Annotated in this window: 68 protein-coding genes and 1 pseudogene (1 of these 69 cut by a window edge); 29 read left to right on the top strand and 40 right to left on the bottom strand. The window is 45.5% G+C overall.

The genetic code is table 11. The annotated features are described in order from the left end of the window. Window positions 1–446, top strand: the 3' portion of a protein-coding gene (gene hpsJ-A / locus QUB30_RS07965) for an HpsJ-like protein, cyanoexosortase A-associated (protein ID WP_333331569.1). The gene continues 232 nt to the left of window position 1, outside the view; only the last 446 of its 678 coding nucleotides appear in the window; the start codon falls outside the window, past its left edge; its stop codon occupies window positions 444–446. A gap of 386 nt (window positions 447–832) precedes the next feature. Here the strand turns inward: hpsJ-A and QUB30_RS07960 are convergent, their stop codons facing one another. Continuing rightward, window positions 833–1,480 carry a cofactor assembly of complex C subunit B gene (locus QUB30_RS07960; RefSeq protein ID WP_333331566.1) on the bottom strand — a complete coding sequence of 216 codons (648 nt, stop codon included), beginning with the start codon at window positions 1,478–1,480 and terminating at the stop codon, window positions 833–835. 90 nt (window positions 1,481–1,570) lie between these two features. Continuing rightward, window positions 1,571–2,302 carry a response regulator transcription factor RpaB gene (gene rpaB / locus QUB30_RS07955; protein WP_071587789.1) on the bottom strand — a complete coding sequence of 244 codons (732 nt, stop codon included), beginning with the start codon at window positions 2,300–2,302 and terminating at the stop codon, window positions 1,571–1,573. 164 nt (window positions 2,303–2,466) lie between these two features. Between rpaB and radA the strand changes: the two genes are divergently transcribed. The 8 genes from radA to QUB30_RS07915 all read left to right on the top strand — a co-directional run bounded on the left by radA (window position 2,467) and on the right by QUB30_RS07915 (window position 7,222). Then, window positions 2,467–4,023 carry a DNA repair protein RadA gene (gene radA, locus QUB30_RS07950; RefSeq protein WP_333331563.1) on the top strand — a complete coding sequence of 519 codons (1,557 nt, stop codon included), beginning with the start codon at window positions 2,467–2,469 and terminating at the stop codon, window positions 4,021–4,023. A 45-nt stretch (window positions 4,024–4,068) separates the two neighbouring features. After that, a complete protein-coding gene (locus tag QUB30_RS07945) occupies window positions 4,069–4,305 on the top strand; it encodes a type II toxin-antitoxin system prevent-host-death family antitoxin (RefSeq protein ID WP_333331560.1) in 237 nt (78 codons plus the stop codon). A 109-nt stretch (window positions 4,306–4,414) separates the two neighbouring features. Then, complete coding sequence (locus QUB30_RS07940) at window positions 4,415–4,738, top strand: hypothetical protein (RefSeq protein WP_333331557.1); 324 nt, start codon at window positions 4,415–4,417, stop codon at window positions 4,736–4,738. Between the two features lie 148 nt (window positions 4,739–4,886). Then, entirely contained in the window at window positions 4,887–5,330 is a 444-nt protein-coding gene (locus QUB30_RS07935) for a hypothetical protein (protein WP_333331554.1), read from the top strand. Window positions 5,331–5,357: 27 nt separating this feature from the next. Continuing rightward, window positions 5,358–5,579: a hypothetical protein gene (locus tag QUB30_RS07930; protein WP_333331551.1), complete on the top strand. Its 222-nt coding sequence runs from the start codon at window positions 5,358–5,360 to the stop codon at window positions 5,577–5,579. Between the two features lie 3 nt (window positions 5,580–5,582). After that, window positions 5,583–5,759: a hypothetical protein gene (locus tag QUB30_RS07925; protein WP_333331549.1), complete on the top strand. Its 177-nt coding sequence runs from the start codon at window positions 5,583–5,585 to the stop codon at window positions 5,757–5,759. Between the two features lie 207 nt (window positions 5,760–5,966). Further along, window positions 5,967–6,821, top strand: a complete 855-nt coding sequence (locus QUB30_RS07920) for a TIGR02587 family membrane protein (protein WP_333331546.1) — start codon at window positions 5,967–5,969, stop codon at window positions 6,819–6,821. Continuing rightward, window positions 6,818–7,222 (top strand): TIGR02588 family protein, encoded by a 405-nt coding sequence (locus QUB30_RS07915; RefSeq protein ID WP_333331543.1) that lies wholly within the window; start codon window positions 6,818–6,820, stop codon window positions 7,220–7,222. Before QUB30_RS07920 ends, QUB30_RS07915 begins: the two co-directional genes overlap by 4 nt. A 222-nt stretch (window positions 7,223–7,444) precedes the next feature. Here QUB30_RS07915 and QUB30_RS07910 read toward each other — a convergent pair whose 3' ends face one another. From QUB30_RS07910 to QUB30_RS07875, 8 genes are all read right to left on the bottom strand, one after another. Further along, window positions 7,445–8,038, bottom strand: coding sequence for a CPBP family intramembrane glutamic endopeptidase (locus tag QUB30_RS07910; protein ID WP_333331540.1), 594 nt, complete (start codon window positions 8,036–8,038; stop codon window positions 7,445–7,447). A 46-nt stretch (window positions 8,039–8,084) separates the two neighbouring features. Then, window positions 8,085–9,290, bottom strand: a complete 1,206-nt coding sequence (locus tag QUB30_RS07905) for a DUF3326 domain-containing protein (RefSeq protein ID WP_333331536.1) — start codon at window positions 9,288–9,290, stop codon at window positions 8,085–8,087. Continuing rightward, window positions 9,287–9,478 (bottom strand): hypothetical protein, encoded by a 192-nt coding sequence (locus QUB30_RS07900; RefSeq protein WP_333331534.1) that lies wholly within the window; start codon window positions 9,476–9,478, stop codon window positions 9,287–9,289. The genes QUB30_RS07905 and QUB30_RS07900 overlap by 4 nt, the downstream gene beginning before the upstream one ends. Window positions 9,479–9,535: 57 nt before the next feature. Further along, window positions 9,536–9,853 carry a 2Fe-2S iron-sulfur cluster-binding protein gene (locus QUB30_RS07895; protein WP_333331531.1) on the bottom strand — a complete coding sequence of 106 codons (318 nt, stop codon included), beginning with the start codon at window positions 9,851–9,853 and terminating at the stop codon, window positions 9,536–9,538. A gap of 244 nt (window positions 9,854–10,097) precedes the next feature. Further along, on the bottom strand, window positions 10,098–10,643 hold the full coding sequence (locus QUB30_RS07890) for a Uma2 family endonuclease (protein WP_333331528.1): 546 nt from the start codon (window positions 10,641–10,643) through the stop codon (window positions 10,098–10,100). A gap of 113 nt (window positions 10,644–10,756) precedes the next feature. Then, complete coding sequence (locus tag QUB30_RS07885; RefSeq protein ID WP_333331525.1) at window positions 10,757–11,938, bottom strand: GTPase; 1,182 nt, start codon at window positions 11,936–11,938, stop codon at window positions 10,757–10,759. 196 nt (window positions 11,939–12,134) lie between these two features. Then, on the bottom strand, window positions 12,135–12,674 hold the full coding sequence (locus QUB30_RS07880; RefSeq protein WP_333331522.1) for a Uma2 family endonuclease: 540 nt from the start codon (window positions 12,672–12,674) through the stop codon (window positions 12,135–12,137). A gap of 194 nt (window positions 12,675–12,868) precedes the next feature. Beyond that, window positions 12,869–13,510 carry a PD-(D/E)XK nuclease family protein gene (locus QUB30_RS07875; protein WP_333331519.1) on the bottom strand — a complete coding sequence of 214 codons (642 nt, stop codon included), beginning with the start codon at window positions 13,508–13,510 and terminating at the stop codon, window positions 12,869–12,871. 235 nt (window positions 13,511–13,745) lie between these two features. Between QUB30_RS07875 and QUB30_RS07870 the strand changes: the two genes are divergently transcribed. The 3 genes from QUB30_RS07870 to QUB30_RS07860 are packed head-to-tail and all read left to right on the top strand — an operon-like array spanning window position 13,746 to window position 18,190. Further along, window positions 13,746–14,498 (top strand): hypothetical protein, encoded by a 753-nt coding sequence (locus QUB30_RS07870; protein ID WP_333331516.1) that lies wholly within the window; start codon window positions 13,746–13,748, stop codon window positions 14,496–14,498. Window positions 14,499–14,525: 27 nt separating this feature from the next. Further along, entirely contained in the window at window positions 14,526–14,672 is a 147-nt protein-coding gene (locus tag QUB30_RS07865) for a hypothetical protein (protein ID WP_333331513.1), read from the top strand. Window positions 14,673–14,722: 50 nt separating this feature from the next. Continuing rightward, window positions 14,723–18,190, top strand: a complete 3,468-nt coding sequence (locus QUB30_RS07860; protein WP_333331510.1) for a tetratricopeptide repeat protein — start codon at window positions 14,723–14,725, stop codon at window positions 18,188–18,190. 31 nt (window positions 18,191–18,221) lie between these two features. Here QUB30_RS07860 and QUB30_RS07855 read toward each other — a convergent pair whose 3' ends face one another. Further along, the gene (locus QUB30_RS07855) at window positions 18,222–18,515 is read right to left on the bottom strand and encodes a hypothetical protein (protein ID WP_333331507.1); all 294 of its coding nucleotides are present in this window, start codon (window positions 18,513–18,515) and stop codon (window positions 18,222–18,224) included. A 74-nt stretch (window positions 18,516–18,589) separates the two neighbouring features. Beyond that, window positions 18,590–19,033 carry a hypothetical protein gene (locus QUB30_RS07850; RefSeq protein WP_333331504.1) on the bottom strand — a complete coding sequence of 148 codons (444 nt, stop codon included), beginning with the start codon at window positions 19,031–19,033 and terminating at the stop codon, window positions 18,590–18,592. A 201-nt stretch (window positions 19,034–19,234) separates the two neighbouring features. Between QUB30_RS07850 and QUB30_RS07845 the strand changes: the two genes are divergently transcribed. The 3 genes from QUB30_RS07845 to QUB30_RS07835 are packed head-to-tail and all read left to right on the top strand — an operon-like array spanning window position 19,235 to window position 19,984. Continuing rightward, window positions 19,235–19,447 (top strand): helix-turn-helix domain-containing protein, encoded by a 213-nt coding sequence (locus tag QUB30_RS07845; protein ID WP_190735550.1) that lies wholly within the window; start codon window positions 19,235–19,237, stop codon window positions 19,445–19,447. A 54-nt stretch (window positions 19,448–19,501) separates the two neighbouring features. Then, window positions 19,502–19,714 (top strand): helix-turn-helix domain-containing protein, encoded by a 213-nt coding sequence (locus tag QUB30_RS07840; protein ID WP_332948907.1) that lies wholly within the window; start codon window positions 19,502–19,504, stop codon window positions 19,712–19,714. 57 nt (window positions 19,715–19,771) lie between these two features. Further along, window positions 19,772–19,984, top strand: a complete 213-nt coding sequence (locus QUB30_RS07835) for a helix-turn-helix transcriptional regulator (protein WP_333331501.1) — start codon at window positions 19,772–19,774, stop codon at window positions 19,982–19,984. A 29-nt stretch (window positions 19,985–20,013) separates the two neighbouring features. On the opposite strand, the gene QUB30_RS07830 is transcribed toward QUB30_RS07835, so the two are convergent. From QUB30_RS07830 to QUB30_RS07765, 14 genes are all read right to left on the bottom strand, one after another. Next, the gene (locus QUB30_RS07830) at window positions 20,014–20,388 is read right to left on the bottom strand and encodes a hypothetical protein (RefSeq protein ID WP_333331498.1); all 375 of its coding nucleotides are present in this window, start codon (window positions 20,386–20,388) and stop codon (window positions 20,014–20,016) included. Window positions 20,389–20,404: 16 nt separating this feature from the next. Beyond that, window positions 20,405–20,608, bottom strand: coding sequence for a hypothetical protein (locus QUB30_RS07825; RefSeq protein ID WP_333331495.1), 204 nt, complete (start codon window positions 20,606–20,608; stop codon window positions 20,405–20,407). Between the two features lie 74 nt (window positions 20,609–20,682). Next, complete coding sequence (locus QUB30_RS07820; protein ID WP_333037343.1) at window positions 20,683–20,868, bottom strand: hypothetical protein; 186 nt, start codon at window positions 20,866–20,868, stop codon at window positions 20,683–20,685. 334 nt (window positions 20,869–21,202) lie between these two features. Continuing rightward, window positions 21,203–22,156, bottom strand: coding sequence for a F0F1 ATP synthase subunit gamma (locus QUB30_RS07815; protein ID WP_333307384.1), 954 nt, complete (start codon window positions 22,154–22,156; stop codon window positions 21,203–21,205). Window positions 22,157–22,284: 128 nt separating this feature from the next. Further along, on the bottom strand, window positions 22,285–23,802 hold the full coding sequence (gene atpA / locus QUB30_RS07810) for a F0F1 ATP synthase subunit alpha (RefSeq protein WP_333331491.1): 1,518 nt from the start codon (window positions 23,800–23,802) through the stop codon (window positions 22,285–22,287). Between the two features lie 118 nt (window positions 23,803–23,920). Then, window positions 23,921–24,466, bottom strand: coding sequence for an ATP synthase F1 subunit delta (gene atpH, locus QUB30_RS07805; protein ID WP_172184541.1), 546 nt, complete (start codon window positions 24,464–24,466; stop codon window positions 23,921–23,923). Between the two features lie 3 nt (window positions 24,467–24,469). After that, entirely contained in the window at window positions 24,470–24,997 is a 528-nt protein-coding gene (locus QUB30_RS07800; protein WP_172184539.1) for a F0F1 ATP synthase subunit B, read from the bottom strand. Between the two features lie 87 nt (window positions 24,998–25,084). After that, entirely contained in the window at window positions 25,085–25,552 is a 468-nt protein-coding gene (locus QUB30_RS07795; protein WP_333198150.1) for a F0F1 ATP synthase subunit B', read from the bottom strand. A gap of 26 nt (window positions 25,553–25,578) precedes the next feature. Then, window positions 25,579–25,824 carry an ATP synthase F0 subunit C gene (gene atpE / locus QUB30_RS07790; protein WP_172184535.1) on the bottom strand — a complete coding sequence of 82 codons (246 nt, stop codon included), beginning with the start codon at window positions 25,822–25,824 and terminating at the stop codon, window positions 25,579–25,581. A gap of 146 nt (window positions 25,825–25,970) precedes the next feature. Beyond that, on the bottom strand, window positions 25,971–26,726 hold the full coding sequence (gene atpB / locus QUB30_RS07785) for a F0F1 ATP synthase subunit A (RefSeq protein ID WP_172184533.1): 756 nt from the start codon (window positions 26,724–26,726) through the stop codon (window positions 25,971–25,973). A 27-nt stretch (window positions 26,727–26,753) separates the two neighbouring features. Further along, window positions 26,754–27,209: an ATP synthase subunit I gene (locus QUB30_RS07780; RefSeq protein ID WP_333331486.1), complete on the bottom strand. Its 456-nt coding sequence runs from the start codon at window positions 27,207–27,209 to the stop codon at window positions 26,754–26,756. Between the two features lie 397 nt (window positions 27,210–27,606). After that, window positions 27,607–27,786 carry a hypothetical protein gene (locus tag QUB30_RS07775; RefSeq protein WP_333331483.1) on the bottom strand — a complete coding sequence of 60 codons (180 nt, stop codon included), beginning with the start codon at window positions 27,784–27,786 and terminating at the stop codon, window positions 27,607–27,609. A gap of 180 nt (window positions 27,787–27,966) precedes the next feature. After that, window positions 27,967–28,422, bottom strand: coding sequence for a nitrate reductase associated protein (locus tag QUB30_RS07770; protein WP_333331481.1), 456 nt, complete (start codon window positions 28,420–28,422; stop codon window positions 27,967–27,969). 95 nt (window positions 28,423–28,517) lie between these two features. Next, complete coding sequence (locus tag QUB30_RS07765) at window positions 28,518–29,714, bottom strand: transposase (protein ID WP_333331479.1); 1,197 nt, start codon at window positions 29,712–29,714, stop codon at window positions 28,518–28,520. 212 nt (window positions 29,715–29,926) lie between these two features. Between QUB30_RS07765 and moaA the strand changes: the two genes are divergently transcribed. The 4 genes and pseudogenes from moaA to QUB30_RS07745 form a co-directional block, all read left to right on the top strand. After that, complete coding sequence (gene moaA, locus QUB30_RS07760) at window positions 29,927–30,916, top strand: GTP 3',8-cyclase MoaA (RefSeq protein WP_333331476.1); 990 nt, start codon at window positions 29,927–29,929, stop codon at window positions 30,914–30,916. A gap of 94 nt (window positions 30,917–31,010) precedes the next feature. After that, window positions 31,011–31,490 (top strand): hypothetical protein, encoded by a 480-nt coding sequence (locus QUB30_RS07755; RefSeq protein WP_333331473.1) that lies wholly within the window; start codon window positions 31,011–31,013, stop codon window positions 31,488–31,490. Between the two features lies 1 nt (window position 31,491). Then, complete coding sequence (locus QUB30_RS07750; protein WP_333331470.1) at window positions 31,492–31,932, top strand: DUF7689 domain-containing protein; 441 nt, start codon at window positions 31,492–31,494, stop codon at window positions 31,930–31,932. Window positions 31,933–31,988: 56 nt separating this feature from the next. Further along, a pseudogene (locus tag QUB30_RS07745) lies at window positions 31,989–32,096 on the top strand (cyclic pyranopterin phosphate synthase MoaA); the annotation flags it as partial. Here QUB30_RS07745 and QUB30_RS07740 read toward each other — a convergent pair. Then, window positions 32,097–32,294 (bottom strand): DUF433 domain-containing protein, encoded by a 198-nt coding sequence (locus tag QUB30_RS07740; RefSeq protein ID WP_333331467.1) that lies wholly within the window; start codon window positions 32,292–32,294, stop codon window positions 32,097–32,099. A 184-nt stretch (window positions 32,295–32,478) separates the two neighbouring features. Next, a complete protein-coding gene (locus tag QUB30_RS07735; protein ID WP_333262001.1) occupies window positions 32,479–32,679 on the bottom strand; it encodes a hypothetical protein in 201 nt (66 codons plus the stop codon). Window positions 32,680–32,796: 117 nt separating this feature from the next. On the opposite strand from QUB30_RS07735, the gene QUB30_RS07730 reads away from it, so the two are divergent. Next, window positions 32,797–34,020 carry a PIN domain-containing protein gene (locus QUB30_RS07730; RefSeq protein WP_333331465.1) on the top strand — a complete coding sequence of 408 codons (1,224 nt, stop codon included), beginning with the start codon at window positions 32,797–32,799 and terminating at the stop codon, window positions 34,018–34,020. Window positions 34,021–34,364: 344 nt separating this feature from the next. On the opposite strand, the gene QUB30_RS07725 is transcribed toward QUB30_RS07730, so the two are convergent. From QUB30_RS07725 to QUB30_RS07705, 5 genes are all read right to left on the bottom strand, one after another. Then, complete coding sequence (locus QUB30_RS07725) at window positions 34,365–34,610, bottom strand: hypothetical protein (protein WP_333331462.1); 246 nt, start codon at window positions 34,608–34,610, stop codon at window positions 34,365–34,367. A 92-nt stretch (window positions 34,611–34,702) separates the two neighbouring features. Then, entirely contained in the window at window positions 34,703–34,879 is a 177-nt protein-coding gene (locus QUB30_RS07720; RefSeq protein ID WP_333331459.1) for a hypothetical protein, read from the bottom strand. A 47-nt stretch (window positions 34,880–34,926) separates the two neighbouring features. After that, entirely contained in the window at window positions 34,927–35,670 is a 744-nt protein-coding gene (locus QUB30_RS07715; protein WP_333331456.1) for a HepT-like ribonuclease domain-containing protein, read from the bottom strand. 157 nt (window positions 35,671–35,827) lie between these two features. Then, window positions 35,828–37,072, bottom strand: coding sequence for a class I SAM-dependent methyltransferase (locus tag QUB30_RS07710; protein WP_333331453.1), 1,245 nt, complete (start codon window positions 37,070–37,072; stop codon window positions 35,828–35,830). Between the two features lie 248 nt (window positions 37,073–37,320). Next, window positions 37,321–37,578 carry a hypothetical protein gene (locus QUB30_RS07705; protein ID WP_333331450.1) on the bottom strand — a complete coding sequence of 86 codons (258 nt, stop codon included), beginning with the start codon at window positions 37,576–37,578 and terminating at the stop codon, window positions 37,321–37,323. Window positions 37,579–37,728: 150 nt separating this feature from the next. On the opposite strand from QUB30_RS07705, the gene QUB30_RS07700 reads away from it, so the two are divergent. The 3 genes from QUB30_RS07700 (at window position 37,729) to arr (ending at window position 41,301) form a co-directional block, all read left to right on the top strand. After that, window positions 37,729–40,503: a phycobilisome rod-core linker polypeptide gene (locus QUB30_RS07700; protein WP_333331447.1), complete on the top strand. Its 2,775-nt coding sequence runs from the start codon at window positions 37,729–37,731 to the stop codon at window positions 40,501–40,503. A 204-nt stretch (window positions 40,504–40,707) separates the two neighbouring features. Further along, complete coding sequence (locus tag QUB30_RS07695; RefSeq protein ID WP_333331444.1) at window positions 40,708–40,839, top strand: hypothetical protein; 132 nt, start codon at window positions 40,708–40,710, stop codon at window positions 40,837–40,839. A 27-nt stretch (window positions 40,840–40,866) separates the two neighbouring features. Next, complete coding sequence (gene arr / locus QUB30_RS07690; protein WP_333331441.1) at window positions 40,867–41,301, top strand: NAD(+)--rifampin ADP-ribosyltransferase; 435 nt, start codon at window positions 40,867–40,869, stop codon at window positions 41,299–41,301. A gap of 908 nt (window positions 41,302–42,209) precedes the next feature. Here the strand turns inward: arr and QUB30_RS07685 are convergent. Further along, complete coding sequence (locus QUB30_RS07685; RefSeq protein ID WP_333331438.1) at window positions 42,210–42,413, bottom strand: hypothetical protein; 204 nt, start codon at window positions 42,411–42,413, stop codon at window positions 42,210–42,212. A gap of 457 nt (window positions 42,414–42,870) precedes the next feature. Beyond that, on the bottom strand, window positions 42,871–43,164 hold the full coding sequence (locus QUB30_RS07680; RefSeq protein WP_333331779.1) for a LysR family transcriptional regulator: 294 nt from the start codon (window positions 43,162–43,164) through the stop codon (window positions 42,871–42,873). A gap of 262 nt (window positions 43,165–43,426) precedes the next feature. Here QUB30_RS07680 and QUB30_RS07675 point away from each other — a divergent pair, with 262 nt between their 5' ends. The 4 genes from QUB30_RS07675 to QUB30_RS07660 all read left to right on the top strand — a co-directional run bounded on the left by QUB30_RS07675 (window position 43,427) and on the right by QUB30_RS07660 (window position 47,628). Then, window positions 43,427–44,107, top strand: a complete 681-nt coding sequence (locus tag QUB30_RS07675; protein ID WP_333331435.1) for a type 1 glutamine amidotransferase domain-containing protein — start codon at window positions 43,427–43,429, stop codon at window positions 44,105–44,107. A gap of 481 nt (window positions 44,108–44,588) precedes the next feature. After that, window positions 44,589–45,956, top strand: coding sequence for a P-loop NTPase fold protein (locus QUB30_RS07670; protein ID WP_333331432.1), 1,368 nt, complete (start codon window positions 44,589–44,591; stop codon window positions 45,954–45,956). 80 nt (window positions 45,957–46,036) lie between these two features. Next, entirely contained in the window at window positions 46,037–47,089 is a 1,053-nt protein-coding gene (locus tag QUB30_RS07665; protein WP_333331429.1) for a shikimate dehydrogenase, read from the top strand. 107 nt (window positions 47,090–47,196) lie between these two features. Beyond that, window positions 47,197–47,628: a hypothetical protein gene (locus QUB30_RS07660; protein WP_190657424.1), complete on the top strand. Its 432-nt coding sequence runs from the start codon at window positions 47,197–47,199 to the stop codon at window positions 47,626–47,628. 259 nt (window positions 47,629–47,887) lie between these two features. On the opposite strand, the gene QUB30_RS07655 is transcribed toward QUB30_RS07660, so the two are convergent. The 3 genes from QUB30_RS07655 to QUB30_RS07645 all read right to left on the bottom strand — a co-directional run bounded on the left by QUB30_RS07655 (window position 47,888) and on the right by QUB30_RS07645 (window position 49,271). Further along, window positions 47,888–48,175, bottom strand: coding sequence for a YggT family protein (locus tag QUB30_RS07655; RefSeq protein ID WP_333331426.1), 288 nt, complete (start codon window positions 48,173–48,175; stop codon window positions 47,888–47,890). A 231-nt stretch (window positions 48,176–48,406) separates the two neighbouring features. Further along, window positions 48,407–48,730 (bottom strand): hypothetical protein, encoded by a 324-nt coding sequence (locus tag QUB30_RS07650; protein ID WP_333331422.1) that lies wholly within the window; start codon window positions 48,728–48,730, stop codon window positions 48,407–48,409. Between the two features lie 172 nt (window positions 48,731–48,902). Continuing rightward, window positions 48,903–49,271 carry a YkgJ family cysteine cluster protein gene (locus tag QUB30_RS07645; RefSeq protein WP_333331419.1) on the bottom strand — a complete coding sequence of 123 codons (369 nt, stop codon included), beginning with the start codon at window positions 49,269–49,271 and terminating at the stop codon, window positions 48,903–48,905. Between the two features lie 344 nt (window positions 49,272–49,615). Between QUB30_RS07645 and psb30 the strand changes: the two genes are divergently transcribed. Continuing rightward, window positions 49,616–49,756: a photosystem II reaction center protein Ycf12/Psb30 gene (psb30, locus tag QUB30_RS07640; RefSeq protein WP_332961075.1), complete on the top strand. Its 141-nt coding sequence runs from the start codon at window positions 49,616–49,618 to the stop codon at window positions 49,754–49,756. A gap of 223 nt (window positions 49,757–49,979) precedes the next feature. Here the strand turns inward: psb30 and recJ are convergent, their stop codons facing one another. Next, window positions 49,980–52,079, bottom strand: coding sequence for a single-stranded-DNA-specific exonuclease RecJ (gene recJ / locus QUB30_RS07635; protein WP_333331416.1), 2,100 nt, complete (start codon window positions 52,077–52,079; stop codon window positions 49,980–49,982). A gap of 378 nt (window positions 52,080–52,457) precedes the next feature. Here recJ and QUB30_RS07630 point away from each other — a divergent pair, with 378 nt between their 5' ends. Beyond that, entirely contained in the window at window positions 52,458–53,363 is a 906-nt protein-coding gene (locus QUB30_RS07630) for a bestrophin family ion channel (RefSeq protein ID WP_333331413.1), read from the top strand. A gap of 175 nt (window positions 53,364–53,538) precedes the next feature. Here the strand turns inward: QUB30_RS07630 and lnt are convergent. Then, window positions 53,539–54,883, bottom strand: a 1,345-nt coding sequence (gene lnt / locus QUB30_RS07625; RefSeq protein WP_333331410.1) for an apolipoprotein N-acyltransferase, incomplete at its 5' end; no start/stop codon positions are given.

Genomic DNA, 54,883 nt, shown 5'->3' with positions numbered 1-54,883 from the left:
AAGACGTTTTTTTGAAGATTTTGTCTTGGGTGTGTCTGCTGCTGGCCCTGGTTTTTCTGTTGATGCTACCTTTGGGAATTTTTGGCGCTATCTACGTCAACAACCAAAACAACCAGCAAATTACTACTCAAGCAAACCAACAATTAGCTCAGTTGCAGCAGGTGGAAGAACGGCTGAATAAGGGTACTCCTGAAGATTTAAGGAATTTGGCGGGGGAACTTACCCGTTTGGGGGTACAAGCGGATACGCAAAACCCACAGCAATTGAAAGAGCAAATTCTTTCGAGAATTACTCCGGCTAAGGAACGGTTACAGACGCAAAGTGCTGCGGTTCAGCAAAGTCAGCGCGTGGGGTTATTTAAAAATGCTGTTAAGTGGCTACTGGGCGCGCTGATTTCTAGTGTTTTGTTTTTTACGCTGTGGCGCGGTACCGACTGGGCTCGGTAGTAGTTTTGAGTTTTGAGTTGCGATTTGTGAGCTAGTAAGGTGCGCCTAGCGCACCCGGATAGTCTTGTTGAGGATTAAGGTGCGCCCTGTACACGCAGCCCGCGTCTTGGTGGTCAAGAAGACCCTCAAACCCTAAAAATTTCCTTGGGGGGAGCGCTCGCTCTTCTTCTTTTCAAAAGATATCGGTAATAAATTTTGTTTATTGCCGATAGCCAACACCTAGAATAAGGCAAATCCGTCGTTAGCGCAGCCCTCGAAGACGATCGCACCTTGACAGGGCTGGCATTGTGCAATCCACAATCTCAAATCCAGAATCTCAAATCTCAAATCCACAATCCACAATCCACAATCTCAAATCCACAATCTCAAATCCACAATCTCAAATCTCAAATCTCAAATCGATTGATGGTATTTTCTAGTTTGTCGGCAATCCCTTCAACCCAGTTTTCATCTTGTTTTGTATAGCTGCGGGGCGCGTTAGCACCTAAGATTAAAACGCCTTGGCTGCCGATAGGCTGACAGATAACTCCTTGAGTATTTTCTGGCAAATAGTCAAATTCAATTCGACCGGGATAAATATTGAGATTTACTAAATAAACTGGTTTATTTTTGTCGAGCACTCGCTGCAATATCGGCCCTGGTTTGACTTCGGGATTGATGCCTAAAATACCGCGCCGCAATAGGACTTTTCCCTGATACACAATTACGATCGACCTTGTGGCGGTATTTGTCAACAGCAAACGCGACGCCCAAGCTAATTCTATTTTCACGGCCTCCGGCAAATCCGGCGCAAATTCAAAACCTTCTTCGCCGATAAGTTTTACCGAATCGGGCGATCGCGCTTGCACCTGCTGCCACAGCAAACCTGTTAAAATCAGCAAAGCGCTGATAATTACTCCCAAAGCGTCCGATCGAGCTTGAGAATCTGTGATTTGCTCTGTCAGCAAGCGGTTGACCATTAGCAGCGTACCTGCTAACCCTCCTGCAACTAAGGGCAATTGCCGCAAAACTTTATTAGGATCAGATTTAGTCATTAGTCATCAGTCATTAGTCATTAGTCATTGGTAATTGGTAGTTGGTAATTTAACTAATGCCAACTGCCAACTGCCAATTGCCAACTGACTTTATCCTACTTCTCCAATTTCGACAATTCGCTGGAAGAGATAGCCGGTGCCGCGGGCGGTGAGAATTAATTCGGGATTGCTGGGGTCGTCTTCCAACTTTGCCCTAAGCCGCGAGATGTGAACATCCACTACGCGGGTGTCTACGTGGCGTTCTGGCGTGTATCCCCAGACTTCCTGCAAAATTTCCGATCGCGAAAAAGGCTCTCCAGAACGGCTGACAAGCAGTTCTAACAAGCTAAATTCCATGCCCGTGAGCCGAATTCGTTCGTCGCCTTTGTAAACTTGGCGCTTGTTGGTGTCAATCCTAATATTGGTGACGTGGATGACTCCAGAGCTGGGAATTCCCGATGCTCCGTTTTTGTCCACCCTCCGCAGTACCGAACGGATGCGGGCTTCGAGTTCTTTGGGAGAGAAAGGTTTGACGACGTAATCGTCGGCGCCCAATTCTAAACCGGTGATGCGATCGGCTACGTCTCCCAAAGCGGTTAGCATGATGATGGGTACGTCTGACTCTTTACGCAACTCCTGACAGACGCCGTAACCGTCTAGCTTCGGCATCATCACGTCCAAAACCACTAAATCGGGTTCGGTGTTGCGAAATGTTTCGAGAGCTTCTTCGCCGTCAGCAGCGGTGACGACATCGTAGCCAATCATGGAAAGGCGAGTCTCCAGAATGCGGCGGATACTGGCTTCATCATCGACTACCAGAATTTTTTCTTTATGGTTTTCCAAGTTACCGAGCACTCCTTAAGTTACATTTCAGATAATGTTAATTTTTTGTACCCTATCATAGAAGACACGAATTGAATCATGTGTGGAGATCGGTCTGAAAGCTTGATAATTGCTTTAACTCAGACTTTTCTAAATGTTAGGGTGACTATTTATCATAGTAAACAATGCCTAAGCCTCGAATACAATATATTTGTCGGGAATGCGGGTATGATTCACCACAATATTTTGGCAGGTGTCCTAGCTGTCAGAAGTGGGATTCTTTTGACGAGCAGTTAGAACAACCTACTGCTGCTGTGTCGCGGGCGGGTTTAACAGGGGTGACAACTAAGACAGTGGGCGGTTCGCCCCCTGATAAGTCGAAGGGTCAACCAAGGGTATCTTTCAGATTATCGCAGATTTCCGACCAAACTCAGTCTCGCTGGCCTTCTGGTTACGGGGAGCTCGATCGAGTTTTGGGAGGCGGGATTGTTCCCGGATCGCTAGTTTTGATTGGCGGGGAACCGGGAATCGGGAAATCGACGCTGCTGTTGCAGGTGGCAAATATGTTGTCCCGCAAGGATCGGATACTGTATGTCAGTGCGGAGGAGTCCGGCCAGCAGGTGAAGTTGCGATCGCAGCGTTTGGGCGTGGCTAATCCGGTTGAATTGTCAAGCAACGGCGGGCATAAATCTGGCAGTAACGGGGAAGCTAAAAAGGATTCGGAGGACAATTCAGCGGAGAATTTCTATTTGCTTCCAGAGACAGATTTAGAAGTTGTTTTGCGGGAGTTGGAAGCGCTGAAACCGAATGTAGCGGTGATTGACAGCATCCAAACTATTTATTTTGCTAGTTTAACATCGGCTCCGGGTTCGGTGGCTCAGGTGCGGGAATGTACGTCTGCTTTGATGCAGGTGGCGAAAAGGGAAAATATTACTTTATTTATTGTCGGTCACGTTACGAAAGATGGAGCTTTGGCCGGGCCGAGGGTTTTGGAACATTTGGTAGATACTGTACTGTATTTTGAGGGCGATCGCTTTGCTTCTCATCGACTTTTGCGATCGATGAAAAACCGTTTCGGCGCTACTCACGAAATCGGTGTTTTTGAAATGGTAGCCAACGGTTTGCGAGAAGTAGATAATCCGTCGGAGTTGTTTTTAGGGAATAGAGATGAATTTTCTCCCGGTACTTCGACGACGGTTACTTGCGAAGGAACTCGACCGATTTTAGTGGAAATTCAGGCGTTAGTCAGCCCTGCAAGTTTCGGTTCGCCGCGCCGTACTACTACTGGTGTGGACAATGCTAGATTGCAGCAAATTTTAGCTGTTTTGGAGAAAAGGGTGGGGATTCCTTTATCTAAATTAGATGTGATTTTAGCGACGGTGGGCGGGTTGAAGGTGGATGAACCGGCGGCCGATTTGGCAGTTGCGATCGCCGTTGTGGCCAGTTTTCGCGATCGGGTGGTTGATGCACGCACAGTTTTGCTGGGAGAAGTGGGTTTGGGGGGACAGGTGCGGCCGGTTTCGCAATTAGAGTTGCGGCTGAGGGAGGCGGCGAAATTGGGTTTCAAAAGGGCGATTATTCCTAAGAATCAACCGGTGCCCGAGTTAGGAATGGACATTATTCCGGTGGCGAAGGTAATTGATGCAATTATTGCAGCGATTCCTGCTACACCGGCTCAGTTGCAGTCGGTTGATATGGAGTTGCAGTCAGTTGATTTGGACGAAGATGATTTGTTGAATTGAGTTAGAATAGTGATGTTGTAAATTGATAGTAAGGAGGCACGAATTATGTATCAACTAGACATTATTGAGGCAAAAGAAAAGCTTCTGGAATTGATCGAAGCGGCGATGAGAGGCGAAGAAGTGGCGATTACTCAAGATAACCAGCCTGTTGTAAAATTGGTAGGAATACCGCCAGCTAATAAGAAGCGCTGGCCATCCAAAGCTGGGGGTGCTAAAGGAATGGTTTGGATGTCCGATGATTTTGACGAACCGCTAGAAGAGTTTAAGGAGTACATGGAATGAGGTTGTTGGACACTCAGCCCTAACCACGATAGAACGAAAAAAATATCGTTGTTTAGTAGCAAATACTATGAGACGATTGCAAATAACCACACTTATTCAAGGGATAGTTATGGCAATCGTAACACTCTATCACGGTACAGATATTGAGAGTGCATTGGATATTCTTAATAACGGGTTAAACGGATCTCGCTTGCTAGCTTTGCAAACTCAGCCAATACAATTAGGGATCGGTTGGTACGCTGCATTCGATCCAGAAGTTGCCTGGTTCTTTGCTACCCTAGCACCCGGTTTAGAGGCTTTAGGCTGCACAGTTATTGAAATGTTTTTGCCTGTGGTAGAATTAAACTATCTGTTAGATAAAGGAGAAGCTAAAATTGAGCCAATTGCCAATGTAATGTTTGCCGCACAGCAAATATGGTTTTCAATTAATTAATGCCTTTGACTTTTTAAATAAAAAAGCTGACTTTCAACCTTACCAGGAAGCTAGATAAATGAAAAAAACTTACAATTTGAACGATTTAACAATTCGTTATACAAATCGTTAAAATACAGAGAATGGCATTATTTCACATACTCATACTGTGTTGTTCGCTCGTCCGCTTACAGTTGAAGAACAGCAAGAATTTACACAAATAATAAAAATTTTTTGCAAAACCTTTGATTCATCACAAAGTTTAGATAATAACTTTTTAGCTAAGCCTAATGTGACATTTATTACTCCTAACCAGGCACATTACACAGTGAATCAGCGCATTTTGGCAGTTTCGCAGAAGGATGAGCTCTTTGCTAGGTTAGCTGCATTCAGTCAAGAGGTTGTTGGCATTGCTGAACATGATGGCAATCCTGTCTTTAGCAAACTAGGAAAGTTAAAGCAACTGCAAGAGTGGGCGCAGTCACAGATTGACAATACTGTCCAACCAGAAGTTAGACCAGATATTGCAATTACAGTGTTGCAGTTAATTGATGAAGTTGCAAGGTTGCAAAACAAAATCAAGGAATTAGAAAATAAATCAAAAACTGCGTAATGTTGTAAAAAACTAGATATAAGAATTATGAAAGCTTACGAGTTTCCCGCAAAACTCACAGATCAAGGGAAAATAGAATTTCCCGATCGCCTCTTAAAATACTTAGCAGCTAACCAAGAAGTCAGAGTTATTGTTCTGGTGCAAGAACCAACTGACACAGAAGAGGAAAATGCTGCTTGGCAGCTCCTTGCTACTGAGCAATTATTGACTGGCTACAGCGAGGAAGATGCTATCTACGACAATATTTGAAATATGCCAAATTATCAATCAGGAGAAGTTCTCTTACTGGCACTACCTTTTGCCGGTGTAACAACATCAAAACTCCGTCCTGTGCTGGTACTTTTGGATGCAGGAGATGAAGATATTGTTGTTGCACGAGTGACAAGTCAAACAACTAGGACTGTTTTTGATGTTGAGATTGTACAATGAGAGCAGGCAGGTTTGTTGCGTTCGTCAGTGGTTCGGCTGCATAAGGCGAACACAATAGAAAAGCGTTTAGTCAATCGTCGATTGGAATTTTAACCGCTAGCGACTGGACGCAAGTTAGAGAAAGAATACAACAAATATGGTATTCTATTTGAGCTGGTTTTAAAAAATATTTACTTGCCAAATTTTTGAGGTGCGTTTTCAGGAAACATGAACAAATCAAAAAGACGCAAAAATCAGTGGTCAAATGAACTCAACGACATCATTCGAGGCGCATCGGGCGGATTTTTATTCGGCATTCCGCTGCTTTATACGATGGAGGTTTGGTGGATCGGTTCGCATACTAAACCAGCGGAAATGTCGATCGCGATCGCAACTACTTTTATCGTGGTTTTCTTGCTGACTCGCACTGAAGGTTTTCGCAAAACTAAGGACATCCGCTGGCTAGATGCTGCAATTGATACCGTAGAAGCGATCGCGATCGGCATTGTCTGCGCGGCTTTGATCCTGTTTTTGCTCCGGGAAATTACGCCGGAGACTCCACTGCAAGAAACTCTGGGGAAAATCATCTTTGAAGGCCTGCCGTTTGCGTTGGGAGTGGCCTTAGCAAGCGGTTTCTTGAGCGGCGATCGCTATCAAAGTTCAGACAGCGACAGCGAACCTAATATTAACCCAACTTTAGCAGATATTGGCGCTACTTTAATTGGCGCGATGATCATTGCTTTCAACATTGCCCCAACAGACGAAATTCCCATGCTAGCAGCAGGTATTTCGCCACCTTGGCAATTAGCAATTATCGCCGCCTCGCTGCTCATTTCCTACGGTATTGTCTTTGTAGCAGGCTTTACTTATCAAGCTAAACGGCAGCAACAGCAAGGGATTTTTCAGCGTCCCCTCAGCGAAACTGTCATGGCGTATTTAGTGTCGCTGGCGGCTTCTGCATTTATGATGTTTTTCTTCCAAAAACTGAGTTTTGACGACCCGTGGTCGATTTGGTTGAGCTATACGTTAGTATTAGGATTGCCGGCGACTATTGGCGGCGCGGCGGGGAGGCTGGCGGTATGAGTGAAAGTAATAACGAACAGCAACCAAAAAGAACTTTTGCTGAATGGGCGACATTTGCGATCGCCTGCTCGATCCTTTTTACCCTCACCGGGCTGGTACTCTACAACTGGGTGACTAAAAAAGAGGAACCTCCGATTATTTCTGTCACTCGCAACACGCCTATTCGTGAAACTCAAGGGCAATTTTACGTACCGTTTACAGTGACAAATACGGGTGGCGAAACGGCAGAGTCCGTGCAAATTATTGCCGAATTGCGCGTCAACGGCGAAGTCTTGGAATCCGGCGATCAACAAATTGATTTTTTGTCAAGCGGCGAAACTGAAGAAGGAGCTTTTATCTTCAGCCGAGATCCGCGTCAAGGTGAGTTGATTGTGCGATCGAGCAGCTACAAACTGCCTTAACACAGATAAAACTCGGCGGTTAAAACCTTTTCACCTCTGTGAACTCTTTCTCTTCCTACCCTACCCTTCGGGAACCCCTGCGGGGAACGGGAACGGCTTCGCCGAACGCGCCCTTAGCGTCTTCGCGGTTCGTTAAATCTAAAAACCCCCTTGCGCGTTTTCGGCATTTATTGCTATATTCCGCGCAGGCGCGATTTCAATCGCTTTGGAATTGCGATCGAGCTACCGCTTCACCGCATTGTGTTCCCACTTCCAAACACAGCTAGAAATCAAATTTGTACAAATATGAGCCGTAATTGGCACTAACAAATTCCCAGTAGCTAAAACGCTGTAACCCAACAGCAATCCGACAGCAGTTGCCCAAACAGCATAAGGCCACTGATCCATGCCTCCCAAGTGCAGAATACCGAAACAAAAACTCGATAAAACTAAACCGGTAACATTCAATCCTAAAGCAGACAGCATCACGCCTCGAAATAGCAATTCTTCGCTAAGTCCGGGCAGCAGTCCCAGCCAAATCAAATCCGGCCAAAACAAAGGTTTGAGCACTACTTCCAAGTAAACGTCTGCACTCCGGCGATAACCCGGCCAGAGGTGATAAACGATCGCACTGCCACCTGTAATTGCTAGTCCGATCGCAAATCCTTTGAGCAAGTCCATTCCTATCAATTTGACTGGCAAAAGCGATACCGATCCAAATAGCAACCACAATTTAGCTACCGCCAGCAACATAATTGCTGTCACGCCCATTGCTACTAAAACTTGGGTGCGCGTCAAGGGTTCAATTTCAGGATTTTCGGGAATTTTTTCTGCCACTTAATCACTTTTAGATTTGAGGTTTGAGATTTTAGAATTGTTTAGTTTAGTCAGACAAACAACGCAGGGAGGAGATGTCTGCACCCAAGGAAGCTGGACTGATGCCGGCCCGCAAAGCGACCAAAACTCCGATCGCCTCTAAATATGAGTTTACCTGCAAAGCTTTGATTCCGAGTTTTTCTGGAGTTGTCTGCATCTGGGTTTTGTTGTCCCCCACAGCGATGATTTGTACGGACGATCGCCCGCTCAAACTCAGAATAGCACTGCCGCCGCAGGCTGTGGCGGGTATTACCACCGCATCGACTCGATCGGCCCACAAATCCTGGGACTCGAAATCTCGCCTGTTTGCATAGAATTTCTCTCTTGTGGGGTGGGCATCTTGCCCGCCCAATACCTGCGTGCGGGCATCTTGCCCGCCCAATACCTGCGTGCGGGCATCTTGCCCGCCCAATACCTGCGACAGGCAAGATGCCTGTCCCACAGTAGGAGTGACAAATTGCGGAGCTTTGCTGAGGCCGGCAAGGACGCAAGGTAGGAAAGTATAGCCGATTTCCTCAGCAGCCGATCGCGGAGACAGGTGCGGATCGAGGGGAAGTGGCGAAAGCGCGGGGGCGTGGGCGCAGGGGATTTTAAACGTCCTGACGATGAGGTGGCTGATCACAGCTTCCGCGCCGGCGAGGGGGTCAACTCCTTTGCCGCGGCGGTAGTTTTCGAGGGCGAGGCTGCCTTCATCGTCGGGAAATCTGGCGACAACTGCGATCGCCTCTACTCTTGCTTGTTGGATTAATTTTTCCGCAGCGCGCAATAAACTGTCGGGATTGCCGATCGTCCCCCAGGATGCCCCTGATTCAGAAATACGCAATTCTACTTGCAGAGGGCGATCGGTTAAAACACAATCCGTTATATTCAAGCCCAATGTAGCTCTCGCTGCATCAGCCGCTTGCAAGTGCCGCAACTGCAAGTCTGGTTCGATCGCAGAATCGAGGATTAAGCCGATGCGATTTTGATGTACCGGTTGCAGTCCCCAGCATCCGGCAGCAAATTTGTCAAGGGCGTAACCTTCAACGTAGAGAGCGTTAGGTATCGGCCAATAAAGTTGAGCGCCGTTGAGGACGTTGGGGTGAGTGATCAGGGTGTCTGAAATTTGGGCGATCGCCCTAGCCACGGGCAGCGCATCTCCTGCAAAGCCCCCGATCGAGGCTCCAACGCCTGTGGGGACTATCAAAACCACTGTCAAAGGGCGGGGGTTCACGGTGTTGCGGAGGATGCTTCCACGAGCACGTAGCCTTCTACCACAGCCTTTTGCCGATCGACATCCACATCTGTGACGGCCCACCGCAGGGGTTCGCCGTGCTTTTGCAGTTCAATTTCAATAGCCGAGTGCAGTTGCTCGGCGGTATCGTGGAGGTCAACTTCTGCGGAAATGAAATGGGTGGTCATAGGGCGATCCATAGTGGTTTTACCGCTAACGGTACTTAGGTCAATTTTAGCTTAGTCCTAGGATTTACCGAATTGGCGATCGTACACAATGTCTTCTTTTTCTGTTTCTATCTTCAAGTTCGATCGGGGATAAGCAACGCACAGCAACACATAACCTTCTGCCTGAAGATCCGGACTAACGCCCATACCATCAGCTTGATCGACCTCCCCTTCAATAATTTTACCAGCACAGGTAGTACAAACCCCCGCATTGCAAGAACTCGGCAACTCAATGCCGGCGTCGTTAGCGACGCGGAGAATTTGTTTATCTTCGGGTACTTCTACGGTATAGGTAGATCCTTGGTGGATCAATTCAACAGTGTAAGTCTTAGACATATTTCAATTATTGGTTTTAATTCCCCAATTGGAATTTACGCTAGATTTGGAAACAAAGCAATCAGTATTTTACCGCTGTTTGTGCTTTTGTGCAATTTTACAACTACATTTTTTATTGATAATTTTTTTTATTAATTGGCTGGGCGAGCGATCGGCATTTTGTCAATGACTTTTTCACAAATTATTACAAGCCTCACGGCGGAACTGTGCCACAAAGCACTTATACCTAATTAATTTTTTGCCTTCAAGCCAACAACTCATCAACCGCAACACTAAAACCCGGCAGCACTAGCTTAGTGCTGACTGTAGAACCCAGGTTAAAAGTTAACTTTTGAGTTTGAGTCATTATCAATATCCAGCGACTTTCTGGAAAAACAATCCAAGCTTCCAGACAACCCGAATCTAAATATTCTTGTGCTTTCAGAAATATTTCTTCCGCAATATCAGTAGGAGAAACTATTTCAGCAATTAACGGCGGAGTTTGAGGCCAAGTAGGAACATCACCATATTGTGAGACTAATTCAGGAGTCAAATAAGCTACATCAGCACGGCGCACTCGCCTGTCAGTACGACAAGGAACTTCGACATAAACTTCGCCGCCTTGTCCGCTAGATATCTTATAACTTCTCCAACAATAATCTAGTCGAGATTGGATTCGACTGTGTTTTACTGTCATGCCATTTTTCTCCGCGATTTGCCCGTCCACCCATTCCATGCACTCGGGGGGATTAGCCATAAAGTCTTCTAGAGAAACATTTTCTGATAAAACGGCTGCCATTACCATAGCCATTTACTTCCTTTTGCAGCATTCACTGATATTGTAGTGCTTTTTGCGATATCTTCACTGACGGGAATTGCGGAAAGAGTCTATATCCTACCAATTCCCCATTACCAATTCCCCATCTAATCAATATTAATTTGATTGGGAGGTTTAGGTTGATTCTCTTGCTCATCCTTCAAAGTTTTACGCCCAGAACTAGCATAGTCCTTGTACATTTCCACAAACATCTTGGTTAACTGTTGCAAAGAAAGTTGTTCCCCATTAACTTGAGCTTTCATATAAGCTTTAAGCACTTCAATGTAAGCCAAACCGAGGGCAAGCGTGAGAGCTGCTGCCGTTGCACCGGAGATAGCACCGCCGACAACAGTACCCGCACCAGGAATCATTTTAATCAAATTAGTAACAATACTTCTGCCAACAGCAGTAACTCCGCCTGTGCCGCTAATAGCAGACAGCATCGCCGAAATAAAGCCCTTATCAAAGGGCATTCCAAAAATCACAGTAATATTAGCAATCATTGCCGTTTGCATCGCCATCAAAATCGGCGCATCAGCAAACGGTACAGGAGTGGCACCGACAATTGCAGAACCTGCAACATAAGCACTTAGATACTTAAATGCCATATCGGATTTGAGCGCAATATTAGCAATTTGTTCTTTAACAAAAGCTTTTTTAGCTACTTCCGGCAGCAGTTGAAAAGTTGCATCTACCAACTTATCTAAACCGTGAGATTTTACTGTATAATCCTCATCAATTTCTTCCGGCTCAGCCATAACGGGGATGATTTGACTGACGGGCAAATTCATGTGTTCCAGTTGCTTGAAAAACTCGCCCGGCTTTTTAGATGTCGTCTGAGTCAGCACTAAAACAACTGGTACGTCTTTGACTTCCATTTCTTTTAGCCAGTTTTCCTCGACAGATTCTATTCTATTGGCGCTGTGATTGATGCAGTACCAGATGACGTGAATGTGTTCTTTGGGGTGCAGGAGTCTTTGGTCTTCAATCAGTTTAGCAACGTTTAATTGAATAACTTTAATTTGTTCGGCGTTGAGTTCGAGTCCGGGAGTATCGTAGACTGTAATTGGGCAATTCGGTTTGGTATATTGGCGAATGCCTTGAGTGATGGGGCGGCCGACTCCGGTTTCTGCTAAGCGTTTGCGAAAAACTGAATTTATCAGGGTACTTTTGCCGACGCCGGTTTTGCCGATGACTAAAACATTGCACTGTCCCACTTGGTTTTCTGCGTCTTTGAAGGCGTAGTAACTTCTATTTAAAAGCTCGTCTAAGGAAAAGTCGTCTGACATGGCGGTTTGCTCCGATAAGGGCGGGATATTAATTAAATACCACCGAATATAATTCCGATGCTCTACAAACGAAGTCCGCGAAGGCGGACTGGGGGAGTCTTAAGAATATTGTAGCAATTTGATTTAAGAACTGGTGCAAGGGGTAGAGGATAGTTTTGTGTCGCGTGCTGCTAAATGAAAGGTTGTAGAATTGAGTTTAAGCTAGCAATCGATCGACATCAATGCTAAAACCGCTGAGGATTTGTTGGGTGGTGGCGGTATCGCCGGATCTAAATGTCAATATTTGATTTTGATTTATCACGAATATTAAACGACTTTCGGGAAAAACTAACCAGACTTCCTGACAGCTAGATTCTAAATATTCCTGTGCTTTGAGAAAGACATCTTCAGCGATATCGGTGGGTGAAACTATTTCGGCAACTAAAGGGAAACTTTGGGGTAAAGTGGCAAGATTGCCAAATTGTGCAACTAATTCTGGTGTGAGATAAGCGACATCGGGGCGACGAATTTGTTGGTTAGTGCGGGAAGGTGGTGAAATATAAACTTCTCCTCCTTGTTTGCTGGAAATCATGTAATTTGCCCAACCACAACCCAGGCTTGATTGAATTTTACCATGCTTGAGCGTGGCTCCATTTTTCTCCACGAGTTGTCCGTCCACCCATTCCATGTTGTCGGGGGGATTAGCCATGAAGTCTTCTAAAGTAAAATTCTTCTGTGCAGCAGTAGCAGTGACCATAGTTATTTATTCGCTTTTAGTAAACTTACTTGTTACTATTATGACCGATCGCCCTTGCCGATCGCACTTTGACCCACACTGCTGAAATTATACTGTAATGCCGTCAGGCCGAGCAACGTAGGCGGACTTGCTTCTAATAGCGACAGCTTTTAACCTATCGGTTCTCGGCATTACGGGTATTTCCGGCGATCGACTTATGCAAATAAATCAGTTCCTCGGCTCATTTTTACAGAACAGCAGGCAGAGGGAACCTTACAATAGCGACATTCCCAATCGCTAGGTTTTGGCTTGGGAGGTTGAGAATTACAAAGCATGGCAATTAACTGCTGCAAACGCTGTCTAAATTGCTCATTAACATACCACTTGGGAAGATCTAAAATCCCATCTCCATAAACTAAACGCCCGTGCGGAATGTGACCTTTAAACAGATTTTTGGTTTCCGCGGCAAAGGGCAACATTGACATATAGAGGAGCACTTGCATTTTATGTGAATCTTTGCGCTTGCCGGTTTTGATATCTTCGACAACTGCCCAATCATCTTTTATAGCAATGATATCAGGTCTCCCGGCAACGCAGATATCAAAGGTTTGACCTTTATATTTGAATGAATTTTGATTTTCAACATAGACGGTGAAACCTTCATTTTGCAGTTGTACTGCTCGTTGAATCAGCTTTTCTTCATGTTCTGAAGGGTCATAGGTACTCGGTTGTTTTTCAAATTGATAGTGAGTCCGTTGCCATAATGCGTGTTGGCAATCTTTTTCGTTGGCTAAAGGTTCGGAAAGCCCAGTTACAGTGGTGTAGAGATGGAATCTTTTTTGCGCTTGTGTTGGCATATTTTTTAGAAGTGTGTTTGGGATGTCTTTACGATGACACCCACTTCCAAATGATGTCTAGTTAATTTCCGATAATTCTTGGTGATAATAAATGATGATTTTGAGGAATCAAATAATTGCAAATAATGTCAAATTATGGCAAATTATTTTAAATAATGACTTGCGCTAAGGAGTTGCCAGCTAGAGACAAGCTTGCTAAGATAAGCTGATAAGGCTGAGTTAGGGCAGTGGATGTATGAATCTTAAGCAAAATTTTCAGAACCAAATCGCTGAATCGCTATTTCCTGGAAACCTGAGTGAGGAGAAGGCTTGTTTTCTTCGGCGATTCGCCCCCGAGAATCACCCGGACAACAGAGTAAGCACTAATAAAGAAATTGCTAAACTAATGAAAAACGATTTAGCAGTTTATTGTGAAGAAAAAATAAATCAAACCCTTCGGAAAGTGATTGAGGTAGTTCATAAAGCCTACGAAGAAGAGATGAAAGTGGATGGCGTGAATACTGAGGCGTTGTTAAATCTTAAAGCAGGGGGAACACTTAAAGGAAAAGAGGATGAAGAGACTCACAAAAAATTTAGTCCTTGGAAAGAGGTTTATAAGTGGCTGTGGAATCATAAATACCTGCGGTGGGTTGATATTAATGGTTGGGAGATTTTAAAGAAACAAGCTAAAACTGCTCCCGATTGGATACAGTTTTCAACTGAGCAGGAAACTGCATCAGTGGGAGTTGGTACTAGAGGACTTAAGCCGCTATCGCCTCGATCTTCTGCACCAAAAAATGACCCCACAATTCCAATTAATCAGCCGTTGTCGATGATTGTAAATTTGGCATATCCTAACTATCAAATGCTTTTGTTGTATCGCAGTGCTGAGATGAAATATATACTCTGTCCATCTTTGGGATATGCACCTAATGGTGTGAATCAACCACCGATGAGGCTACCTCAAAATAAGGAAATATTTACTTTTGAGGAACTAGGAAAGGAATAATTTGTAGCAATTGCAGTGGAAAACCCTGTGAGTTTACCTTGGTTGATTCCCCGTGAAGAGGAACCTTTACCGGAATGGAATGCTGAACGGCTTAAAGAGTTATTTGAACAATTGGACAAACAAGATAATTGGCAAGTGTTTTATCAAAGCTTTGAGGTGGTGGAAACTGCCTAATTGGAGTTGGAAACCCTAAAAAAAATCACAGAGAAGAGAGGAAAACAACAATGTACGAAAATCGCAGCGCCGCCTATTGGCAACTCATCCAAAAACTGCTCAAATCTTCTAAAGGGGAAGAATCGCAAATCTTAAACGCACACTCCGACTTACTCGACCCCGGACTTTTGAAAACGATTATTGCAGTTGCTAAACAATTTGATGATAATGGCAAACAAAAGGTGGCTAACTCTTTAACTAACCTTGCCTTGCAACTGGGGAAAATTATCGGTAGCGAACAGCAGCCAAGAGTAATTAGAAAACCGACAGCGGATATTTTATTTGATTGGGGACTTGAGCAATATAACATTCCTCGGTTTATAGTTACTACTCAGTGTTTGGAACAGTCCCTGCTCATTTATAAAGCTATTCAAGAGCGCCAAGGAGAAGCAAATTCTCTGGGAAATTTAGGCAATGTTTACCAATGTCTGGGAGAATATGAACGAACCATAGCTTTATACGAAAACTCTTTAATTATTAGCCAGGAAATCAAAGACCGCCAAGGAGAAGCAAATTCTCTGGGAAACTTAGGCAATGCTTACCAACGTCTTGGACGATATGAAAAAGCAATTGATTTCCACAAACAGTCTTTAGCCATTAGTCAGGAAATCGAAGACCCCTTTGGAGAAGCTACTGTACTAGGAAATTTAGGTAATGATTACTATTTTCTAGCAAAATATGAACGAGCCATCGCTTTCCACGAACAGCATTTAGCTATTAGTCGGGAAATCAAACACCGCCTTGGGCAAGCAAATGCTCTAGGAAATTTAGGCACTGTTTACCAATGCCTGGGAGAATATGAACGAGTGATCGCTTTCTGCGAAAAGTCTTTAGCCATTCATCGGGAAATCAAACACCGCCTTGGAGAAGCAACTGTACTGGGAAGTTTAGGCAATGCTTACCAATCCCTGGGAGAATACGAACGAGCGATCAATTTCCACGAACAGCATTTAGCTATTAGTCGGGAAATCAAAGACCGCGAAGGAGAAGCAAATGCTTTGGGAAGTTTAGGCAATGCTTACCAATGTCTGGGAGAATATGAACGAGCGATCGATTTCCAGCAAAAGTCTTTAGCCATTCATCGGGAAATCAAACACCGCCTTGGCCAAGCAAATGCACTGGGAAATTTAGCCAATACTTACTGCTTTCTGGGACAATATGAACAAGCTATTACTTTCCACGAACAGTCTTTAACCATTAGTCGGGAAATCAAAGACCGCGAAGGAGAAGCAAATTCTCTGGGAAGTTTAGGCAATGCTTACTACTCTCTGGGAGAATATGAACGAGCGATCACTTTCAACGAACAGCATTTAGCCATTAGTCAGGAAATCAAAGACCGCCTTGGGGAAGCTGCTTCACTAGGAAATTTAGGCAACGCTTACGACTCTTTGGGAGAATATGAACAAGCGTTCGTTTTCTACGAAAAGTCTTTAGCTATTAGTCGGGAAATCAAAAACCGCCTTGGAGAAGCAAATAATCTGGAAAATTTAGGTATTGCTTACCGCTCTCTCGGAGAATATGAACGAGCGATCCCTTTTCACGAAAAGTCTTTAGCCATTAGTCGGGAAATCAAAGACTGCCTTGGAGAAGCAAGTGCTTTGAACAATATTGGTATTGCTTACCGACAATTACAACAAACAGAGAAAGCCATAGAGAACTATCGAGACTGCCTCAAAATTGCAACTCCCAAAACCATGCCAGCCGAATGCTTAAAAGCAGGTCGTAACCTTGGCAACATCGGCTTTACCCAAGGCGACTGGCAACTCGCCTTAAAAGGATACGAACCCGCCTTGCAAGCAGTCGAACTACTCCGCAAAGGCTCAACCACTGACAAACGCCGCCAAGAAATCATTAAAGAAGCCATCTCCGTTTACGCCAACGCCGTCCAATGCTACATCAACCTCAAACAATACGATAAAGCCGTCGAAACCGCCGATCGTTCCCGATCACGCCACCTCGCCGACTTATTCGCCAGCAAAGACCTCTACCCCCAAGGCGAAATTCCCCCCGAAGTCGAAGCATACTATCGCCTGCAACAACAAAGCGATCATTTGCGTATTTCTGAAAATGACGGTACAAAAGCGATCGCCGCCACTCGCCAACCAATCCCCAACGGCGACGCTATCATCGAAAAGATTCAAGAGTTAGAAGATGAAAAAAAGAAAGCTTGGCTGAAAATTCGCAGCAAAGACCAAGTTTTGGCGGCTCAATTGCAACCAGCCCCCCTCAGTTTCGACCAGATGCAAGCCTTAATTCCCGATGCCGAAACCGCCATCCTTAATTTTTACACCACTGATGAGCATACCCACATTTTCATCTTGCGTCAAAATCAACCAACCCAACTCCACACCTGCGAAGGTCAAGGAATGGAAACCTTCCAAAATTGGCTATTCAACAACTGGTTAAAGCCTTATAAAGAAAACCAAACCGCATGGCAAAATCAAATGGGTGAATTTCTCCCCGAACTCGCTAAGCGCCTGCAAATTAATCAACTAATTTCCCAACATCTCAACGGCATTCAAGAACTGATTATCATCCCTCACCTGTACCTGCATCAAATCCCCTTTGCTGCCTTACCTTTAAACGAGATTCCCATTCCCCACAGCAATACAGCCTCCGACAGAACACGCGGCTTAAAACCTCTCAGCAAACCCACCCTCACCCCTGCCCAAACCTCGCCCCAAAAACAACCAGAATACCTCAGCGATAAATTCCGCCTCCGCATCGTTCCCAGTTGCCAAATTCTCAACTTTTGCCACCAGCGAGGCAACCTCAAACCTTCCACAATGGGAATCGTCGAAAATGCCACAGGCGACCTCGTTTTCACTGGCTACGAGTGCGAAACCCTGGCAACCATGCACCAAATTGATAAAAATTCCCGCCTCGAATATGAGCAAGCGACGATCGGCAACTATCACAACTTACTCAACCAAGTGCAAGTCCTTCATTCCAGCCATCACGCCAGTGCCGATCTGAATAATTCTCTAGAATCAAAACTGCATTTATTTGATGGCGATATCAACCTCGGTCGTGTTTTTACATGGAGATTTACCGACTTAGCCGAAGTGTTCCTCTCCTGCTGCGAAACTAATTTAACCTTTACCCACATTACCGACGATCCGCTCTCGATAGCTAGCGGTTTCCTCTGTGCGGGTGCGCGAAATGTGGTCAGTACCTTGTGGGCTGTGGATGATTTAGCAACCGCTTTATTTTGCATTTTATATTATCAGGAAAAGCAGGATAATAGCCGATCGCAAGCGCTGCAAAAAGCACAATTTAAGCTACGCAACTTGACAGGTGATGAGTTATCTCGTAAATATAAACCCCTGTTAGAGGATTATTTTGAGCAACAAAAAGGAGAAAAACAAGCAGAAATTGTCAAAAATGTGCGATTGCGTTTAGACTGGCTTTGTCGGCAAGAATTGCCGTTTGTCAGTCCCTATAATTGGGCGGGGTTTGTTTCGCAGGGTTTGGCGTAGGAGAAACAGTAGCATTTTGAACAGAGCTAATCTATCCTTGATTCTCTCCCAGTTTTCTGATTAAAAATCTGACTTCTTCGAGCAGGGTATTAAATCGCTGGTCATTTTCTATTTTGTACTGTTGAAAATCCCGATCCCGCCGCCGCATTTCTTCATCCCGCTGGGAATCTCTTTCTAAAATAGAATTGACAGCACCTACAAGCATATCGACATTGCGGTTAGTTTGTTCGATATTCCGAGTCGTTTGCTCTACAGTGGAAGCCAAGTCATCCACAGTGGAAGCTAAATCATCCACCATTTCATCTGTCCAGCGTTCGGTTGTCATTGTTCTTATTCCTTTACCTTTTTTCAATCAATATTTTACGACTGTTTACTTCTATTTTTAGTCGATCGCTCTTCTTAGAAATGTTCTAGCAGAGATTTCTCTTGTGCATAAACCTTTCGCAGCGACTCCACGGCTATTGATCGCAACATAAACTTAATCACCCCCACCATTTCCCCCCACTCCAACAATTCAGAAACACAAACAGCTTTCTGAAATCTCGCCGCATAAAAATCCACCCAAAAATCCGGCGCGTGTCTCTCTTTCTGACTCGCTATCCGGCGCTTCCAATAACCAAAATCTAAACCAGAGGGCGATTCCACTCCCAAAACTGGCGGAAAGTCGGCATAACTCACAAACCGACTCATGCCTTTGGCGTGCACGTACAGGATATGCGCCCAGCACTCGAAGCGATATATTTGTTCTACCTTGATTTTCAGCAGCCGCGCGATCGCCTCTTTCGTGACAAACCGGCTCAATCTGTGTCTGGGGGTTGATTTTGGTCGAAAGCTTGCTAACATAGTTGATAAGTTTCCTGATTTGAATAGATCGATTCCTGATTTGGATAGATAGATTCCTGATTTGGGAATTTGATAGATAGAGCAGTCCCTTATATGGGATTTGAACTTTGATAGGCGATCGTCCTTGAGTTTTCCAGACGTTGGGGCGATCGCTTTTTACGATAAAACCATCCTATGATGGTGTACCATCATTTGTCAAGTATGGGTTTAGTCAGGTTAAAAGTCAGAGAACTAGCTAGCGAGAAAGGCTGGACGCTGAAAGAAGTTTCAGAACGATCGGGAGTAATTTACAGCACCGTCAGACACTACGCCCGCTGTCCGGGAGTGTCAACCATTGACTTTATTTCTATACACAAGTTGGCTCGCACCTTTGATGTAATGATTGAAGACTTGGTGGAAATTGTGCAGGAGTGAGCGATCGCTTTTTACGATAAAATTTTATCCCAGAGTAAATCTAGTTTTTTGTCAATGGGTTTAATTAGATTGCGGGTTAAAGAATTTGCTGCTGAGAAAGGCCCGACGATCAAAGAGGTTTCTGAGCGATCGGGAGTCATTTACAGCACACTCACCACCTATTCACGTTCTCCGGGAATGGCAATGGTTGATTTTACTTGTCTGCTGAAGTTGGCACGTACTTTTGACGTGATGGTGGAAGATTTGGTTGAGGTCGTCAAAGAGTAGTCGATCGCTTTTTACAGTACAATCGGATGACTTATCTCAATCACATCTCAAGAGCTTATGGGCTTAATTAAGTTGCGGGTTCGAGAATTTGCTGCCGAGAAGGGCTGGACGCTGAAAGAAGTTTCAGAGCGATCGGGCGTAGTCTACAGTACCCTCAGAACCTATGCCCGATCGCCCGGATTAGCAACTGTTGACGTGACAGGCTTGCACAAGTTGGCGAGGACTTTTGATTTGTCGATCGAAGATTTGTATGAAATTGTGCAGGAATAGTCGATCGCTTTTACGAACTAATTATCCACTCAATATTGCTCGACACTTGCTAGCATCTGATTGACAGACTCACCCCGTTGTAGCGCTTCCCAATCAGATGTAACAGGTTGGTAAGAACAGTAACACACCACAATTCGCTCCTCAGTATCGGAAGCAGAAAACTGCTGAACGCGAGTAACTACCCAATCTCCATCTTTCCCGTGGGTGACTCCATTACCGGGGTCAGATAGATTTTCATAATCGCGGGTTTTGTCCCCTACTTGGGGAATTTCTGGGTTTTCTTCCCAAGTCCAATTTTCCCAAAGTATATTAGTTAGACCGCCCCTCGGCATAAGCTGACGTTTTTCCCAGCCGGGAGCACTCATGCTTTCGGTTTTGTAGACAATCCAGATTTTTTTTGCCATTTTTCCTCCCTTTCCTTTAATCTTGGTAATCTTGCCACATATCCTGAAACGAGGTTTGTTCCCCGTCAAACACGCAAGCCACATCAGGGGGGGTGTTACGAGTCACTCGGATTTCTTTTAACCGCCAGTTGTATTTTTCGCCCATCTTTTCACAGAGTTCGGGATCTGTAACATGGTGTACGTTTTCTGGCTTTGGATTCGGTACGCGATCGCTCCTCACTTCAGACTTCCCTTACAGTTTAAAAACTAAATGTCTTGCCCTGTATGCGATCGCTCCACCACTGCACACAGCAGCTATGTGTTGTTTTGGTTTTGACTTGCTTCTATTTTTGGTTGCTCAGCCTTGATGACATATTGCTCCATAAATTCCAGCAAAACATCCCTCATATTTTTACCGTCCCTAGCAACAGCCGACTTAAATCGGTTCCGCAATTCCGGCGGCATTTCTACTCTAATAGCCACAGTCTTGTTTTCATCCATACAGGCTCAAGGCTTTACAACATATACATTGTGACATTTTTATGTAGTTTGCCTAAAAACCAGCTTTTTGCATACAGGTGCATTATTTTCACTATATGCGTTAGTGCATACTTATGCAAGAGTGCAATAAATGCCGTTTTCCGCGAAAAACGCTACAGAGCGTTAATTTAAGTCATTTAGGTATGATTTACGCTCATAAACCCGGTTTCTGCAAAAAATCTTGAGTTTGGCTTTGTTAGTACATTGTGGTCAATTGTAACAACTTTATAAATAAAAAAAGCGCCTGAGTTCCCTCAGACGCTTACCATAAAATCAACAAATTGTCAACCCTAACCTAACCGTTCAAAGCCTCAGCACCGCCGCAAACTTCCAGGATTTCCTGAGTAATTGCTGCTTGCCGCGCCTTGTTATAAGTCAGCGTCAAACTACCGATCAAATCGCTAGCATTCTCACTAGCATTGTTCATCGCCGTCATCCGCGCCGCCAACTCGCTAGCAGCAGACTCTTGCAAAGCCCGCAGCAATTGGTTGTTCAAATACAAGGGCAAAAGAGCATCCAGAATTTGCGCCGGATCTTGCTCAAAAATCATGTCGCGGGGCAAACTTTTCATAGTAGGTGCAGAAACCTTTTCGCGCGATACTTGAAACTCTCCGCCTTTCGTAGTCAAGCGGAAGATTTCATCGTCTTGCACTTCAAAACCTTGGGGGTCGAGGGGCAGTAAAGTTTGAATTACCGGACGCGAACTAATTAGGGACACAAACTTGGTGTAAATTAGCTCAACTCTGTCCACAGTTCCCGACAAAAACAAGGAAAGCAATTCGTCAGCAATTTGTGCCGCTTCCGGTGCTGTGGGAATTTGTTCCAAGTTAGCGTAAGTAGCATCGATCGGCTGTTCGCGGCGCTGGAAATACTGAGTAGCTTTGCGTCCTACCAACACGTATTTGTAATCTAAGCCTTCAGCTTTGATTTCCTTAGCGCGATTTTCGGCGTATCTGATGATGTTGCTGTTGTAGCCGCCGCACAAACCCCGATCGCCCGAAACTACCAACAGTCCCACACATCGCACTTCGCGTTTTTTCAGCAGCGGCGAATCCAGGTTTTCAAACTGCAAGCGTTCCGCCAAACCGTACAATACCTCTGCCAGTCGATCGGCAAAAGGCCGAGTTGCAGTCACCTGTTCTTGAGCGCGGCGCACCTTAGCAGCGGCCACCAAGCGCATTGCTTCTGTAATCTTTTTAGTGTTCTTGACCGACTTAATGCGATCGCGAATAGTTTTCAGATTTGCCATAACTTTCTCCTTACATCCTTGCCCGCATCTTCTTAATTAAAACCGCAGATTAACGCAGAGTAACGCAGATCAACTTCAGATTATCTGCGTTAATCCGCGTTCATCTGCGGTTCAAAATTTCTACTTTTCTACGCAGAAACTAGAAAACTTTGCTTGTATTCAGTGATGCCTTCTTTCAGCAGCTTCTCAGCTTCATCAGTCAATGCCTTTCCGCCTTGAACAATTTCACCGTATTTCGGCTTGCTAGTCCGCAAATAGTCGCGCAAACCAACAGTAAACTTGCTGACTTTTTCCACCGGAATGTCATCCATATAGCCGTTAATACCGGCATAGATTACAGCCACTTGTTCGTTCATCGGCAGAGGCGAACTTTGGGGCTGTTTCAACAGTTCCCGCAAGCGCTGACCGCGCGACAATTGATTCTGGGTAGCTTTATCCAAGTCAGAAGCAAACTGAGAAAATGCTGCCAGTTCTTCAAACTGCGCCAATTCCAGTTTCACCTTACCGGCTACTTTTTTCATCGCCTTAGTTTGAGCCGCCGAACCTACCCGCGATACCGAAATACCGGGGTTTACTGCGGGACGCAAACCAGCGTTAAACAAGTCAGAAGAAAGGAAGATTTGACCGTCGGTAATCGAAATTACGTTCGTCGGAATGTAAGCAGAAACGTCACCAGCTTGGGTTTCGATAATCGGCAAAGCAGTCATGCTGCCTTCGCCCAAATCGTCGCTCAATTTAGCAGCGCGTTCTAGCAAGCGAGAGTGCAGGTAAAACACGTCTCCGGGGTAAGCTTCGCGACCGGGAGGACGGCGCAGCAACAGAGACATTTGGCGGTAAGCTTGTGCTTGTTTGGAAAGGTCATCGTAAATGACCAAAGTGTGCTTGCCTTTGTACATGAAATACTCGGCTAAGCTAGCACCTGTGTAGGGAGCCAAATATTGCAGGGTTGCGGGGTCGCTAGCGTTGGCTGCTACGACAATTGTGTAGTCCATCGCGCCCTTTTCTTGCAGGACGTTGACGATGTTAGCTACTGTAGAAGCTTTTTGACCGATCGCCACGTAAACGCAGACAACATTTTCCGATTTTTGGTTAATAATCGTGTCGATCGCGATCGCAGTTTTACCAGTTTGTCTGTCACCGATAATCAGTTCCCGCTGTCCTCTTCCCACCGGAATCATCGCATCAATAGCGGTAATTCCTGTTTGCATCGGTTCGTAAACAGAACGGCGAGAAACAATCCCCGGTGCCGGAGATTCAATCAAGCGAGATTCAGTAGTTTTAATGTCCCCTTTGCCGTCAATCGGACGGGCCAAAGCATCAACTACCCGTCCCAACATTGCTTCACCCACGGGGACTTCAGCAATTCTGCCAGTAGCTGTTACCACCGAACCTTCTTCGATGCCGAGTCCTTGTCCCATCAGCACAGCGCCGACGTTATCTTCTTCCAAGTTCAGTGCAATACCAACAGTGCCGTCGGCAAATTCTAGCAATTCCCCGGACATAGCTTTATCTAAGCCATAAATCCGGGCAATACCGTCGCCTACTTGCAGAACCGTACCGACGTTAGAAACTTTAACATCTTGGTCGTACTGCTCAATTTGCTGGCGAATAATGCTGCTAATTTCGTCTGGTCTGATTGCTGCCATGTCAGTTGTCAGTTATTATTTGTCAGTTGTCCGTTGTCAGTTGTCAATTGTCAGTTGTTCAAAACTACTAACAGTTAACCGCTAACTAAATTAGCTAATAGTTATCAGCTATTAACTATTAAGAATTCAAGCGAAATCCCAAGCGGCGCAATTGTCCTCGCAGGCTGGCATCAATCACTTGAGAGCCTACTTTAATCACGACTCCGCCGATTAAATCTGCGTCTATTTTGGTTTCAATTTCTACTTGCCTTGCGCTTGTCATCGCCTGCACTTTCTCGCGAACAGTTTGCTGCTGAGCGTCTGAAAGCGGGACAGCCGAGGTAACTTCCGCCAAAACAGTTTGGTTGAGTTCTCGGAGCTCGGTCAAGTATTTTTTGCCAATTCCTTCTAAAAAAAGAATCCGTCCTTTGTCTACTAACAGCCGCAAAAAGTTCCGCATCAACGGGTTCATTTCTGATCCCGCTATTCGATCGATTACGGCTTTTTTATCCTGCGGTTTCACCAGTGGACTGCCTAGAAACAGGCGCAGTTCCTCGGAATTTTCTAGCAGGTTCAGCAAGGAGCGGATATCTTCGCCGAACTGCTCTGAGAGGTTGTTAGACTTAGCCAGTGACATCAAAGCGGATGCGTAAGGCTGTAAGACTTCGGTGCTGACTTTACTCACTTTCTAGCCTCCCAGTAACGCAATGCTGCGATCGATTAATTGGTGTTGAGCGTTTTCGTTCAAGCTAGTTTTTAGCTGGCCTTCCACCCTTTCTAATGCCATAGATACAACTGCCGATCTGAGTTGGGCGATCGCTCTTTCTCGATCTGCTTCCAACTCTTGACCCGCTGTTGCTTTCATGCGTTCAACTTCCTGCGCTGCCTGAGCTAGAATTGCTTCTTTGGCTTTCTTCGCATTTTCTTCAGCAGCGGAGCGAATCCGTTCCGCTTCTGCTTGCGCTTGAGTCAATTTTTGCTGTTGCTCTGCTAGAGCTGCTGCTGCATCTTTTTGGCGAGTTTCTGCTTCTTTAATTGCCTCTTCGATGCCGGAGCGTCTTTCGCTGAGGATGTTCCCTAAAAAGCCGCGCCCGAAGTAAAACAGCAATCCAATAACAATGATCAGGTTAATCAGGTTGGTTTCTAAAATATCGAAATTTAAACCGAAACCACCTTCCCCGCTAGCTTCTGTGGCTAGCAATAAAACAGTCCCCATGATACTCTTCCATAATTGCGCGTGCAGGTTTGGTGAACCGATTTTAGATTTGAGGATTTACCCAAAATCTCAAACTGTTCGATCGAGCTATTTGACCAGTGCAGTGCCTAATAGCTTTTCAAGAATTTGTCGGCTCAGGACATCTACTTCTTGCTCCAGCGAGCGCATTGCCTCTTGTTTTTGTTGCTCAATCTCTTGTCCTGCCTTTTCTCGCGCCACTTGAGCTTCTTTTTGAGCCTCAGCTACTTTTGCCGACGCGGTTTTTTGGGCATCTGCTTGAGCCGCAGCAATTACTGCTTGAGACTGTTTGCGAGTTTCTCCCAGTTTTTGTTCGTATTCCTGCGCTAATTTCTGAGCTTTCGCCAAGCGTTCCCCAGCAGACACTTGAGTGGTGCGGATGTATTCATCCCGCTCGTCGAGCATCTTTGTCAGGGGCTTATAGAAAACAGCGTTCAGGACTACCATCAAAACTAGGAACTGCAACGCCATAAAAGGCAAAGTTGCATCAAAATCAAACACTTTTAGTTCCTCCTTTGTTTTGGGGCGGAAAGACATCCGCCCCTTTTTGCAGTCCTTCAGTATTAAGCGAAGGGATTAGCAAACAGCAGCACCAATGCAATAACCAGACCGTAGATGGTCAGGGATTCCATGAATGCTAAGCTCAGCAGGAGAGTCCCGCGAATTTTGCCTTCTGCTTCCGGCTGGCGGGCAATACCTTCTACTGCTTGACCCGAGGCATTACCTTGACCGATGCCAGGTCCGATCGCGCCCAAACCAATAGCTAAACCTGCGGCGATAACTGAAGCAGCAGCAACTGTCGGATTCATGATAAATTTCCTTAACTTTGTGTACAGATTGAAAAACAGATAGTGCGTAATTGGTAATTGGTAATTGGTAATTAGTCATCAGTCATTAGTCATTGGACTGCTGATTTCTGACATATCGCTATTAGCCATTAACCAATTCCAGAGTGTTAATCGTGGTGTTCGTCGCCGTGTCCTTCCAATGCTTCGTGAATGTAAGCTCCTGCCAAGGTGGCAAATACCAAAGCTTGAATCGCACTGGTAAACAGACCCAACATCATTACGGGCAGAGGTACAAACAGGGGAACTAACAGCACCAGCACCGCTACCACTAATTCATCCGCTAAAATGTTACCAAATAAACGGAAACTTAGGGAAAGAGGCTTGGTGAAATCTTCCAAGATGGCGATCGGCAACAAAATTGGGGTTGGTTCGATGTACTTACTAAAGTAACCCAAACCCCGCCTGCTGAAACCCGCATAAAAATATGCCAGAGAAGTCAGCAAAGCAAGTGCTACCGTCGTGTTGATGTCGTTGGTCGGAGCAGCTAGTTCGCCTTCTGGCAACCTAATTAGTTTCCAAGGAACTAAGGCCCCCGACCAATTCGATACAAAAATAAACAGGAACAAAGTGCCAATGAATGGCAACCAGGGACGGTACTCTTTCTCGCCGAGTTGATTTCTAGCCAAGTCTCGAATGAATTCTAAGGCGTACTCCATGAAATTTTGCATTCCGCGCGGAATTCTCTGCATATTGCGAGTTGCCGCCAGGGAAGCTATCAGGAGGAGAGCAATCACAATCCAGGAGGTGATGAATACCTGCCCGTGAACTTTGAGATTGCCTATGTGCCAGTAGAAATGCTTGCCAACTTCCAACACAGCGAAGGGAAGAGCATTAAAGGCATTTAAGACATTTAGCATTTCCATTCACAAGAAGTTCACACAGTGGAGGGTTCACCGACTGCCTGACCCATTGACGGGATCGGGAATGAACAGGCTTTGCAGCATATAAAAGACGAGCGCGCCCTTATATGTCAGAAATCCCAAAAATACCGGCAAAATGTGTAGCTGATTCCACTGAGTTGCTACTACAATCAACCCAATAAATACAGCCAACCGATTTTTACTCAGACTCCTCTTTTGCGGGCCGAGGCGCTCAACGTCTTTGGCCAACATTCTCAAGTAAACCACACCTACGATCGCCCCAATCAAGTAATTTAGGGCAATGTTGAGTGAATAAACAATCCACACAGAGATAAAAATTATTCCCGTGAAAGCGAGTGTGACTACAAACAACTGTTGCTGAAGTTTGTAGAAATCTTGCATAGCATCAGTGGACTCCGGTTCGGACGAACCTGTCTGAGAGATGTCCTGCGTTTGGGCGGTGGATGCGCGAGATTGATCTGACAAGGTTACTTGACTTTCAAAGCAGTCGGTGTTAGTTGACTCCCACTACAATTAATTCGGTTGAAACCGTCTTGTAGCGACAAGTGTGACAAACGTTACAGCTCGTACACTTCACATCGAATAATACCACGTGCAGGTAACATAACTTAAAAAAAATGAATTTTTTGATGGGTTTCTCAGAACGGTCTGCCTGAACCACTTGACCTGGTTCGGCAAGCGTGCCGAACCGTTCCCAAGCCTGAAGCTAGAAGGCTTTGATGCAGACAGCCGCAGATTTTATAAATATTTATAATGTTGTCGCGATCGCCCGCAAAGAAGACTCAACTTTAGCACTTTTGGGGCGACAGCGCTCAACGGTGAGGCTCTAACAAGTAACCAGCGTCAATCACTGCGGTCGAAACTACTCCCAGTTGGTGAGGGCAGCGGGGTACGGGAGCGTTCTCCAGCCAGATGGGGGTACCATCATCGGTTCGCAGCAAGCAACAGTATCAAAGGTTCCAGGCTGTGCTTTGAACTCAACTTGTTGTCCGGGCCGATACCCGAATGCTTCGTCCCAGTCTACACCTGCATAGAATTCCACGATCGGCTTTCTGTAATTAGTAGTCTTTGATACTGATTTTAGAGGCGATATCTGAAACTAGCCAGCATTTAGTAGTTTTAAATACAAAAAATAACTTGACAGGAGTGTATGCACAGGCGGTTCGTGCATTCTTGTGCGGGACTGTTAGCCAGACTACAAACTAGAGGCAGGGCAAGTGACCTATGATTCAACGAGGTGAAACTCTTTAACAGCCGGGAGAAAGTTTCTATTTTCGTGGCTCGATCGACTAAGCTTAATCAAAGCAAATCGCTGTAGAGGCTGCAAATTCGCCCACTGGGCCAAAGAAATTGTCACGCCGAGCTCTTGCGCTTTTGCAGAAACCGACTCCGGTACAGTTGCAGCATCCATCCACGGGGGATTTTCATCAACAGCCAAATCAGTTCCCGGTTTGCCTGTCTGTTGAATTAATATTTGATTTAGCTTTTCTCGGTAATCAATAATTTCTGCTTCTGTCAAGCAAGGTAACTCTACAAGACTTTGCCGTTCGGCTTGGTTGAAATGATTCCAATCCTGCAACTTTAATTTAATGCCGCAAGTATCTAACTTGAGACGTACTTGCATGGGGATGCAGCGCAAAGCTTCGACAAAATCAGCTTCAAATTCAAAGAATGTCATAGATGTATAGACTTGCAAACTAGATTTTTTTTATTAACCGCAGAGGACGCAGAGAGCACAGATTGACACTCTCCGCCCTATAAGGGCGAAGATTCTTAACTCGTAGGGAGTCCAACGACCTTGCCCTCATTAAGCATCTTGACGGTATGCCCTACCGCTGCAAGTCCTCGTCGTAGAACTACTTGGGCGGAGGCAACATCTCTATCAGTTGTATACCCGCAGCTATTACATTTGTGGATACGTTCTGACAAATCTTTTTTACCTGTCTCAACTCCACAGTTAGGGCAAATTTGACTTGTTTTTCTAGAGTCAACTTCCATGAAAAAGACTCCACGCTTAAAACAACACTGTTTCAGGATGTTGAAGAATTGTCCCCAAGCCGCATCTAGGCAGTGCTTGGCTAACATTCCCGCAGCTAGAGCTTTGCAATTTAAGTCTTCAACAAATATCATTCCTGCCTGATTGCAAAGCAAGTGAGCAGTACGCCAATGAAAGTTCTTGCGGGTGTTGCTTATATGTTCATGGAGTTTTGCCACTTTCGTTTGAGCTTTACGCCAATTATTTGACCCAAGTTTCTTTCTGTTGACTCTTTGTTGCAGCAATTTAAGCTGGCGTTGAAGGTCTACAAAAAACCTCGGTCTTGGTAGTGTTAGCCCAGATGATGTAGCGATAAAACTGATTAATCCTACGTCGATTCCTACTGCTTCTCCTGATGGTGTTGGTTGAGGTACAGATACACCCCATTGCAAACTAAGCATCACGTACCAACCGCTAGCTCGTTTAACAATTCGAGCTTGTTTCACCAAGGCATCACCAGGTATCTCCCTTGATTGTCGGAACTTAACCCAACCTATTTTAGGTAGGTTAATTATTCCGTTTTTCAAAGGCGATTTCCCAAGTTGTGGAAAAACAAAAGATTTACAGCGACCAGGCTTCTTGTACCGAGGAAAGCCAAAGTTTCTCTCCCACATTGAAACAAAAGCTTGTTCTAACCGTTTAAGTGTTTGTTGTAGAACTTGCGATTGAACTACCCTCAAAGCGGGGATTTTTTCTTTGGCGGATGTTAAACTTTTGCACTGAGAAGCATAAGTAGGACGCTTAGCATCAGCAGGAATAATGTACTCGGAATGTAGGGAACAAGCATTAACCTGGCAACTACGAGACTTATACCAAGCCTTCCGTTCAGCAAGTGCGTAGTTATACACGCGCCGACACTGTTCTAGCCAGTCTTCAAACAGCGAAACTTGGCTGACGGTAGGTTTGAGCTTAAACTCGTAGGTTAGAGAAAACACTTGTAGTACCTCCTTGTCTCAGTATTGTACCATACGGTTACAAAGGGACAACACGATTTCTAAGAAAAAAGCCGCCCTAGAAGGGCAGGGCTTTAAACCCAATTTTTCGGTAAGAGAAGAGAGAGAAATCGATGCAGGTTTTTTGCTTTCTATCAATAATTGCAGAAAATGCGATCGCCATTTATAATTAAATAATATTACAAACTATTGACATGGATACCGTAGACTACCTTCGGATTAGCTTGATAGACCGCTGCAACTTCCGCTGTCTCTACTGTATGCCGGAAGGTAGCGAGTTGGACTATGTATTGCAGCAGCAGTTGTTAACTCACTCGGAATTGCTAACTCTGCTGCGGGAAGTTTTTATACCCGTGGGATTTACTAAGTTTCGGTTGACTGGTGGGGAACCGCTGCTGCGGCCTGGGGTGGTGGAATTGGTGAGGTCGATCGCATCTTTGCCGGAAACGCGAGATTTATCCATGACAACCAACGGCTTTTTGCTGGCGGGAATGGCGGAAAATCTCTACAATGCTGGTTTGCGCCGCATTAATATTAGTTTGGATTCCTTGGAACCGGAGACTTTCGACAAGATAATTGGCAGTCGGGGACGATCGCGGTGGACGCAGGTTTGGGAGGGAATTCAAGCGGCTTATCAAGCTGGATTCGACCCGCTGAAACTGAATGTTGTGGTAATTCCCGGTGTCAATGACAGCGAAATATTGGATTTAGCGGCGTTAACAATTAACCGGAATTGGCACGTTCGTTTTATTGAGTTTATGCCGATCGGCAATGGGGATTTATTTGGCGATAAGGGTTGGGTAGCATCGGCAGAATTGCGGCAACAAATTAGCGACAAATACGGGTTAGCGGAGTCGGGAGTGCGCGGAAATGGGCCGGCGGATGTGTTTCAAATTCCGGGGGCGAAGGGCACTTTAGGATTTATCAGCCAAATGTCCGAGTGTTTTTGCGATCGCTGCAACCGGATGCGTTTGTCTGCTGACGGGTGGCTGCGGCCTTGTCTGCTGAACGAAACTGGTCAAATTGACTTAAAAACTGCTTTACGGAATGGGGTGTCTACAGGCGAATTGCGCGATCGAGTGCGGCACATATTAGAGATTAAACCAGAGATTAATTTCAAGCAACGGGATTCTGGAACTACTCAGGGAAATTACAGCCGCACCATGTCTCAAATCGGCGGGTGATATCAATTCCGATTTTAGTATTCCCTCGATATTCTCTCCCCCTCTCTGTAATCTCTGCGTTCTCTGTGGTTAATTATAAATCAGGTATTTAACGATGAACACCATCTCGATCGCCATTTCAGACCGGCTGATGCTGAAGCTACAAAAAGTTGCTGCTGAGATGAATGTATCCATCGAAGAATTAGTCTTGATGAACATTGAAAGCTCGATCGCGCAACGAGAAAATCCCGCAGCAAATACCGATCGAGATATTTGCAATCAAAATGCTGAAATTGCGATCGAGGTAATTGACAAATTTTATACTCTTGCTACGGAATGGCAAAGTGAAGTTGGGGGAATGTCTTCGACAGCTCAAATGTCTCAGCATCCTGCATATCAGGAAATTATTAATATGGGTTCTCAAGTCGTACCGCTGTTGCTATCGGAACTGAAAAAAAATCCCCTTTACTGGCTAGCTGCATTGAATGCCATTACTGGTGAAAATCCCATTAAACCGGAACAAAGGGGAAGGGTAAAACAGATGGCATCAGCTTGGATAGAGTGGGGTAAAGATCGAGGCTACGCGATTGAATAGAATGTATAGAAGACCAGAACTTGAAATTAAATGGCCTAATTTGTCTCGGACTGATTATCGAGTTACCAGCCAAAAGTCACAGGAATATAACTGTTTTGCGTGGGCTGCTGGTGAAGAAGATCGCTGGTGGCAACCGATACCAGGAGAGCAATTCTATTGGTCAGAAGGCGTGCCGCAAGAGGAGACTTTAGACGCATATATTCAGGTTTATCAAACACTGGGATATGAACTTTGTAATGGTGATATATTAGAAGCTGGATATCAAAAAATAGCAATATATGTTGACTCTAGCGGTATCCCAACTCATGCAGCCAGACAGTTGCCTAATGGTAAGTGGACAAGTAAACTTGGATGGTTGGAAGATGTTGAACACGAATTGGATGGATTGACAGGCGACAGGTATGGAGTTGTCGGTCAAATTCTTAAATGTGCGATAAATTAGGGAAAGGCGATCGCTTTAGCTCAACCCAATTTACAAATAATTATATTAAATGTGATCGAGTGCGGCACATATTAGAGATTAAACCTGAGATTAATTTCAAGCAGCGGGATTCGGGAACTACTCAAGGAAATTACAGCCGCACAGTGTCTCAAATTGGCGGGTAATTATCTATCTGCAGCAAAAGCAAGGCAGGCTTTGATGTCTGCCGAAGTTAATTCTGAAAAATCTTCCAGAATTTCTGCTTCCGTCATGCCACCGACGAGATATTCTAAGATGTCGTAGACGGTGATTCGCATTCCCCGAATACATGGTTTGCCACTGCGTTTTCCCGGTTCAATTGTGATGATGTCGTGGTAGTCCATAAAGCAATATTTTGTACTAATAAGCGTAATTATAACTGCAAATAATCCTGGTTTGTTTAGGTCAGGATTTCAGGTTTGAGCAAGTAGTGAGAAAAAAATAACCCTGACGTTGAAAGTAGCCAAGGCGGATCAGTTTTCTCATGGTCTGCGGCCAAAGCAAGACAGGCTTTGATGTCTGCCGAATTTAGTAGGGTTTTCCACCAATAAGACTCCAAAATTGGCGGCAGTCCGATCGACACGGGGCGATCGGCTCCACATCTCCGACGGCTGGCACGGCTGGCACGGCTTCAAAATGGAACCATTTAGCGCGGTCTAGGGGATTTTGGGGTGATTCACGTCTGCCACGGTAACGCTCGCACAATCGCACCCTAACCGTGTCTGGCACTGCCACGGCTCGCACAGTTATACGGTTTTTATGGTTATGGCAAGGTTGGTACGATGGCGATAAGGCTAGCTTTATGATACATTTAGCAGTTGGGTGTACAACTGAGAGTTAAGATAAATGGCTACAAAAAAGACAATAAAACGTTTTCCTTTCTTAGTTGCTCTTGATACAGAAGTTTTTTATAAGTCTCATTTAAGCTATGATTCAACACAATGGAAAGCTTTAATTACGTTTGTTCGAGAAGAAAAAATAAAATTGTTTGTAACTTCTATTACTATTCATGAAGTAAGAAAACATATTACTGAACAAGCACAATTAATTTCTCAAGTTATCAATCATTTTGTACATGGATTGCTTCACAAAAAATTTCAACCATCTAAAGATAGTCCTAAAATAACAATTCCTACTAAATCGACCTTGCTTAATCAATTCAAAAAACAAGTTGAAGATTTAGTACCTGATTTTGAGCAAATTAATCAGGAGATTCAAAACAAATTTGAAGTTTTGTTTGAACAAGCTAAATTAGAGATAATCGACATTGATGGGGTTTCAGTAGATGATGTTTTTAAAAGTTATTTTTCTTGTACTCCCCCATTTAGTGAAAAAAAGAAAAATGAATTTCCAGATGCTTTTGCACTTTTAGCCCTTCAAAAAGCGGCACAAGATAAAAATCAAATAATTTGTGTCGTTAGCGGTGATTCTGATTGGGAAAATTATTGTATTTCAACAAAAAACACACATCTTTGTTATTTCAAAAGTCTTGAGGATTTATTAGAAAGTATAAATGAAGGTATTGATTCTGATGAGTTTAGTGAAATTTATGAATTGTTTCAGGATAAACAAGACGACATAAAAGAAGAAATAAAGAAGAAATTTTTAGAGTTTAATTTTTCAGTGGGCATAAATGATAGTTCACTTGAATGGGGTAGTGTAAAGACTCGAATTAACGTTAAAACAGTATATATTGGTGGTAGTTCATTAATACATATTGTTAAATCTTCATTAATCAATGTTGATGGTTTTGACATCAATCAAGTTTTAGTAACATTTAAAATAGCAGTTATTATAGGTTGTGATGTCAAGATAAATTACACTAGATTGGTATATGAAGATGATGATGATGAAGAATATAATATACCTTCTTTTGTAAAAGAAGAAAGAGAAATAATCGTTCAACCATCTTATGATGGTATTTATTCTGATGTAGAACTTACGCTTATGTTCACTAGAGATGAAAATAATACTTTATGTGATCCTGTTATAAAATATGTTAATATCAATCCTGATAATGATTTAAATGAAATATTTATTAGTTCAATCATTGAGTGTGAGGATGAATAATATTAGATAAATGAACGGTTTTACTTAGATGTGAAAATCAGAATTGTGTTGCTAATTCCTACCATATCTTGATGTAGCTGCAAGGGTTATAGGGCTTAGGCGGGGAAATGTGAGTTTCCCCGCCTAGCTTGATTTATAGATGTTTCAGCCTCTAAATCAGGATATGCTCTTATCCTGATTTAGTAAAATAACGTGCCTGATATTTGTCTTATTAACTGGTTCCCAGGTTAGAGCCTGGGAACCGAGATCCAGAGGCTCTGCCTCGCTAACGGATAAAAACAAAAACAGGAGGCAGATGCTCATGGAATGTGTTCCCAGGCTCTAGCCTGGGAACGAGCAAACACCTACGCTTTGCGCTTCCGACGGCGAATCAGCACACTCATCACTTGGTTCGGATTAGCTGCACGTTGTACGGGACTCCAATCACCCACTTGGGCAAATCCCAGGCGGTACAAAGTGAGTATGGTTTCCCTGACACCCTTGGGCGAACCTGTCACCGTTACACACACCACATCCTGTTCCGATTCTGCTGCTGAGTCGTCATTTGGGCAATCGGATTCGTTATCGTCAGGCACGAATTCCTGTGACATAATTATGTTCTCCTGGTTTTGGGTTTTCTAGAAAAACCCAAAAACCCAGCCGCCCCGCATTTCAACACATAGCAGGGCGGCTACAGAGGATGTTAAGATACTCCGTTAGCCTCCAGACTGCTATACCCAGTTTGGCGGTTAGCTGTCCATTGCTGCTCGCAACAGCTTTGGGCAGTGCAACTAGATTTTTGGGCGACGCGGGCTACTTCCTCTACAAGCAAAGCAACCTCTAACTTCAAAGCGTAGCCGCAGAGGGGGGCCTGTGTCAATCCATTTGGGATTTGGGATTTTGGATTGGAAGATTTATGCCACGGATTCAATCAGGTAACTCCACATCTGGGGGAAGCGGTGGCAGCAACAACTCTAACTGGCTTAGCAAACCTGGCAGCACTGTGACAATGATATTCCAGAGAGTATCAGGTTGTACGCGATCGTACCGGTGAGCAATGATATTCCGCAAATTAATAATATTGCGCCAATCAATATCACTATTAGCTTGACGGAATTCCTCCGAAATTCTCCTAGCAGCCTCGCCGAGAATTTCAAACTCTCTTTCAACAGCCCGCTGCACCATCCTATTTACTCGGTATTCTGCACAGGATAAGTTAGCGGTAAACTCCATTATTTGCTTAATTGCTTCTATCATATCCCAGAGCGCAGCCTGATTTCTATTGTCTGCTTGCATAGTTAGATTGGCTGGTTTAATTGAAAAGTATAAACTGGAAATAGTGCGATTTTCAGAGTAGATGATGTGACAAGTTCGCAGAATTTCATCTCGACTAAAAGGGTTATTTATCTGTGTTTTTTGAGTTAAATCTACATCGCGTCCCAACATCGTTTCTAACTGTTCTTGCATTTGGAGAAAGTCGAAAATATTCCAGGAAGTGTTGGGGGCAAATCTGGCTAGAATGTCTATATCACTGTCGGGACGAAAATCATCTCGCAGGATTGAACCGAATAATGCTAATTCAATAATATTCCAGCGCTGGCAAAAGTCGGCTATCTGTGAGGGCGATGCCTGAAGACGTTCTTTGACTGCGGTTGGAAATTGAGAAGTCATGGGATTTTGGATTTTAGATTTATCGCATTCAATCTCATCTTATCTCAACATCTTTAAACAGTTCGCACTCCGACCAAAGAAACCGGGTTTTTCACGGAATTCACCGTTTCCAACCAAGATTTAGTAAAAAACCCGGTTTCTGACCTATGCCTAAGTCCTATTTGGGCGTGAGCAAAATTAGCTGTTTTGATAAGATCGATCGCACTTCATCCAATCCCATCTCCACATCCGCCAAAATCTCCCCAACAGTCTTCTCTCCTTTACCTTGCCCAGACGGGCTCCCCTCTTTCTCCCCCCCTTGGCAAGGGGGGGCTGGGGGGGGTAAACAACCTTGCAAAAACTCAAATTCCGCACTTGACAAATTGAGCAATTGGTAGTTGCAATCAAACACTTGTTGACTCGGCCAACCGTGCATACAACCACTCAACTCTGGAATTGCCGCCAAAAGAGCCTGATCGTCCGACCAATCAATTTTATTAACAGGCTTTTTGCCCAAGAAAAACTCGTAATGAGTGATTTCCGTATCCAACAATTCAATTAATCGATAAAGCTCCCGTTCCGTCAAACCCTGAGCTCTTTCTATCAATTCCGGCGCTTTACCCAAAAGTCTTTCTAACTGCCAATATCCCGGATTTGAAAAACCAATAAATTCCAATCCCGAAGCATCAATTAACTCGAACAAAGTCTCAATATTGTAGTCAATTTCCTGCGGGTGAACGTACATATCAGCAAAACATTCGTCCCGCTGATTTTCTCCTGCCCAACGCTGTTTTTCGTACTTGACAAGACGGTTGTTTTCTGGTAAGGAAGCAAAGATTTGACGACCTACTTTCACACCATCGGGATAGTCACCTTTTTGCGGGCCTTGAAGAAGTGCGATCGCCCTTTGCATCAATTGAATTTCCCAGCGTCCGAGCTCAGCATACACAAAAATGTGCATCAAACCGCCACTAGCCAACTTCGCCGCCAGGGCTTGAATGCCCCGGATCGGATCGGGTAAGTGGTGCAGCACGCCCACGCAGTTAATCAAATCAAACTCGCCCTCTAACTCGGCGGCATCGTACAGGCTGAGGTGGCGAAAATCAGCTTCGCGCGCTCCCGATCGCCGACAGCGTTCTTGTGCTACTTTCAAAGCACCTTCACTCAGGTCGATCGCCGTCACCGAAGCTTCAGGATTGAGGTGAATCAGATAATCGGTGCTCGAACCAGTGCCACAGCCAGCATCTAAAATCCGAATATCCAGTTTTGGCGGCTTTTGCCCGGTGCAAAAATTGTAAGCATCAGGCCAACTCCAGCGCCAGTTGTACCCAGGGGGCGGTTCATCTGACAAAGGATCGGGCGGGAAGGGGAAAGTATCGTAAAGCCGCCGCACGGCAGCGCTGATATCAGGCGTAGTATCCATAGGTGACATTTGTTGGGCTTGGGGATTCGGGATTTGACTGACAACTGACCGCTGACCACTGACCCACAGCAATTTGCTCCGGGCCCCCGGATTTATCGGTGGGGTCGATTCTTCAATCTAAAATCTAAAATCTAAAATCTAAAATCGGTTGACAGCTAGTGCGTAATAAAACTTATCATTTTTTCTCATATAAGCTCTCTTAAATCTATACAATAAATCTCGACAGGCTTTTTAACAAACGAGGACTGTCAATAACCCACCGCTGAACTGTCGGGTAAAGCGGAGGCGTCTTTCCGCAGAAAGTCAAAAGCCCCGAAACAGGCAGAAGAAAATTTTTGATTTTCTTTTCCCTTAATTGACGGCACTTGCTGCAATTCCCCAAAGGCAACTCTCCTGCCGAGTCTTTTTTTCCACGGGTATGCCGGCGGATCGCAGCGGAGGGAGTACCCCGTGCCTGCCTTCGGATCGGACATTTCCCCGCAGGCAGAAAGATGAAACCAAAACATTTTAATCTAAGAAAGTAAGCGCGCCCGAACCTCGTGACAGGTAAAGGCAAAAAGTAAACAAAGCAAAAATACCTACTTTGACCTGCATGAGAAGGCAGCGTTAGTCTGGGTAAATGCTACAACGATTTAGATAGGGAGCTAAGGAGTCTAATGACTGTAAAGGCAAGTGGTGGAAGCTCGGTTGCGCGTCCGCAACTATATCAAACTGTACCGGTCGCAACTATTTCGCAAGCAGAACAGCAAGACCGCTTCCTACAGCGGGGCGAACTCAGCGAACTGGCAAGTTATTTCAGTTCAGGGACTCTGCGGATCGATATATCTGCGACGCTGACCAAAAACTCGGAACTGATAGTATCCCGCGCAGCCAACCGGATTTTTACCGGCGGTTCCCCGCTGGCATTTTTGGAAAGACCGCAAGAACCTGTGATGGCTGTAGCAGGCGCTGCTCGCGGCGGCTCGGCGAATGTCTCTGAAGGCATGAAACTGGGAAATGTCACCTACGTTGAAAGTCGCGCAGGCGGCGGCAACGGCTCAGGCGGCGGCGGATTCTTGGGGCTGGGAAATCTGTTTTCGGGCAACGGTGGCGGCGGCCCGATACCAGCAGGATTTCAGCCGATCAATGTCTCGCGCTACGGCCCGGGCAACATGACCAAATCTCTGCGGGATTTGAGCTGGTTTTTGCGCTACATCACCTACGCGATCGTAGCTGGCGACCCGAACATTATTTCGGTGAACGTGCGCGGACTGCGAGAAATCATCGAAAATGCTTGCTCGTCGGCGGCGACGCTGGTGGCAATGCAGGAAATGAAGGCAGCATCCTTGGGCTATTTCAAAAAGGATAGCGAGGCAAGTGCGATCGTCGGACAGTATTTCGACGTAGCTATTACCGAATTCAAAGCCCCCACACCTTCAGACAAGGTGCGGCAGCGCGAAACCAACGACCAGCAAGGGCTGCAACTGCCCCAAATCTACTTCAACGCAGCCGAGCGTCGGGCGAAATTCGTCATGAAAACCGGCCTGTCTTCGGCCGAAAAGATAGAAGTAATCAAAGCAGCTTACCGCCAAGTATTCGAGCGCGACATTAGCCGCGCATACAGCCAAAGCATTTCTGACTTGGAATCCAAGGTCAAAAATGGCGAAATCTCGATGAAAGAGTTTATCCGCCGCCTTGGCAAATCTCCTCTGTACCGTCAGCAATTCTACGAGCCGTTTGTCAACAGCCGCGCTGTAGAACTTGCCGCCCGCCACTTCCTCGGCCGCGGTTTGAGCTCGCGGGAGGAATTTAGCAAGTATTTTGCGATCGTCACCAAAGGCGGTCTGGCAGCTCTCGTAGACGCAATGGTCTATTCTCAGGAATATTCCGACTACTTCGGCGAAGAAACCGTGCCTTACCTGCGCGGTTTGGGCCAAGAAGCTCAGGAATGCCGCAACTGGGGCCCGCAAATTGATTTGTTCAATTTCAGCGCTCCGTTCCGCAAGGTTCCTCAGTTCATCACCTTGTTCGCAGGCTACACCCAGCCGCTGCCAGACCAGCACGTTTACGGTGTCGGCAATGACCCGTTAGAAATTCAGTTTGGCGCGATTTTCCCGAAAGAAACTCGCAACCCCAAAAACCGTCCAGCTCCCTTCGGCAAGGACACCCGCCGCATCCTGATCCGTCAAGGTGCTGGGATTGAAAACCAATTGAGCAACCCGGAAGCCCGCGGCAAGGCTCCCGGCTCTCTCGGCCCCAAGGTCTTTAAACTAGACCAGTTGCCGGGTGGCTACGTGTCTCCCAAAAAACTGACGGGCCGCGCTGTTGTAGGCGGTGGCTATAGCAGTGCTTCCAGTGTCAAATATACCGAAAGTTCCACCCAAGCGGTGATTCGGGCTGCTTACCTGCAAGTGTTCGGTCGCGACGTGTTCGACGGCCAGCGCCAAAAGGTGGCGGAAATTAAGCTGGAAAACGGCGACATCACGATGCGCGAGTTTATTCGGATGTTGGCGAAGTCGGATGTGTTCCGCAATATGTACTGGAGCAAGCTTTACGTTTGTAAGGCGATCGAGTACATTCACCGCCGACTCCTGGGACGCCCTACCTACGGCCGTCAAGAAATGAACGCTTACTTTGACATTTGTGCCAAGAAGGGTTTCTACGCGCTGGTCGATGGCATCATCGACAGTCTGGAGTACAACGAAGCTTTCGGGGAAGATACAGTGCCCTACGAGCGCTACGTAACTCCCGCAGGTTTGTCGATGCGGACGATGCGATCGGGTTCTGTTGCGGAGCAAAATGTCCAAGCTCAGATTGCCGACACGCCTCGGTTTATCGAACTCGGCACTGCGCTCGATCGGGGCGAACCCGAGTTGCAAACTCGGATTGCTCAAGGTGTCAGCAAGCGGCGCGAACAAACCAAGGTGTTCAAGCTGACTAATACTTCGGACAAAGTAGCTTTGAAAACTTTAATTCAAGCGGCTTACCGTCAAGTTTTTGAACGCGACTTGAATCCCTACGTTGTGAAGAATGAATTCACGGCGCTGGAAAGCAAACTTGGCAACAATGAAATCAATCTGAAGGAGTTCATTGAAGGTTTAGGTTGTTCGTCGCTGTACGTCAAACAGTTCTACGCACCTTATCCAAATACTAAGGTGATTGAGTTGGGCACAAAGCACTTCTTGGGCCGCGCTCCTCGCAATCAGGCGGAGATTCGGACTTACAACCAAATCTTGGCAAGTAAAGGGATTAAGGGCTTTATCAACGCGATGTTGAACAGCGTTGAATATGCTGAGGCTTTTGGTGAGGATACTGTTCCTTACCGCCGCTTTCCGACTCTACCGGCTGCTAATTTCCCGAATACTGAAAGACTGTACAACCAGTTGACTAAGCAGAACGGTGAAATTGTGGTTCCGAGTTTTGAGCCTGTGGCTGCGATCGACAGAAGCTAACAACAAACTGCAAGAAAGTTGATTTTGTAGGTTGACAAAAATCCCTCGCTATGGTAATGCTGTAGCGGGGGATTTTTGGTGATGTTACCCTAATTATGAGTCGGCGATTGAAATCGCTTCTACAACAACAAAGTCCGGATGGTGCGCGGACTAAGATATACATGGATTTGGCATCTTGATAATAAATTATGCGAATGCGCCCCGGTGAGTGAGGACACACTCAACCGAGACGACTTCTCCAAAGTCCGACTATTCGATGGCTACTTCGAGTTTCCACCCTCTCGCATGGATTTAACGCAAGGCGACTATTTCTATGAGGAAAAAGAAGAGGCCTAAACTGACATTCACAAAAATATAACGACAATGATAACAAACAGAAGTGAGGACAAGTCAATAGACCTAAGTTCACAAAGGTTCTATCATGGCACTAAGGCAAATCTGAAGCAGGGAGACCTGATTGAACCAGGCTTTAATTCAAACTACGGTAAGAGGAAGAAGGCATCCTATGTCTATCTAACCGCCACCTTGGATGCTGCTATTTGGGGAGCTGAACTTGCCTTGGGCGAAGAACCAGACAGAATTTATATAGTAGAGCCGACTGGTCCGATTGAAGATGACCCCAATTTGACGGACAAGAAGTTCCCTGGAAACCCAACAAAGTCATACCGTTCTCGGAATCCGCTACGGGTCTGTGGTGAGGTTACAGATTGGCAGGGACACACCCCAGAACAGCTCAAAGCCATGAAGGAGCATCTTGAACGACTTAAGCAACTTGGTATTGAGGCAATCGAGGATTGAGCAAAAATGTGAAAATAAAGTCGCAATTCACTTTTACCCGCGAGGGGATTAAAACTTTATAGACTTATTGAAATTTGCAAAATTCTAACATCCGTTTGATTTTTGGTAACTGTCTTTCCGATTTCCGAAAAGCCAGCCAGATGCGATTGGTAACATCCTGGGCAGGTTTAAGCACAAGTGTCAAGCGATTTTCTTTCACCGGATCGCCACACAATTAGTCGGGAAGAACGCTAAAGCAAAATCCCGATGCAACCGCTTGTCTAATTGCTCTTAAATCGGGTACGATCGGTTTCGGATGAACGTCAAGTCTTGTCCCAAACACCACGCGCCAAAAGCGACGCGCGATCGGCAATTATTCGCTGCAAGCAATCCCCGGTTGGGTTAGAAGCCATTGAGCGAGTGGATTTACATCATCTTGTCTGATGCCTTTAGCAATAGGAATGACAATATTTGGTGGCCCAACGATCCAGAAATTTACCTCAAATAGGCTCAGAAATAGCGAAGCTGTCACCAGGCGCAAACTAGCAATTAAAACCGTTACCAAATAAGGCTTACAGCCATTTTGTCAGATCGCCCCCACTCCAACAAGCTTAAACTCAGTTAACCACGGCAGAGTACAATCAATACTCTACCGCAGCCAATCCGCTGGCTCAAAAAATATATTATTCGTACAGCCTAAATCTAGTTTCCGCCTCGTGACAGATTCGCTATTTCTAGGCCTTTTTATGGGAAAAACAAAAGATTTAAAACAAGTTTATTAACCCTAAAACAGAACCCCTACCAGTGGTTGGTAGGGGTTTAACTTGTATGAACTAGCAAAAGCTTATTGCAGCTTACTAGAAAGTTCTGTCAAATGATTAGGGAGGTAGGATGTAACACAAGTCGCTACAGAATAAATGTCATTCTTATTATAGTCCCAGTCCCAATCTCTCAAACCTCGCCGACACACCAGCCTCTACTGAATTTAGCTCCTCTGACTCAAATTCCAATTGTACTGTAACCCCACCATTTATTGGCAACAGTTCCTCGTCTGACATTTCCTCCAGTCCACAGGTCATTTCTACTTCTGGGTTTTGATTTTTTTGCTGGGCTTGGTTAAAGTTGAGGTTCATTGTTTTTCCTGTGCAGGCTTTGCTCTAAAGCATACCTGTTTCTCCTCATTGCTAACAAGTTAAAAAAGAGCAAATTTTGTCAATATGTCTAAATATAGATTGAAAAAGAAAGAATGATAATTAGCGCAGAAGGCAAGAGGGTAAAAAGGCGGCGCTTTCTGAAGCGACTGTTCAGGCGATCGCCGACTGGCTCGAAGCTAGGGACGGCAATTCCTCTCAAGATGCGTTGGTAGATGGCGCGGCTTCTTGAACCAGAAAGGTATTAGGCGCTCAAACCTTTATCTGATAAGGGTTTGACTGGCTGCTTCGCGCCTCGTGACAGCTTCGCTATTTCTGGGCCAAATAGCAGTAGACATTCTATATCGGATAAAGTAATTTTTTGACTGGCAATTACAATGTCTAGTTTTCCTGCTTTGAGTTGTGGTATTAACTCGGGTTTTAAGCGAAATTGCACGGTTTAAAAAGTGCGATCGTCCTGCGATAGTCGATCGAGAATTCGTTCTGTAAAAAATTCTTCCGGCGTACCGATTCTAAGGGTTTGCGGAGTTTGGGCTGTTGAGTTTTTGTGGGGAAGCGATGCAAGTTTCTCGATCGCACCAGGAATTTGAGTATACAGTATTTGTCCCGCTTCCGTGGGAACCATCCGCCTCGGAGTCCTTTGAAACAAGGGATTTCCCAAAGCTGACTCTAGGGCTGCGACCTGTTGGCTAACAGCCGGTGGCGTGAGTTGGAGGACTCGGGTGGCACCGATACAATTCCCTGGCGGTAAACCTCAATAAAGCTAAAGCTGCGATACCGTGGAAAGTTAATCATATAGCAGAACGAAGAAGGAAGAAGGAATAAGGGAAAGCAATTCCCCGCAATGGTTTCAGGAATAAAGAACGCGGTAATAACCTTGGCGGTTGCTATAAAGAGATTTATATTTACCCGAAAGTTTGATAATTTGTATTCTAGATAAATTCGGTCTAGGATGAAAATAACAGCCACAAAGACATCCGCAAAAGGAATAGATTATGACTAGCCAAAAAGTTCTGATTGTTTTAACCAGCCACGATACACTGGGCGACACTGGTAAAGAAACGGGTTTTTATCTCCCAGAGGTGACTCATCCATTGGACGCATTTACTCAGGCGGGATTAGCGGTAGATTTTGTCAGTCCAAAGGGCGGCAAAGCTCCAATGGTTGGAGTTGATTTAGAAGACCCGCTAAATAAGGCTTTTTTAGACGATTCCGAGCAGGTTTTTCGAGTTGAAAATACGCTCAATCCAGCACAAATTGATTCTGCCGAATACAGCGCTATTTTCTACGCTGGCGGACACGGGACGATGTGGGATTTTCCCGATCATCAAGAACTCGCTGAGATTGCTGCTGCCATTTACGAAGCAGGCGGCATTGTGGGTGCTGTCTGTCACGGGCCGGCCGCGTTAGTCAATCTTAAATTGTCTGATGGCGAATATTTGGTTGCTAACAAGACTGTGGCTGCTTTTACTAATGAAGAGGAAGCGGCTGTGGGAGTGACTGAAATAGTGCCGTTTTTGCTGGAGTCGAAATTAATTGAACGAGGCGCTAATTTTACGAAAGTTCCTAATTTTCAGCCTCATGTTGTCGTCAGCGACAGGCTCGTCACAGGCCAAAACCCCGCTTCCGCAGGAGGTGTCGGTCACAAAATGGTAGAATTGATCGAAAATAAGTAGATCCCAAAAAATATCACACAGAGAAACCCAGTTTCTTAAAAACTTTCGCGCCTCAGTCAAAATGCTCTAGGAAAGTAGGTTGGTTTGAGGCATTCGTAGCCAACCTATTCTGAAAATGGCGAAGGTATTATTTAAAAAATCTGGTTTCGGGATACCTAATTACTACCTGTTTTTTTTTGTTCGGTTAACCGTACTAAAATCGCCCCTTTAATCCGAGAACATTACTGCTAAATTTTCGTCTGCGATGTCGATAAATTCGCGCTCGCTGTACGAATATAAATTACTTTGTTATGGGGTATTAGTGAATTGGATTTATTCCCAGGAGGCAAAATTAAGTATAATTTTGGAGTGCTAGTTTAGGGAGGCATCAAGATATTGAACGCCCATAAAACATCAGAATAAGTTGGGAATGTGTGCTGATTATTACCATATTGAAACGAATAAGCTATTAGGGCATAATGTAGTTTTGAGCGAACAGGGTATGGAACTAAATTTACAGAAATTTTATAAAGCTTGCAATCCCAGCTACACGCTAGCAGTAGCAAATCCAGAAGACAGACAATACTATATCGATTTTTCTTCAGTGCGGGGCGGCACAATTGTAGAACAATTGGAGCGCACCATCAGCCGCCTGTCCCCCGATGCACCTACCTGTCAATTATTCACCGGTCACATCGGCTCTGGTAAATCAACAGAATTGCTGCGGCTGCAAGCTCAATTGCAGCAACAAGGATTTCATGTTGTTTACTTTGAGTCGAGTAAAGACTTAGACATGGCAGATGTAGATATCACTGACATTTTGTTGAGCGTTGCTCGTCAGGTGAGCGAAAGCATCGAGAAAATGAAAATCAAGCTGCAACCGACGGGTTTTAAAGCTTTGCTCAAAGGGGTTGCTGATGTTTTTCAAACTCAAATAGACTTGAGGGCTGAAGCTAATGTTCCTGGTTTTGGGGAAATAAATGCTAGCACGGAGGGAGAATTTTCTCTGGCGTTGGGAATTGGCAAAATTACTGCTAAAGCCAAAGATGCTCCGAATCTGCGATCGGAGTTGAGGCAATATTTAGAGCCGCGAACTAACGTAATTTTAGATGCGCTTAATAAGGAGTTGCTAGAACCGGCTAACCAAGAACTGAAACGCCAGGGAAAACAGGGACTTGTGGTAATTATCGACAATCTCGATCGCATACACCTGTGCGCGAAACCGACGGGGCGGCTGCAGCCGGAATACTTGTTTGTCGATCGCGGCGAACAGTTGGCAAGACTAAATTGCCACGTCGTGTATACAATTCCTTTGGTGCTGATTTTCTCTAACGATTTGGGCCAGTTGACCAATCGGTTTGGGGTCGATCCGAAGGTTTTGCCAATGGTTCCGGTGCAGTTGAGCGACGGTTCTGAGTGCTCTGAGGGTGTGGAATTGCTGCGGCAGATGGTTCTGGCGCGGGCTTTTCCGACGGTGCAACCTTCGCAGCGCTATGCTTTGCTTGGCAAAGTTTTCGACTCTGCGGAAACTCTCGATCGCCTGTGTCGGGTCAGCGGCGGTCATGTCCGCAATTTGCTGCAACTGCTGTATAGCTGTTTGCAGAAACAAGACCCTCCTCTGTCGCTGGAAACTTTGGAAAATGTGATTGTGCAGCGCCGCCACCAGCTTACTTTGGCGATCGAACCGGATGAGTGGAAATTGCTGCGGCAAGTATCAGCTAGCAAAACTGTAAGTGGGGAAACTAAATACCAAATCTTGCTGCGCAGTCTCTGGGTGTTTGAATACCGTTACGGCGAGGATTATTGGTTTGATGTCAATCCGATTTTGGCAGACGCCAAGGAGTTTCGGGAAACAGAAGATGCGGCATAACAGCTTTGAGTTTTACAATATCCACGGCGCAGCATCTACCGCAATCGAACCACCAAAATCAAATTCGTTATTAGATTACTATGATTAAAGGCACTACTAAACTGTTGGGAGTAATTGGTCATCCCGTCGAACATTCTCTGTCGCCGGCGATGCACAATGCTGCTATTTCCCACTTGGGAGTCGATTTTGTTTACCTGCCGTTTCCAGTAAAACCAGAGGATTTAAAGGTTGCTCTTGCAGGATTTGCGGCGATCGGCGTTCGGGGATTTAGCATCACGATTCCTCACAAACAAGCAATCTTACCGCTGCTTTCGGAAGTTTCCCCGATCGCCCGAGCGATCGGCGCAGTCAATACCGTATACCTGACTGATAAAGGTTGGTGCGGCACAAATACTGACGTTGAAGGCTTTCTCGCGCCGCTGCAAACCCCCCCAACCCCCCCTTACCAAGGGGGGGCTAAAGACTCAATTTCTGCCTTAGAAAGGGGCAATACGGCTGTTGAATCCTGTCCCCCCCCTTACCAAGGGGGGGCTAAAGACTCAATTTCTGCTTTAGAAAGGGGCAATACGGCTGTTGAATCCTGTCCCCCCCCTTACCAAGGGGGGGCTAGGGGGGGTTCCGATTGGAGTCAGAAAGTAGCGGTAATTTTGGGGAATGGCGGGGCGGCGAGGGCTGTTGTGGCTGGATGCGCTCAATTGGGATGTGCAGAGATTCACGTTGTCGGTCGCAGCGAACAAAATTTAGCGGAATTTCAGCAGAGTTGGGTCAATTCTCCGATGCCCGTGCAGAATTTGCAGGTGCATACTTGGGATAATTTGTCAATGTTAATCTCGCAGGCAGATTTGCTGGTGAACACGACGCCTGTGGGGATGTATCCGCAGGGGGAAAAGTCGCCGGTTGCGGCTGGTGCGATCGATCGAATTTCAGCAGGTGCGATCGTCTACGATTTAATTTACACCCCTAATCCTACCCAGTTTCTCAAAGATGCGCAGCTTCGCGGGGCGCGAGCTATTGACGGACTCGAAATGCTAGTTCAACAAGGAGCAGCCGCCTTAAAAATTTGGCTGGATCGAGAATCTGTCCCAGTTGATGTGATGCGCCAAGCCTTGCGACAGCATTTAGGCCTCGACTAATGCCATTTCTGGAAACAGTAGCTGTAGTTTTCAGAATTCGTATCAGTAGGATTTTGAGCCTGAATTCGCGCTAAGCTGAGAATTAAAATATACTTGCCCCGCAATTTATGAAATTTCGAGCTATCAGCCTTTTTTTTGCTACTTGCCTGATCGGAATTTTTAGTTTGGTATTCACTCCACCTGCTTGGGCTCTGACGCAGATTAAACTTTCCGACCTTTCTTATCGCGAATGTCCGGCAGAAATGGGAGAAGGAACAGTCACTAGCGGCAGTTCTATGGAAGCTACCTGTTTTTTGATTACTGGGAAAGCTGAAAATAGCACCGGCAAACCAGTTGTAAATGCCGATATTTTCGGTCGCATTTATGATGCCGACGACAATCCGGTGATGCAAAACCGGACTCGCTTGGGTTCTATAGAAGAAGTTCCTCCCGGAGTTAGCGATTTTCAGCTCAGAATTTCCGTGGCAGCCAATCAGAGAACACCTTTGAAGCTCAAGCAATTTAAAGCTACAGGTTTTACTGGCGTGGTTCGCCGCTAACAAAACTCTTGGAGATTTTAGATGGCTGATTTGAGATTTTGGGTTAGCTGCCCGTGAAACCGCGATACTGTTTTCGATTGTAGATTGTAGATTTTAGATTGTTGAGTGGCTGGCAATTTCTCATTTCTAATGTACGATGAACTCCCCAGCTTTTCAACCGGGGAGTTCATGACAAAATCTCAAATCTAAAATTTAGTTGCCGGCAGCTAGGTCTGCCCAACAATTTAGGCTAGATGCTTAAAAACTTAAGCTTTTCCAACTAGAATGCTGTTTGCAAGCTGGTCAAAAGACCGATCAAGAATTCCGAGCCGAACTGAAGTACAAAAAACGCAATCAGCGGCGAAAAGTCAATCCCTCCTAGGGGGGGGATAATCGATCGGAATAGATTGAGGTAAGGGTCTGTTAACTGACTCAAAATCGAAAACGGCGGGTCGTACCAATTAATGTTAGGGAACCAGCTTAACAGCACCCTAACAATCATTAGGACTACATAGATTTGCAGAAATGTCGCTAGCGTGGTTGCCAAAAGGCCTATTGAATAACTCATATATTCTGGTTGAAGTTTGAGTAAAGTTTACAGACACTTTAACTTAAAGTTTAGCATAGGTGGGGGAGAGGGGAAGCATGAGGCTCTTTACGGGCGCGCTAGAAGAGCGACGGCCACAATAAAACTCTCTCTTGGCTTCACAGGCCAGAAAGGCCCGTTAAGCGAGAATGGTGCTCGGGGCGTGAGTAGCCCGCATCGAGCTGCCCGACTAATCTCAAATCTAAAATTGAGTTAGGAGTCTTGGGCGATCGAACCCGAGCCGCCCGGCGCCTGCGCGTTGCCGTTTACGTCGCCGAGTTGCAGCCGCACGTCATCTATTGCCTGATTTAGCTGAGCAATTTTATCTTCTAAACTCAGCCTTGCTACTTCCATGCTGTCGGCTTCGAGTTGAGTGGCTTTCCTCTGGCGGATCTTTCTTGTCTTTGGTTCTGAAGGTTCACTCAGCAAAGCTTCAGCAGCGCGCCGCGACAGCACCGTCCCCAAAACTGCACCCACCAAGCCGCCGACAGCAGCTCCGGCAATAAATCCCCCTGTAAAACCCTCTCGATTGCTCATGGCTCAACTCAACTGCGCGATATTTCTTTGATTTGTTTATTTTGACACTATTGGCTGGAGAAACCGGCAGACGATCGTTCGATTTTAGATTTTAGACTTTTGATTAAAGAATTGAGATGGCGATCGGGAAAATTAGCCGGAGGGACAAAAGCCCAAAGGCGCATCAAGTCGCTTAGTTTTCAGGTAAGGCGAGGATTCCGACTTCAGAGTTAAAGCGGATCATTTCCAAAGATCGATCGCCATAAAGATCTTCAATGTGTTCCAAGCAGCACTCGATGGCGAAATCGTTCAATTCAGTCGGCTCAATGCCGTACATATCCTGAAACACTTCTGAGTCTACCCGACAAAAGCGCGGTCGATCGGCATAAATTCCGCATTCTCGCGTCTCTCTGTCAAAATTTATACACCAACCGTCCTCTCCGACTAAGCTCAAGTAGAGCGCTAATTCCTCTGTGGATAAATACTCGTCTAAGTCAGGGCGCTCTGTTGGGTCGAGGTAACAACAAGCACCGCACTGCTTTACGCAACGCCAAGTAGCCATAGTTTGATTTTAGATTTGAGATTTGAGATTTTAGACTCGGAGCATAATGTGGAAAATGCCAAACTTCTTGAGATTGGGGATCTTCAAGTATATCAATTGCCAGCGCCCCAGGCCCAGAACCCGAAGGGGCGGTGCGATTTGAGATTTGAGATTTGAGATTGGGGGCACTTTCAAAGGAAGGGGCATCAAGTCCCCTATTTCATGTGGCTAAGAGGTTGCTCGTAGTTTACATTTTGTTGAATTTTGTAAAGTTCCTTAAAAAATAGGGACGATAGCCCGGTAAAATCAGAAGCGGATTTTCTAATTCAACAATCTAGACTTAATCACTACAGTCAGGAGGACACATGGACTTTATAACCGATCTTTTCAGCGGGCTCGGCGGTGTAAACTACCAACTCATTGTTCAGGTAGCTTTACTCGCAGCAGTCGTGCTTTCGGGCCCGATTGTGATTTTTCTGTTGGCAGCTAGAGGCGGCGACCTGTAATTATAACACGCTCCTGGGCGATCGAGAGTTGGGAGTTTTGAGTTTTAAATTATTCAAAATTCACAACGCTCGATCGCCAATTTTCTCGCTTTGCACGAGCTTCGTTATCAAATACTGAGTTATAGCGGTTCGATCGCGTGGTGAGGTATGCCCTATTTGGCCGATGCCCGATGCCCGATAGTACCTCATGTTACTGAGAAAGGCTAGATCGAATACCGAGTTATCAAATACCGAGGGCGTGTTTAGCAGTTTGAATCAAATTCTCAAAAAAAGGTAGAGATACATCGACTTCTCTAGCATCTTTGCGGGAGTTGCCCAACAAACCGATACTTTGTCCGGGTGCAACAGCTAGAACTTGCCCTTGAGAGTTGCGAATTCTCAATTCCTCGCTCGCTCCGGCTGGAGACAGACTGCAAGAATAAGTGCGATCGCAGTAATCAAACTCAACTTTTCCAAACATCGGCGGTCTAGAACTAGCAGCACCTGCCGGCAGCCGGACACCCAACAATTCTAACTCCACCGATGTCTTGCCATTAAAACTATTTTCCCGCAATCGGTAAGCAATATCAACCCGCCGAGGCAAAGGAAAATATTCCCCCCAACGCCAAGCAATCGCCTTCACACTAGCCGATACTTTTCCATCTTGAGTTGCCGTTAGTTTAACGTGACCTCCTTTACCCACAATTTTCTGTTCAGTTATGCAAACATTAGGCGTCCAAAATACAGGAGCCTTATTTTCAATTCCGCAAGGTTCCAAAGCATCAATTTGTCGGTAAAGGTCGAGATTAATCTCAGCCAAATCCGCTCGCACATCTACTGAAACCAGGGGTTTTAGGTGTTCCGGCTGCAAACATTGATTAGCAAAAATTGACAGTTGATTGCGGAATTGTTCGAGATTCTGGGCCGGCATAGAAAAACCGCCAGCCGCTTTGTGTCCGCCAAATTTAGTTAATAAATCCGCGCAAAAATTCAGCCCTTCAAATACATTAAACTCAGGAATTCCCCTCGCCGAACCCCGCACAATTTTAGACTTATTAGCCTTCTTAAACTCGTTCTCCGACTCCGCCTCATCCTCAAAAGTACCAATAAAAACGGGTACGCCGTAGCGTTCCACCAACCGAGAAGCTACAATCCCGATCACCCCGTGGTGCCAACCGGGCTGCACGACAACTAAAACTCGTTCTTGCTGCAAGTCGAGATCGCTTTTCTCGTACCAAGCGATGGCTTCCTGCTCAATTTCCTGGCACAACTCCTGCCTGCGCTGATTGATTTGTTCGCACTGCATCGCGTTTTTGAGAGCCAATTCGCGATCGTCCGTCGTCAGCAACTCTATCACAATTTGAGGGTCAGCCAGCCGCCCCACAGCATTAATCCGGGGTCCGAGCCTAAAACCAATATCTTCAGGCTTTAAGGAATTGTTAGTTTTATTTTGCGAGTTAAGAATTGAGGGACTTTCCGCACTTGTCGGCTGGACTCCTGCCACCTGAATCAAAGCCTGAACACCCGCCAATTGCGAGCGAGGCAACAGCCGCAAACCCCGCTTCACCCAGCGGCGGTTAACTCCAGTCAAAGGCGCTAAATCCGCAATAGTTCCTAAAGTAAATAACTCCAGCAGCGGATTCACCAACCCGCCCAGTTTCTGCATATCGATCGCCAAAGTAATCGCCAAAACATAAGCAACGCCTACGCCAGCCAAACCGCGATAAGGCGAAGATTCTGCAATTAATTTCGGGTTGAGAATAGCATCAGCCGGCGGCAGTTTGGGCGGCAAATCGTGGTGGTCTGTAATAATAACTTTGACACCGAGTTCTCGCGCTCTGGCAACCGGGCCGTAGGCTGCAATTCCGTTGTCAACCGTGAGAATGAGAGCGACACCTTCCGAGTGAAATTCTTCTACAATGCGATCGTTAATCCCATAACCTTCTCGCATCCGGCTCGGAATAGCATAATCCACATTCGCGCCCAGAGCCCTGAGAGCTCGCAGCAACAAAGCCGTGCTCGTCATCCCGTCAGCATCGTAGTCGCCGCAAATCGCAATTTTTCGCCCTCCCGAAATCGCCTCCCGCAACAGTTTGACACTCGCAGCCAAATCGGGAAACTCATCCTTTGGCGCAGGCAAAACCAGAGATTCCGGTTCGATAAACCCTTGCACTTCTTTCAGAGAGTCGATGCCCCGGTTAATCAGTACCTGTGCCAGCAAGGGCGACAAACCGATTTCAGCGGCAAACTGTTCGGCTTGCTGTGGTTGAGGCGAATAAATTTGCCACCGTTGGTTTGGCAATCGGTGAAAATGCGGGGGCACAGATGTCGGTAGCTCTTGCACGGAAGCTGAGGTTTAAAGATACATGATTAATCTTACCGAATTAAGTCCCTCCGTCAATCAATTTTAGATTTTAGGTTTTAGGTTTTAGATTTTATATTGAGCGTAAAGATTAGTTTTTTGAGTAAAATCCAAAGGTTGGTTGTAGGAAAGCTTTTTTCGGAAGATATCACCGCACCCAAATAGGGATACAAGCCCCCGACACCAGTCGTGGAGACCAAAAAATTTTAGACTTTAGTTCAAACCTCCCAGATTTATCTGTGGAGTCAATCTAAAATCTCGAATCTCCAATCGACTCGCGGGAGCAGCAGAACTAAGTGTAGCAGGCATTTGCGCTGCCCGCCCTAGGGCGCAGACTACTAATTTAATGAGGAAACTTGCATGAGTCGCGATCGACCGCCTTGGTTTAAAAGTGCATTACAGGTTCGGGTGTCTGTGATTCCGTCAATTTTGCCCCGCGTTTTGCTGTGCGGTGGCTTTGGAGTTTTTATTTCCCTGCTGCACTTTTTTAAGTGGCCGGTTTCCTTGCCCACTTTGTCGAGTATTGTACCGAGTATTGTCCTGGGTTTACTGTTAGTTTTTCGGACAAATACAGCCTACGATAGATTTTGGGAAGGTCGAAAATTTTGGGGCATGTTAATCAACAACGTCCGCAATTTGGCGCGCCGAATCTGGGTAGCAATTGAGGAAAAAGACCCGGAGGATATCGAACTCAAAAAGTCAGCCCTGCGCCTGTTACCTGCCTTTGCAGTGGCAATGAAACTGCACTTGCGACAAGAAGCAGTAAACCCAGAATTGGAGCCGTTAATGTCCCCAGCGCAGTACCAAAAGCTCAAATCAATGAACAATCCGCCGCTAGAAATTGCCTTTTGGATTGAGGATTACTTGCAGGAGCAGTACGAGCGCAATTGCCTCGATGTCTATCAGTTAATTGGTATGAAGGACTTGATCAACTCTATGATTGATGTATTAGGCGGCTGCGAGCGGATTTTGAAGACGCCTATCCCTTTGGCTTACGCGATTCACCTGAAACAACTATTGTTGCTTTACTGTTTGGCATTGCCCTTTCAAATGGTGAACGATTTGGCTTGGGGAACCGGCCCAGTTGTAGCTTTAATTAGTTTTACTTTGTTCGGCATCGAAGAAATCGGCATTGAAATAGAAAATCCCTTCCAGCACGATACGAATGATTTGCCTTTGGACAGCATTTGTGCTACCATGCAGCGCAATATCGGCGATTTAATTACTTTATCTCCTAGCATTCACGCGCGCGTGAAACATAAGTAGAGTCATACCATTTTCGATTTTAGATTTTCGATTTTAGATTTGTATCGAAAATCTAAAATGGTATAACCTACTGGTTAAATTTTAACAATCAACATTAACCCAGCCAATCTATTTTAGATTTTCGATTTTAGATTTTAGATTGGTATCGAAAACAGAAAATGGTATAACCTACTGGTTAATTTTTAACAATAAACCGCATTAACCCAGCCAATACTAACAATAAAGGCGTCAGCCAATCTCCCCACCGCACGTACAAAGTCCGAGTTTGCCGCCGATAAATAGTAGCATCTCGGACTTCATAGGTATTAATTCCCGACTTCCAAACCGTCTCGCCGCGAGGATTTACAAAAGCAGAGTAACCCGTATTAGTTGCGATAGCTGCCCATCTATCCGTCTCTATTGCCCGCATCACATCTAAAGCGTGATGTTGAGCCAACATTGGCGGTTTGTAATGGGCATTGTTGGAAGCGGCGATCATAAATTCGCCTCCATTCGCCGCCTGATATCGGAAGATTTCAGCAAAGGCAGAATCGTAACAAATTCCGACAATTGCGCGGCCAAACGGCGTATCAAACAATTGTTTAGAATTACCCGGTACTAAATGAGCATCTAAGGGAGAAAGGCGATTAATAATCCCCCCTAAGATTTCATAAAAAGGGATATATTCCCCTAAAGGCACTAGCTTGAGTTTATCGTAGCGGCCGACAATTTCTCCAGTGCGATCGATCGCCAATAAGCTGTTAGTGATACTATTCTCTTGCTGTCCGAATCCTCCAACCCAAGCCACAACGCCGCGTTCGAGAATAGCTTGGTAAAAAGAAAGAGTAGAACGCTGATACTCGTTTGTCCAGATAAAAGGCAAAGCCGTCTCGGGAATTAACACAGCATCGACTTTCCTGTCTGCTAACTGTTTGTATCCAGTGGTGTAACCTTCCAAAGCGCGCCCCCAACCCGCTGAGTCAAACTTAATCTCGTTAGGAATATTGCCTTGAATAATGCCAATTTTTAATGATGTTCCTGCCTCTTGAATTAAAGGCCGATTGTACAAACTCCAGCCTGCAATATGCAAAACTAAAAATAAACCCGCAGGCCAAATATAAGCAACCCACTTCTTCCCTCGGACTTCTCCCTTCTTACCTCGGACTCTCTCCTGCTTCCATCCATCCGTTACATCCGTTACATCCGTTACACAATCCGTTGCCGAACTTCCTTCTTCCTTCTTCCTTTTTCCTTCAATAAAAGCTTCGGCGATTAAGCCATTTACTGCTACAATAGCGGCTGTTACTGCGCTGGGTCCGGAGAGTTGACCGAGGTGCAATATTGCTAAATTGTGCGGGCTTTGCGTGTAAGATAGTGATGTCCACCACAGCGAACCTGTACTCCAAATACTTTCTAAGGCACACCACAAAGCTGTGCCAATTAAAACGCGAGTTAATGCTGAAAATTGAGTTTTACCCCCCCCAGCCCCCCCTTGTAAAGGGGGGGAGTTAAGATGAGAGCTACCCCCCCCAGCCCCCCCT

The sequence above is a fragment of the Microcoleus sp. BROC3 genome, assembly GCF_036702515.1.
Taxonomy (GTDB): domain Bacteria; phylum Cyanobacteriota; class Cyanobacteriia; order Cyanobacteriales; family Microcoleaceae; genus Microcoleus.
Note: the sequence above shows the minus strand (reverse complement) of the source record. Positions and strands in the feature narration are given on the sequence as shown.

Bases quoted from the DNA above. Each gene is read 5' to 3' on its own strand.
- QUB30_RS07800 (WP_172184539.1), bottom strand. From the start codon at position 24,997: ATGGGGACTGTTTTATTGCTAGCCACAGAAGCTAGCGGGGAAGGTGGT.
- QUB30_RS07665 (WP_333331429.1), top strand. From the start codon at position 46,037: ATGATTAAAGGCACTACTAAACTGTTGGGAGTAATTGGTCATCCCGTC.
- QUB30_RS07675 (WP_333331435.1), top strand. From the start codon at position 43,427: ATGACTAGCCAAAAAGTTCTGATTGTTTTAACCAGCCACGATACACTG.
- QUB30_RS07925 (WP_333331549.1), top strand. From the start codon at position 5,583: ATGCCAAATTATCAATCAGGAGAAGTTCTCTTACTGGCACTACCTTTT.
- QUB30_RS07795 (WP_333198150.1), bottom strand. From the start codon at position 25,552: ATGTCTTTCCGCCCCAAAACAAAGGAGGAACTAAAAGTGTTTGATTTT.
- QUB30_RS07880 (WP_333331522.1), bottom strand. From the start codon at position 12,674: ATGGTCACTGCTACTGCTGCACAGAAGAATTTTACTTTAGAAGACTTC.
- QUB30_RS07630 (WP_333331413.1), top strand. From the start codon at position 52,458: ATGAGTCGCGATCGACCGCCTTGGTTTAAAAGTGCATTACAGGTTCGG.
- QUB30_RS07850 (WP_333331504.1), bottom strand. From the start codon at position 19,033: ATGTTAGCAAGCTTTCGACCAAAATCAACCCCCAGACACAGATTGAGC.
- QUB30_RS07685 (WP_333331438.1), bottom strand. From the start codon at position 42,413: ATGAACCTCAACTTTAACCAAGCCCAGCAAAAAAATCAAAACCCAGAA.
- QUB30_RS07960 (WP_333331566.1), bottom strand. From the start codon at position 1,480: ATGACTAAATCTGATCCTAATAAAGTTTTGCGGCAATTGCCCTTAGTT.
- QUB30_RS07860 (WP_333331510.1), top strand. From the start codon at position 14,723: ATGTACGAAAATCGCAGCGCCGCCTATTGGCAACTCATCCAAAAACTG.
- QUB30_RS07890 (WP_333331528.1), bottom strand. From the start codon at position 10,643: ATGGCTATGGTAATGGCAGCCGTTTTATCAGAAAATGTTTCTCTAGAA.
- QUB30_RS07870 (WP_333331516.1), top strand. From the start codon at position 13,746: ATGAATCTTAAGCAAAATTTTCAGAACCAAATCGCTGAATCGCTATTT.
- QUB30_RS07940 (WP_333331557.1), top strand. From the start codon at position 4,415: ATGGCAATCGTAACACTCTATCACGGTACAGATATTGAGAGTGCATTG.
- QUB30_RS07650 (WP_333331422.1), bottom strand. From the start codon at position 48,730: ATGAGCAATCGAGAGGGTTTTACAGGGGGATTTATTGCCGGAGCTGCT.
- QUB30_RS07730 (WP_333331465.1), top strand. From the start codon at position 32,797: ATGGCTACAAAAAAGACAATAAAACGTTTTCCTTTCTTAGTTGCTCTT.
- QUB30_RS07835 (WP_333331501.1), top strand. From the start codon at position 19,772: ATGGGCTTAATTAAGTTGCGGGTTCGAGAATTTGCTGCCGAGAAGGGC.
- QUB30_RS07875 (WP_333331519.1), bottom strand. From the start codon at position 13,510: ATGCCAACACAAGCGCAAAAAAGATTCCATCTCTACACCACTGTAACT.
- QUB30_RS07750 (WP_333331470.1), top strand. From the start codon at position 31,492: ATGTATAGAAGACCAGAACTTGAAATTAAATGGCCTAATTTGTCTCGG.
- QUB30_RS07855 (WP_333331507.1), bottom strand. From the start codon at position 18,515: ATGACAACCGAACGCTGGACAGATGAAATGGTGGATGATTTAGCTTCC.
- atpB (WP_172184533.1), bottom strand. From the start codon at position 26,726: ATGGAAATGCTAAATGTCTTAAATGCCTTTAATGCTCTTCCCTTCGCT.
- QUB30_RS07755 (WP_333331473.1), top strand. From the start codon at position 31,011: ATGAACACCATCTCGATCGCCATTTCAGACCGGCTGATGCTGAAGCTA.
- QUB30_RS07770 (WP_333331481.1), bottom strand. From the start codon at position 28,422: ATGACATTCTTTGAATTTGAAGCTGATTTTGTCGAAGCTTTGCGCTGC.
- QUB30_RS07740 (WP_333331467.1), bottom strand. From the start codon at position 32,294: ATGGACTACCACGACATCATCACAATTGAACCGGGAAAACGCAGTGGC.
- QUB30_RS07830 (WP_333331498.1), bottom strand. From the start codon at position 20,388: ATGGCAAAAAAAATCTGGATTGTCTACAAAACCGAAAGCATGAGTGCT.
- QUB30_RS07840 (WP_332948907.1), top strand. From the start codon at position 19,502: ATGGGTTTAATTAGATTGCGGGTTAAAGAATTTGCTGCTGAGAAAGGC.
- QUB30_RS07670 (WP_333331432.1), top strand. From the start codon at position 44,589: ATGGAACTAAATTTACAGAAATTTTATAAAGCTTGCAATCCCAGCTAC.
- radA (WP_333331563.1), top strand. From the start codon at position 2,467: ATGCCTAAGCCTCGAATACAATATATTTGTCGGGAATGCGGGTATGAT.
- QUB30_RS07715 (WP_333331456.1), bottom strand. From the start codon at position 35,670: ATGACTTCTCAATTTCCAACCGCAGTCAAAGAACGTCTTCAGGCATCG.
- arr (WP_333331441.1), top strand. From the start codon at position 40,867: ATGATAACAAACAGAAGTGAGGACAAGTCAATAGACCTAAGTTCACAA.
- moaA (WP_333331476.1), top strand. From the start codon at position 29,927: ATGGATACCGTAGACTACCTTCGGATTAGCTTGATAGACCGCTGCAAC.
- QUB30_RS07945 (WP_333331560.1), top strand. From the start codon at position 4,069: ATGTATCAACTAGACATTATTGAGGCAAAAGAAAAGCTTCTGGAATTG.
- QUB30_RS07655 (WP_333331426.1), bottom strand. From the start codon at position 48,175: ATGAGTTATTCAATAGGCCTTTTGGCAACCACGCTAGCGACATTTCTG.
- QUB30_RS07815 (WP_333307384.1), bottom strand. From the start codon at position 22,156: ATGGCAAATCTGAAAACTATTCGCGATCGCATTAAGTCGGTCAAGAAC.
- QUB30_RS07920 (WP_333331546.1), top strand. From the start codon at position 5,967: ATGAACAAATCAAAAAGACGCAAAAATCAGTGGTCAAATGAACTCAAC.
- psb30 (WP_332961075.1), top strand. From the start codon at position 49,616: ATGGACTTTATAACCGATCTTTTCAGCGGGCTCGGCGGTGTAAACTAC.
- QUB30_RS07885 (WP_333331525.1), bottom strand. From the start codon at position 11,938: ATGTCAGACGACTTTTCCTTAGACGAGCTTTTAAATAGAAGTTACTAC.
- QUB30_RS07645 (WP_333331419.1), bottom strand. From the start codon at position 49,271: ATGGCTACTTGGCGTTGCGTAAAGCAGTGCGGTGCTTGTTGTTACCTC.
- QUB30_RS07845 (WP_190735550.1), top strand. From the start codon at position 19,235: ATGGGTTTAGTCAGGTTAAAAGTCAGAGAACTAGCTAGCGAGAAAGGC.
- QUB30_RS07710 (WP_333331453.1), bottom strand. From the start codon at position 37,072: ATGGATACTACGCCTGATATCAGCGCTGCCGTGCGGCGGCTTTACGAT.
- atpA (WP_333331491.1), bottom strand. From the start codon at position 23,802: ATGGCAGCAATCAGACCAGACGAAATTAGCAGCATTATTCGCCAGCAA.
- atpE (WP_172184535.1), bottom strand. From the start codon at position 25,824: ATGAATCCGACAGTTGCTGCTGCTTCAGTTATCGCCGCAGGTTTAGCT.
- QUB30_RS07660 (WP_190657424.1), top strand. From the start codon at position 47,197: ATGAAATTTCGAGCTATCAGCCTTTTTTTTGCTACTTGCCTGATCGGA.
- QUB30_RS07700 (WP_333331447.1), top strand. From the start codon at position 37,729: ATGACTGTAAAGGCAAGTGGTGGAAGCTCGGTTGCGCGTCCGCAACTA.
- QUB30_RS07705 (WP_333331450.1), bottom strand. From the start codon at position 37,578: ATGTTTTGGTTTCATCTTTCTGCCTGCGGGGAAATGTCCGATCCGAAG.
- QUB30_RS07820 (WP_333037343.1), bottom strand. From the start codon at position 20,868: ATGGATGAAAACAAGACTGTGGCTATTAGAGTAGAAATGCCGCCGGAA.
- QUB30_RS07725 (WP_333331462.1), bottom strand. From the start codon at position 34,610: ATGTCACAGGAATTCGTGCCTGACGATAACGAATCCGATTGCCCAAAT.
- QUB30_RS07915 (WP_333331543.1), top strand. From the start codon at position 6,818: ATGAGTGAAAGTAATAACGAACAGCAACCAAAAAGAACTTTTGCTGAA.
- QUB30_RS07895 (WP_333331531.1), bottom strand. From the start codon at position 9,853: ATGTCTAAGACTTACACTGTTGAATTGATCCACCAAGGATCTACCTAT.
- QUB30_RS07900 (WP_333331534.1), bottom strand. From the start codon at position 9,478: ATGACCACCCATTTCATTTCCGCAGAAGTTGACCTCCACGATACCGCC.
- QUB30_RS07930 (WP_333331551.1), top strand. From the start codon at position 5,358: ATGAAAGCTTACGAGTTTCCCGCAAAACTCACAGATCAAGGGAAAATA.